51 protein-coding genes (1 of these 51 cut by a window edge) are annotated in these 57,671 nt (G+C 42.2%); 30 read left to right on the top strand and 21 right to left on the bottom strand.

Going from position 1 to position 57,671, the window contains the following annotated elements:
- Positions 1–95: 95 nt before the first annotated feature.
- The gene (locus tag HPC41_RS18140) at positions 96–1,139 is read right to left on the bottom strand and encodes a hypothetical protein (RefSeq protein ID WP_172395438.1); all 1,044 of its coding nucleotides are present in this window, start codon (positions 1,137–1,139) and stop codon (positions 96–98) included.
- Positions 1,127–2,578 carry a hypothetical protein gene (locus HPC41_RS18145; RefSeq protein WP_172395439.1) on the bottom strand — a complete coding sequence of 484 codons (1,452 nt, stop codon included), beginning with the start codon at positions 2,576–2,578 and terminating at the stop codon, positions 1,127–1,129. The genes HPC41_RS18140 and HPC41_RS18145 overlap by 13 nt, the downstream gene beginning before the upstream one ends.
- A gap of 706 nt (positions 2,579–3,284) precedes the next feature.
- Between HPC41_RS18145 and HPC41_RS18150 the strand changes: the two genes are divergently transcribed.
- The 3 genes from HPC41_RS18150 to HPC41_RS18160 all read left to right on the top strand — a co-directional run bounded on the left by HPC41_RS18150 (position 3,285) and on the right by HPC41_RS18160 (position 6,606).
- On the top strand, positions 3,285–4,010 hold the full coding sequence (locus HPC41_RS18150; RefSeq protein WP_172395440.1) for a hypothetical protein: 726 nt from the start codon (positions 3,285–3,287) through the stop codon (positions 4,008–4,010).
- Positions 4,011–4,378: 368 nt separating this feature from the next.
- Positions 4,379–4,708 (top strand): nucleotide pyrophosphohydrolase, encoded by a 330-nt coding sequence (locus HPC41_RS18155; RefSeq protein ID WP_172395441.1) that lies wholly within the window; start codon positions 4,379–4,381, stop codon positions 4,706–4,708.
- Positions 4,708–6,606 carry a DUF2075 domain-containing protein gene (locus HPC41_RS18160; protein WP_172395442.1) on the top strand — a complete coding sequence of 633 codons (1,899 nt, stop codon included), beginning with the start codon at positions 4,708–4,710 and terminating at the stop codon, positions 6,604–6,606. Before HPC41_RS18155 ends, HPC41_RS18160 begins: the two co-directional genes overlap by 1 nt.
- Before the next feature lie 279 nt (positions 6,607–6,885).
- Here HPC41_RS18160 and HPC41_RS18165 read toward each other — a convergent pair whose 3' ends face one another.
- Positions 6,886–7,356, bottom strand: coding sequence for a hypothetical protein (locus HPC41_RS18165; protein WP_172395443.1), 471 nt, complete (start codon positions 7,354–7,356; stop codon positions 6,886–6,888).
- Positions 7,357–7,691: 335 nt separating this feature from the next.
- Positions 7,692–9,620, bottom strand: a complete 1,929-nt coding sequence (locus HPC41_RS18170; RefSeq protein WP_172395444.1) for an NACHT domain-containing protein — start codon at positions 9,618–9,620, stop codon at positions 7,692–7,694.
- Positions 9,621–10,052: 432 nt separating this feature from the next.
- Here HPC41_RS18170 and HPC41_RS18175 point away from each other — a divergent pair, with 432 nt between their 5' ends.
- Entirely contained in the window at positions 10,053–11,888 is a 1,836-nt protein-coding gene (locus HPC41_RS18175; RefSeq protein WP_172395445.1) for an AAA family ATPase, read from the top strand.
- A gap of 423 nt (positions 11,889–12,311) precedes the next feature.
- Here the strand turns inward: HPC41_RS18175 and HPC41_RS18180 are convergent, their stop codons facing one another.
- The gene (locus HPC41_RS18180; protein ID WP_172395446.1) at positions 12,312–12,827 is read right to left on the bottom strand and encodes a hypothetical protein; all 516 of its coding nucleotides are present in this window, start codon (positions 12,825–12,827) and stop codon (positions 12,312–12,314) included.
- A gap of 955 nt (positions 12,828–13,782) precedes the next feature.
- Here HPC41_RS18180 and HPC41_RS18185 point away from each other — a divergent pair.
- The 4 genes from HPC41_RS18185 to HPC41_RS18200 all read left to right on the top strand — a co-directional run bounded on the left by HPC41_RS18185 (position 13,783) and on the right by HPC41_RS18200 (position 20,187).
- Positions 13,783–14,166, top strand: coding sequence for a hypothetical protein (locus tag HPC41_RS18185; RefSeq protein WP_172395447.1), 384 nt, complete (start codon positions 13,783–13,785; stop codon positions 14,164–14,166).
- A 148-nt stretch (positions 14,167–14,314) separates the two neighbouring features.
- Positions 14,315–15,586, top strand: coding sequence for a TlpA family protein disulfide reductase (locus tag HPC41_RS18190; protein ID WP_172395448.1), 1,272 nt, complete (start codon positions 14,315–14,317; stop codon positions 15,584–15,586).
- A 25-nt stretch (positions 15,587–15,611) separates the two neighbouring features.
- Positions 15,612–18,815, top strand: coding sequence for a SusC/RagA family TonB-linked outer membrane protein (locus HPC41_RS18195; protein ID WP_172395449.1), 3,204 nt, complete (start codon positions 15,612–15,614; stop codon positions 18,813–18,815).
- A 25-nt stretch (positions 18,816–18,840) separates the two neighbouring features.
- Positions 18,841–20,187: a RagB/SusD family nutrient uptake outer membrane protein gene (locus HPC41_RS18200; RefSeq protein WP_172395450.1), complete on the top strand. Its 1,347-nt coding sequence runs from the start codon at positions 18,841–18,843 to the stop codon at positions 20,185–20,187.
- Between the two features lie 59 nt (positions 20,188–20,246).
- Here HPC41_RS18200 and HPC41_RS18205 read toward each other — a convergent pair whose 3' ends face one another.
- Positions 20,247–20,609 (bottom strand): hypothetical protein, encoded by a 363-nt coding sequence (locus tag HPC41_RS18205; RefSeq protein WP_172395451.1) that lies wholly within the window; start codon positions 20,607–20,609, stop codon positions 20,247–20,249.
- Between the two features lie 129 nt (positions 20,610–20,738).
- On the bottom strand, positions 20,739–21,311 hold the full coding sequence (locus HPC41_RS18210) for a Crp/Fnr family transcriptional regulator (RefSeq protein WP_172395452.1): 573 nt from the start codon (positions 21,309–21,311) through the stop codon (positions 20,739–20,741).
- A 310-nt stretch (positions 21,312–21,621) separates the two neighbouring features.
- Between HPC41_RS18210 and HPC41_RS25630 the strand changes: the two genes are divergently transcribed.
- From HPC41_RS25630 to HPC41_RS18255, 10 genes are all read left to right on the top strand, one after another.
- On the top strand, positions 21,622–21,747 hold the full coding sequence (locus HPC41_RS25630) for a hypothetical protein (protein ID WP_281358849.1): 126 nt from the start codon (positions 21,622–21,624) through the stop codon (positions 21,745–21,747).
- Between the two features lie 79 nt (positions 21,748–21,826).
- On the top strand, positions 21,827–22,735 hold the full coding sequence (locus HPC41_RS18215) for a hypothetical protein (RefSeq protein ID WP_172395453.1): 909 nt from the start codon (positions 21,827–21,829) through the stop codon (positions 22,733–22,735).
- Between the two features lie 95 nt (positions 22,736–22,830).
- Positions 22,831–23,892, top strand: a complete 1,062-nt coding sequence (locus HPC41_RS18220) for a histidine kinase (protein WP_172395454.1) — start codon at positions 22,831–22,833, stop codon at positions 23,890–23,892.
- A gap of 31 nt (positions 23,893–23,923) precedes the next feature.
- Entirely contained in the window at positions 23,924–24,676 is a 753-nt protein-coding gene (locus HPC41_RS18225; RefSeq protein ID WP_172395455.1) for a LytR/AlgR family response regulator transcription factor, read from the top strand.
- Between the two features lie 32 nt (positions 24,677–24,708).
- Positions 24,709–25,017, top strand: a complete 309-nt coding sequence (locus HPC41_RS18230) for a helix-turn-helix domain-containing protein (RefSeq protein ID WP_172395456.1) — start codon at positions 24,709–24,711, stop codon at positions 25,015–25,017.
- 596 nt (positions 25,018–25,613) lie between these two features.
- The gene (locus HPC41_RS18235; RefSeq protein ID WP_172395457.1) at positions 25,614–26,258 is read left to right on the top strand and encodes a DUF6266 family protein; all 645 of its coding nucleotides are present in this window, start codon (positions 25,614–25,616) and stop codon (positions 26,256–26,258) included.
- A 104-nt stretch (positions 26,259–26,362) separates the two neighbouring features.
- Complete coding sequence (locus HPC41_RS18240) at positions 26,363–26,902, top strand: DUF6266 family protein (RefSeq protein WP_172395458.1); 540 nt, start codon at positions 26,363–26,365, stop codon at positions 26,900–26,902.
- Positions 26,903–26,940: 38 nt separating this feature from the next.
- A complete protein-coding gene (locus tag HPC41_RS18245; protein ID WP_172395459.1) occupies positions 26,941–27,327 on the top strand; it encodes a hypothetical protein in 387 nt (128 codons plus the stop codon).
- An 11-nt stretch (positions 27,328–27,338) separates the two neighbouring features.
- Positions 27,339–27,851, top strand: a complete 513-nt coding sequence (locus HPC41_RS18250; protein ID WP_172395460.1) for a CHAP domain-containing protein — start codon at positions 27,339–27,341, stop codon at positions 27,849–27,851.
- Positions 27,852–27,922: 71 nt separating this feature from the next.
- Complete coding sequence (locus HPC41_RS18255; protein ID WP_172395461.1) at positions 27,923–28,363, top strand: hypothetical protein; 441 nt, start codon at positions 27,923–27,925, stop codon at positions 28,361–28,363.
- Between the two features lie 175 nt (positions 28,364–28,538).
- Here HPC41_RS18255 and HPC41_RS18260 read toward each other — a convergent pair whose 3' ends face one another.
- Entirely contained in the window at positions 28,539–28,889 is a 351-nt protein-coding gene (locus HPC41_RS18260) for a DUF3024 domain-containing protein (RefSeq protein WP_172395462.1), read from the bottom strand.
- Positions 28,890–29,088: 199 nt separating this feature from the next.
- On the opposite strand from HPC41_RS18260, the gene HPC41_RS18265 reads away from it, so the two are divergent.
- Together HPC41_RS18265 and HPC41_RS18270 are read left to right on the top strand one after the other, a co-directional pair.
- Positions 29,089–29,643: a TetR/AcrR family transcriptional regulator gene (locus HPC41_RS18265; protein WP_172395463.1), complete on the top strand. Its 555-nt coding sequence runs from the start codon at positions 29,089–29,091 to the stop codon at positions 29,641–29,643.
- A gap of 76 nt (positions 29,644–29,719) precedes the next feature.
- The gene (locus HPC41_RS18270) at positions 29,720–30,475 is read left to right on the top strand and encodes an SDR family oxidoreductase (protein ID WP_172395464.1); all 756 of its coding nucleotides are present in this window, start codon (positions 29,720–29,722) and stop codon (positions 30,473–30,475) included.
- Between the two features lie 58 nt (positions 30,476–30,533).
- Here the strand turns inward: HPC41_RS18270 and HPC41_RS18275 are convergent, their stop codons facing one another.
- The 9 genes from HPC41_RS18275 to HPC41_RS18315 all read right to left on the bottom strand — a co-directional run bounded on the left by HPC41_RS18275 (position 30,534) and on the right by HPC41_RS18315 (position 43,509).
- Positions 30,534–32,393, bottom strand: a complete 1,860-nt coding sequence (locus HPC41_RS18275; RefSeq protein ID WP_172395465.1) for a PAS domain-containing sensor histidine kinase — start codon at positions 32,391–32,393, stop codon at positions 30,534–30,536.
- A gap of 185 nt (positions 32,394–32,578) precedes the next feature.
- The gene (locus HPC41_RS18280; protein WP_216660821.1) at positions 32,579–32,824 is read right to left on the bottom strand and encodes an alpha-L-fucosidase; all 246 of its coding nucleotides are present in this window, start codon (positions 32,822–32,824) and stop codon (positions 32,579–32,581) included.
- Between the two features lie 18 nt (positions 32,825–32,842).
- Complete coding sequence (locus HPC41_RS18285; protein WP_172395466.1) at positions 32,843–34,303, bottom strand: hypothetical protein; 1,461 nt, start codon at positions 34,301–34,303, stop codon at positions 32,843–32,845.
- A 158-nt stretch (positions 34,304–34,461) separates the two neighbouring features.
- Positions 34,462–35,493, bottom strand: coding sequence for a LacI family DNA-binding transcriptional regulator (locus HPC41_RS18290; protein ID WP_172395467.1), 1,032 nt, complete (start codon positions 35,491–35,493; stop codon positions 34,462–34,464).
- Between the two features lie 182 nt (positions 35,494–35,675).
- The gene (locus HPC41_RS18295) at positions 35,676–36,029 is read right to left on the bottom strand and encodes an Ig-like domain-containing protein (protein ID WP_172395468.1); all 354 of its coding nucleotides are present in this window, start codon (positions 36,027–36,029) and stop codon (positions 35,676–35,678) included.
- A 27-nt stretch (positions 36,030–36,056) separates the two neighbouring features.
- The gene (locus tag HPC41_RS18300; RefSeq protein WP_172395469.1) at positions 36,057–38,012 is read right to left on the bottom strand and encodes a RagB/SusD family nutrient uptake outer membrane protein; all 1,956 of its coding nucleotides are present in this window, start codon (positions 38,010–38,012) and stop codon (positions 36,057–36,059) included.
- 11 nt (positions 38,013–38,023) lie between these two features.
- Complete coding sequence (locus tag HPC41_RS18305; protein WP_172395470.1) at positions 38,024–41,584, bottom strand: TonB-dependent receptor; 3,561 nt, start codon at positions 41,582–41,584, stop codon at positions 38,024–38,026.
- 107 nt (positions 41,585–41,691) lie between these two features.
- Positions 41,692–42,885: a FecR family protein gene (locus HPC41_RS18310; protein WP_172395471.1), complete on the bottom strand. Its 1,194-nt coding sequence runs from the start codon at positions 42,883–42,885 to the stop codon at positions 41,692–41,694.
- 84 nt (positions 42,886–42,969) lie between these two features.
- On the bottom strand, positions 42,970–43,509 hold the full coding sequence (locus HPC41_RS18315; protein WP_216660822.1) for an RNA polymerase sigma-70 factor: 540 nt from the start codon (positions 43,507–43,509) through the stop codon (positions 42,970–42,972).
- 391 nt (positions 43,510–43,900) lie between these two features.
- Between HPC41_RS18315 and HPC41_RS18320 the strand changes: the two genes are divergently transcribed.
- The 4 genes from HPC41_RS18320 (at position 43,901) to HPC41_RS18335 (ending at position 50,127) form a co-directional block, all read left to right on the top strand.
- Positions 43,901–44,323, top strand: a complete 423-nt coding sequence (locus tag HPC41_RS18320) for a hypothetical protein (protein ID WP_172395473.1) — start codon at positions 43,901–43,903, stop codon at positions 44,321–44,323.
- A 115-nt stretch (positions 44,324–44,438) separates the two neighbouring features.
- Positions 44,439–45,518 (top strand): efflux RND transporter periplasmic adaptor subunit, encoded by a 1,080-nt coding sequence (locus tag HPC41_RS18325; RefSeq protein ID WP_246250857.1) that lies wholly within the window; start codon positions 44,439–44,441, stop codon positions 45,516–45,518.
- Positions 45,519–45,533: 15 nt separating this feature from the next.
- Positions 45,534–48,695: an efflux RND transporter permease subunit gene (locus tag HPC41_RS18330; RefSeq protein ID WP_172395475.1), complete on the top strand. Its 3,162-nt coding sequence runs from the start codon at positions 45,534–45,536 to the stop codon at positions 48,693–48,695.
- Complete coding sequence (locus HPC41_RS18335; RefSeq protein ID WP_172395476.1) at positions 48,688–50,127, top strand: TolC family protein; 1,440 nt, start codon at positions 48,688–48,690, stop codon at positions 50,125–50,127. Before HPC41_RS18330 ends, HPC41_RS18335 begins: the two co-directional genes overlap by 8 nt.
- Before the next feature lie 64 nt (positions 50,128–50,191).
- Here the strand turns inward: HPC41_RS18335 and HPC41_RS18340 are convergent, their stop codons facing one another.
- The 4 genes from HPC41_RS18340 to HPC41_RS18355 all read right to left on the bottom strand — a co-directional run bounded on the left by HPC41_RS18340 (position 50,192) and on the right by HPC41_RS18355 (position 52,278).
- On the bottom strand, positions 50,192–50,656 hold the full coding sequence (locus HPC41_RS18340; protein WP_172395477.1) for a PepSY-like domain-containing protein: 465 nt from the start codon (positions 50,654–50,656) through the stop codon (positions 50,192–50,194).
- Between the two features lie 164 nt (positions 50,657–50,820).
- Positions 50,821–51,747 (bottom strand): HipA domain-containing protein, encoded by a 927-nt coding sequence (locus tag HPC41_RS18345; RefSeq protein WP_172395478.1) that lies wholly within the window; start codon positions 51,745–51,747, stop codon positions 50,821–50,823.
- Positions 51,740–52,075 (bottom strand): HipA N-terminal domain-containing protein, encoded by a 336-nt coding sequence (locus tag HPC41_RS18350; protein WP_108635609.1) that lies wholly within the window; start codon positions 52,073–52,075, stop codon positions 51,740–51,742. Before HPC41_RS18350 ends, HPC41_RS18345 begins: the two co-directional genes overlap by 8 nt.
- A complete protein-coding gene (locus HPC41_RS18355; RefSeq protein WP_108635610.1) occupies positions 52,075–52,278 on the bottom strand; it encodes a type II toxin-antitoxin system Y4mF family antitoxin in 204 nt (67 codons plus the stop codon). The genes HPC41_RS18350 and HPC41_RS18355 overlap by 1 nt, the downstream gene beginning before the upstream one ends.
- Before the next feature lie 106 nt (positions 52,279–52,384).
- Between HPC41_RS18355 and HPC41_RS18360 the strand changes: the two genes are divergently transcribed.
- The 6 genes from HPC41_RS18360 to HPC41_RS18385 form a co-directional block, all read left to right on the top strand.
- Positions 52,385–52,840 carry a DoxX family protein gene (locus tag HPC41_RS18360; protein WP_343043849.1) on the top strand — a complete coding sequence of 152 codons (456 nt, stop codon included), beginning with the start codon at positions 52,385–52,387 and terminating at the stop codon, positions 52,838–52,840.
- Between the two features lie 34 nt (positions 52,841–52,874).
- On the top strand, positions 52,875–53,351 hold the full coding sequence (locus HPC41_RS18365; protein WP_246250860.1) for a DinB family protein: 477 nt from the start codon (positions 52,875–52,877) through the stop codon (positions 53,349–53,351).
- Between the two features lie 213 nt (positions 53,352–53,564).
- Positions 53,565–54,245 (top strand): response regulator transcription factor, encoded by a 681-nt coding sequence (locus tag HPC41_RS18370; protein WP_172395480.1) that lies wholly within the window; start codon positions 53,565–53,567, stop codon positions 54,243–54,245.
- 2 nt (positions 54,246–54,247) lie between these two features.
- Positions 54,248–55,594 (top strand): sensor histidine kinase, encoded by a 1,347-nt coding sequence (locus HPC41_RS18375; RefSeq protein WP_172395481.1) that lies wholly within the window; start codon positions 54,248–54,250, stop codon positions 55,592–55,594.
- A gap of 90 nt (positions 55,595–55,684) precedes the next feature.
- A complete protein-coding gene (locus tag HPC41_RS18380) occupies positions 55,685–56,956 on the top strand; it encodes a TolC family protein (protein ID WP_172395482.1) in 1,272 nt (423 codons plus the stop codon).
- Positions 56,956–57,671: the 5' portion of an efflux RND transporter periplasmic adaptor subunit gene (locus HPC41_RS18385; protein WP_172395483.1), read on the top strand. 391 nt of this gene lie beyond the right edge of the window; 716 of the gene's 1,107 nt are visible here — the first part of the coding sequence; the start codon lies at positions 56,956–56,958; the stop codon falls past the right edge of the window. The genes HPC41_RS18380 and HPC41_RS18385 overlap by 1 nt, the downstream gene beginning before the upstream one ends.

Consider the following 57,671-nt stretch of genomic DNA (forward strand, 5'->3'; position numbering starts at 1 on the left):
CCTATCGTTTCCTCTTTTTTGTTTCGTCATCCAATGTTTTAAAAGAAAATTGAATTTCCAAGGTGTAACGTAAATGAAACATTAGGTATTGCTAGCTATAATATCGATTTCAAATTTGTGTTGTTCAAACCTTTGTCTTTAAAAAAATCTTCGAGTGGTATTCCATTTATTTTCTTTGTTTTATACCAAAGGTTCAGTTTTCTATTGAGCTGTTTATCGGGCATATAGTTTAATTTAGCTTTTTTAAAATAGTCCAAAAAATTACCGTTTAATATGCCATTATCCCAATAGAACTCAAAATCTCCAATTCCTTCTACTGCATACCAATCATTACCTTTATTTAAACCTGCACTTTTTGCAAACGGTATGCGAGGTTCATTTGTCCAAAATCTATCTATAGCTATAGTTCGGCCATGATTATTTAAATTTATGGTAGTATCTTTTATTATTCCCCCTTTTAGCGTATTTAACTTTTCAGCGGAGAGATAATTTTGTTTTGAAAAATTTTTACTCTGCGGATATATTCCCGCTGCATTGGTTCTATAAGGCTCAATATAGCCATTACCAATAAAATAGGACTCGGTTAAAGTCTCGTTGTCAACGAAAAAATATTCATTTTTTCGTTTTATGACGATTTTATAATCCGTTCTTTTCAAATTGAGTGATGGCGTCTCTGAAAAAATACCTAAAGGCGCATATGTTGCATAAAATATATCTTTTGCGGCTGTTCTTAGCAGGCTATCCAAAGAAATTACGTTTATCTCCTTGTTAGCAACGGCTTTCGAGATATTTTTTAGCTCAAATTTAGACCTTGTCAGCGGCGTTATGGTAACTAAGATATCAACGGGCAAATTTTTCCCATCACGCTCAAAGCTTATATAATTCTGAAATACTTTTTGATTTGAATCATCAGCAGTTATGCTTTTTTTGAACAGAAAATTATAAATAGTTAAATCTGGGAAATTGGTACTGTCGGATCCGATTTCCGCATATGTTCTTTTGCAGAATAAATGCCCATTCAATGAATCGGTTAGTTTGTCTTGATCAAATACAACATATTTGGTTTGAGCAAAGCCGCTACCAATAAGTTGAATGGCTGATACGGCTAAGAAAGTAAATAAGATTATTATTTTGCGCATGATATTTTTTTAGTATTTAACGGTCCATTGGGATCAACATTACTATGTGTTTTTAAAAATTCATTAAATGCCGCATCTGTAATTTTGTAGTCTTTCTTTAATTTGTCAAATAGCGATGAAACATCTTGCGCCATTTGAGCATTGATAGAAGGATCAAACATTTGTCCAGCTTGTCCAAGTCCAAGCATACTGGCCATAACATATTCATTTGAGGAATATCTGTTACCTCCCCAAGCTTTCAGAAAACCAATCATAACAGGAAATACATTGTCGGACATCATTGTTTGATGGTCACGATAATCTCCATTGAGGCCAGCCTTCTTCTGGATTTCAAGCGTTTTCAATGCAGAGGTAAACCAAAATTCCTGAATTTTTTCATCCACAATACCATCTGCGTTCATCTTATTAGTTTTTAAAAAATAATTTGAATAGGCGTGAATTGCTTCGTGAAGAGCTGTAGCAGCAATTACAAGGTCTGAAGAATTGTTCAATGCATTTGCGTTGAAATAGATATCGACATCACGGTTTGTACTTTCATTGGGATTTGTAGCTGATGCAAGTCCATAATTGTACCCTTTATTAGGGTCCCAAGACATATCTGTTTTGAAGCTCCATTGTAAATTGGGGTTTCCAGTTCCATTTCCATCCAACGTAAAAGGTTTAACCATGTCTTTAAAAGTACTTAAATTTTCAAGATTCTTCAAGAAATTCTCCATACAAGCATAATTCTCAAATTTATATTTGACCGTATTTGGAGAAGTGCTAGAAGTTCCACCAGGGCTACCTGTCGAAGGGGGAATATTTGAATAATCACCTGGTCCACCAGAAAGCCACTGTTCGTAGTCATCATCTCCACCTGCGGAACAATAAACATTATTTAATTCACCAGCTACATATGCAGATACGCAAGGTTCTCTCATTGGCGGGAATCCTGCAATTAACCCACTACTATTGATATCACCTTTGTATTCCCGAATTATAACTTTGTTAGAAGATAGAAATTTTGTTACAATTTTACCTTGGAAAAGTTCACGCGTAGCTTCGGAATTTGGTATGAAAGAAATAAATGAATACCCCCATTTATTATCCTTTTTTTGTGCTTTCAACCAAAAATAGTCGGCCAGATTTATTGAAAACGTTGAGTCACCATAATAAATTGTCTCTGAGCTACTTATTTTGATATATAAATTGTTCTCGTCTTTAACTACAACAGAGTCCCAATTGATATAACTTGTGAAAATGGAATTGAAAAAATTTTCGTTGTCAGCGAGAGGATTTTGAGCGTAAAACTCCTTTTTCACTTCATCAATATCGCTACTGGGGGAAAGCTCATTTTTCTCCTTAGTACATGAAATGATTAAAACAGATATTAGAATTGGTAGAATAAGATGTTTTAATTTAAAGATAGCATGCTTTAATGTAATGATGTTCTTTTGCATTATTTTGTTGTAGTGTTAATTTTAAGTTTAATATAGAAAATTAATTTAATATTAAAGCTTATTTATTTTTGTTTTTATTGTAAGTTTTTGATTTTCAGCTATTGCTTCAAGGGGCATCGAATAAGAGTAGAACATTTGAGTCGAAGGCCAGCGCATGTTATTATTAGATTATGGGTAATTCGTCAGATCTTTTGGCCGAGGCCTACTTTTGGATCGCACAGCAGCTGGATGAGCAGAAGGAAAGATTTAGCCTGACCGAGGGTGAGCAACGAACCGTGGCCTAGGCCATTATTACTGCTGCGATCAATCCTTTGAGCTGTGTATGCTCGGTGCAAACCAGCTTGAGTTTTACACCAGTTATACGCAGCAGCCCTATTTTGGAGATTTGGGAGGGGCGATCCTAGACCAATACCTATCGTTTCCTCTTTTTTGTTTCGTCATCCAATGTTTTTTGAATACTATTGGATTTTCACTGTACGACGCCAATTTTTATGTTAGTCTTTCTCTCGAAAGGTAGCTAATAACCGCTTTGTATAGTAAGAAGTAGCCGATGTGAAATAGTTTTATTTGGATAAAAAAAATAAAAAAAATATTATTTTATAACTTTGATTATTAGGTCAATAGACCTATTTGGGCGAATGGGACAAATGAACCCTTATCCCACGGTGATATAAGAATAAAAGTATATTTAATTTTTTAACCAATTATGGATTCAGAGATCAAAAAATTGAAAACACAAGTTCGTGCACTGATTATAGTATGCCTGGTTCTCTTTTCGGGGATGACAGTGACATTGTTTACAGTGTTAAACACCAAAAAAGGTGGTGCGGTACTCGATGTGGAAAGGATAAATATCAGGGAGGCCGACGGAACCATAAAATTGGTGCTGAGTAATAAGACGCGACAACATCCCGGAAGAATGTTGGGGAAGGATGCTGATCCTAGGGAAAGGGAGGCTGGACTAATTTTCTTTAACAGCGATGGTGATGAATGTGGCGGATTGGTGTATGATAACGATAAAGAGCATGCCGGCATGGTCTATTCCATCGATAAGTATCAAGATGACCAGATCATGCAGTTACAATATATGGAGGACATAAAGTCCAATAAAAGGAAGTATGGACTTCAACTATGGAGCTATGCGAAGGAAGACGCATTTGCGCAACGTCAAGATAGGTATAAAGAGTTAACCAATTCGGCATCACAACAATTGCGAGATTCAGCAATATCTATTCTTCGGGATGAAGGTCTTCTTGCAACTGAACGTATGTTTCTAGGTAAGAATTATAAGGATGAAGTAGGTTTATTTATACATGACAGTCAGGGCAGACCGAGAATCCGGATTATGGTAGATAAAGATAACCGGACTGTTTTGGAGACCATAGATACACTAGGAAATATAAAAAAGAACAAAATCAGTCAAATTGAGTAGTCATCTTTACGCTAGCTTACAGAAGCTTTACTCTGAATTTAATCGAGAGGAACCTATCAACAGCAGATTTCGCTTTAGCGCATTTTCGATTGCTTATCGTGAGTCATTGTAGCCTTAAATTATCATTAATTTGTTTAATTAACAATTCTCTGTCCATTAGATAGCTCAAATGTTCCATGCTTACGAATAATAGGATGCAGATGATCGTTGTGGAATTTAAAGACGAAAGTGTCAAAGCAGTTTTTCAATGTCGTGCAAAAAAAATGGACTAGACAACGAATGGAAATACAGCCGAGATCGCCCTTTTATTCCTAAACAATATTTCGGATATTTGGACAAAGGCCAGTTTTTAGTTAAAAGATTTTATCATGTCCGATATTCAGCAGTTAATAGCACAGATCAGAGCATTCAGAGATGCCAGAGATTGGGAGCAGTTTCATAATTCCAAAGATCTTGCAGTGGCATTGAGCATTGAAGCTTCCGAGCTACTGGAGCTTTTCCTGTGGAAAGGCAACGAAGATGCTAATCCAGATAAACTGAAAAACGAACTTGCCGATGTGCTGATGTATGCCCTTTTACTTGCCGATAAGCATGGACTTGATGTCAAGCAGATCATCGAGGACAAGATGAAACTCAATAACGAAAAATACCCGGTCGAAAAAGCCAAGGGAACCGCAAAAAAATACAACGAACTATAATGAGATTATACGCTGGTTCGGCAAGTGATTTTATCCATCTCAATACAGAAAATAAACTTGTCGATTTACTTAGAGAACAGTTTTTAAAACAGTTCGGATACAATCCGTCGCACAATGAAGCCATGTCATGGCGCAATTCATTGTTTCGGCTTTCCTATATCATGGAGCGCCAGAATCTACAAGATCAGGGTGTCATGGTGGAGTACAAGCTTCCCCTAAGTGCCAAGCGTATCGATGTCGTTATCTACGGTCGTGATGAGCAGCAGTATAAGCAGGCTGTGATCGTCGAACTCAAACAATGGGAGAAATGTGAGTTCACGGATTACGATTCCGATTATGTCCTTACCTGGGTAGGAGGTGGTCATCGCTCGGTATTGCATCCAAGTATCCAGGTGGGGAACTACCTATATTATCTCAAGGAGAATAACAGCGCTTTTTACCAAGAAAAAGATCCCATTCAGGTATCAGCTTGTAGCTATTTGCACAATTATAACATATCAAACGATACCACCCTTCAGGATCAGCGGTTTGAAGAAGCTGTTAAACGTTTTCCAATGTATGGATCTGAAGACAGCAGCCAGCTTTCTGCCTTTATCTATAGTCGCGTAGGAGCAGGTGAGGGGATGAGTATTCTCCAAGAGGTCGAACAGAGTAAGTTGCGACCATCGAAGAAACTGCTCAAACAGGTTTCCGGTGTTATTAAGCAAAAACTGAAAGGTGAATTGCAGCTCTTCGGCCAGGTAAAGGCTAAGGGAGATTATATCCTTTTGGACGAACAGCTGATCGTATATGATACGGTGATGTCCCTTGCCAAGAAAGCAAAAGATAATCAAAAGTATGCGGTTATCGTCAAGGGAGGCGCTGGTACAGGCAAGTCTGTCGTAGGCTTGCAATTATTGGCCGATCTTACCGCAAGCAATATCAATGCGCACTATGCAACAGGTTCTAAATCATTTACAGAGACCTTACGCAAGATCCTGGGCAAAGAGGCCAATAGCCTGCTCAAATACTTTATGTCCTATGGCGATGCCGAACCGAATGGCATTGATGTATTACTGATGGATGAGGCACATCGCATACGCGAACGTACCGGTTATCCTTTCAAATCCACAGGTCGTTTACAGATTGAAGATCTTCTTTGTGCAGCGCGGATTTCTGTATTCTTTGTAGACGATTATCAAGCCGTGCGGAGAGGAGAGATAGGTCAATCCATTTTCATTCGCCAGCAAGCTGAAAAGATGGGCTGTACAGTGTATGAATATAATCTGGAATCTCAGTTCCGTAATGGCGGTTCAGAAAAATACAGCCAATGGATAGATCATACGTTGCACATCCGAGAGACAGCTACGACCGAATGGAAGCAAGAAGATAATTTCGAATTCCAGATTATGGATAGCCCACATGCCGTAGAGCAGGCCATTCGCGATAAAGTTGCCGAAGGCTATTCAGGCCGTATGATGGCGGGATTTTGTTGGCCTTGGACTAAGCAGGCCGATGCCGACGGTGAACTGCACAAAGATGTCATCGTAGGCGATTATATTCGCCCATGGAATGCAGATGAAAAGACGAAGGGTATGCGGCGTGGGATTCCAAAGTCACAGTACTGGGCCTATGAAGATGCAGGAATAGATCAGGTCGGATGTATCTATACAGCACAGGGCTTTGAGTTTGATTATGCGGGAGTGATCTTTGGTACAGATCTACGCTATAATCCGGACACAGCAGAATGGGAGGGTTTTCCTGAACATTCGCATGATAGCGCCGTAAAGGGAGCTGATTATTTACAGCTAGTAAAGAATACTTACCGCGTTCTGCTTGGGCGAGGAATGAAAGCTTGTTATGTCTATTTTATGGATAAGGAGACTGAACGGTATTTTAGGAGTAGGGTGAGAAGATAATTAAGAATAATAACGCCCGAAAGCTTCCTTGTTAAATGTAATACGGCGGACTAATTATAACTGGGCTATTTTATGTGATTATAAGGTATATTCGGATAGGTTATCTCCGAGGACTAATAATCTTTTATTTACAAGTGTTATTGGATCACTGTTTATTATTGGTACTCTATTATCGCTTTATACATCTTTTTAGCTTTCTAAAGGAAAATATTGTATATCTATTTCTTAATAATTTATATAGTATAATACTATAATAACCAGACTTAAAATTCTGAATTTTTAGTCGAATGAAGATGCTAAGAGTTTATCGTGATTTAGTTTATACTCGATGACCTTTACTTCAACAGATTCAATATCAAGAAATTTTGCTAGACACAGTCGATGTTGACCTGATGAAGTAAAGTATTTATTTTCAAATTGTAAAACTTGCTTCTCGTCGCCATATGGAAAATGAATATGCTTTACAACTTCGTCAGAGGTTTTAAAGTTTCTAATGATATTATGCAGGTTTTTAAGAGAGGTGAAAAGTTTAATCCAGTCAATCAATTTCCGATCATTATAGCGGTCTGCATAATAGATCCCATTAATCTGCTTCGGAGAAATGGATTTAATCGTCCTTTTTACCTCTTCATAACAATTTCTATTGTGGACGTCACGATCAGGATGGTCAACGTTCCAATTATGCCAGTTTTTGGCCGTAAAATCTGAATAAATGGTTTTTAACCATTCTATTTTCTCATAATCTTCCATTCAATTGTTTTTTAAGCACGTTATTTTTCCAACAGCTGCGATTGGACTTTTCTAATTTAGACATTTATGTCCAGTTTTAAGCTGTCTGATTTTTTGGGATACTTACAACTAACTACCCGTAAATACGTTAACGATTATATATTCATTGAGAAGCGAAAATAAGGGGTTCGAATCTATGGTAGGACTTTATTACTACGCGGCCAAAACAGCGAAAACTATTAAAGTAAGCTCATCTCTGTATAAAATTATCCTACATTTACTTTATAACTTGTACTACATCTATCTAAAAATCCCACTCACTTGAAACTTGGAGGATTCAGTGAGTGGGATATAATTTAAATTAAGTCTACCAAATCTTTTTCATTGTCTTCAATTTTTCGTATAAATTGACTTGACTTGAGAATTTCACTTTTCAAGTGAGAAATTAGATTTTGATATATTCTATTCAATAATTTGTCATCAAGATAACTATATACTTCTTCTAATTTTAATTTTCCGAAACGAACCTGCGGAGCTCTTAAACTACCATCATTAGGCTCGATAGTAAGAATTACTTCATTATATACCTCATCTTCAAACATTACTACCTTTTTGCTAATGAATGGGTGAATAAAAGAGATCAAAGCTTTGTTTTTACGCAATTCATCATACAAATAGGCATCTAGTTCCCTAGTAAATTTAATATGAACAAATATGGTTTTAAATATTTCTTTCTTTCTTAATAAAAATAACGCAAAATCATTTCGTCTTTCACCATTCACTTTTTTATAATCACGGCTATCCATTCTAAATCCTTCTATAAAAAAGTTTAACAAAATTTGCCCTCCTGTTTGAAAATGCATTTTGTTCATTTCCATGTTAAGCTCATTTAACATAGGCAAATAGAAATTCTTATGGAAGTTGTATTCATCCATCTCTCTTAAAAGGTCAAGCAAATTATCTATCTCTTTAGAAGCACCAACTCGACCTCTTGTCTCAAATATTTTTAAAATTTTGTCGTATACTCTTTTGTTTTCTTCATCCTTCAATTCAGATATAAATAAAGCACAAAAATATTCCTGAAGTGACCTATGAGAAAATGACAACTGTCCATCATCATCAACCCATAAAGATATTGCTAGTTTAAGATCTTTTAAAAATAAACTTGTATCAAATTTAATTTCCTTTTTCCTTTTAATAAGGCCGATCTGTTTAGTGGTATAATCACTATCAAAGACAAAATGATCTCCAAAGTAGGACAAAAAGCTAAAAGACTTTAATATCTCTTCAAACCCCTCTTGATCTAATCCACATTGTTTTTCTCTAATAAATCCCAGTTTAGTTTTGCTATCATGCTCTGAAAATAAAGCATTAATAACCCTTCTGTAAAAAATATACTTTTTATCTGGAATAGAAGCATGGCTTTGAAAGGTTAATAAATAAAGAGAAAGCAAAAGCGGATTTTTCAGAAAACTTTCTATATGGTGTGTATCACCTTGGGAAATTGATTTATATGCCTTTTCTGCCAATTCAACCTCTTGCGAAAGCTGTTTAAACACAAAGCCTTTAATTTCCCCATCATTTATTGTTAAATCCTTCATTCGTAAATTACTAAATAATGGAAGGTTTTCAATATTCGAATAGGGCCTTGTTGTAATTAAAAATTTATTCGAGATGTATTTATTTACGAAATTGTTTATTTCTTTAATAATTTTTTGCTTAATCTTCTCTTCAAGTTCGTCAAATCCATCAAAGAAAAATACGAACTTACCCTTTTCAAGCAATCTTTCTAAAATATTATCATTCACATTTACTTTATTAAGATTACAAGTGAACTTTATGTAATCTTCTAGAGAGGTCGCATCTTCATTTAAATATCTTAATTCAATTAATATTGGAATGTATTTCCTCTCATAGATGCTATTTAAAAATAAATGTTTAACTAAAGTACTTTTACCACTACCTGCATCACCGATGATTGTCGCACAATTATATTTCCCAAAGAAATCTACTCCTGATTCCGTACTTATGACCTTTTTATTATCTAGAAGCTTGGAAGGGAAATATATATCATATAAATAAACAGGTGTATTTCCCCTCAATAAAGTTTTTACATGAGAATATTTATCTTTATGTTTATTCAAATAGTTCTTTAAATCTTTTCCGATATACTGCTTTATTTCATCGTATGCAGTATCTGCACTATCGCTTAAAAATGTTTTAGCTTCTTCAATTAATACTTTCGTGAAACCAACTACTAATGTTTCTAGAACTTTTTCCTCCATGTTTAATTTGAAATTAGGTAATATGGCATTCCGTTTCGGAATTTATGCCATTAAGATACGCCAAACTTTATAAATATGAAACCTTATTTCATAAAATTTCATATTTATAGCTTCGCTGTTTGTCATACTTAACGTTTTATAAATCCCTCCACCTCATAAAAACTCTTTTGTCCTTTGAATAAGCATTGCATGCACATTCAAAATCCAACCGCTTTTAGAGTTTGGCTCGCCTGCTGTTCTCTCAGGCTTCGCTCTTGTCACTATTTTTAATAAGCCCAGGTCACAAGCCCCTTTTTCAAAAATACCGCCATGAAGCTTCGTCTATTGCATAGATATCGTTGAATCGTCCTTACGGACTTTTCTTCAACGACCTTCGTTCAACTCGCAGGAAGGCGAGCAAAATAACGTATATTTACATTAAAACCTTTTTCAATGGACATTTTAATAAACAAAGATACCCAAGCCATCGTTAAAAAAGCTGAACTCAGAAATTTACCAAATTTTATAGTTATAACAGGTGAAAATGGGACGGGTAAGTCCCAATTCCTTACATATTTATATGTGCAAGTCCCTGATATAATGGGCAATCATGATGAGTTTATGATGGATGATCTCAGAAATACGTATCCTGAGAGAGGCGAATATGTTTATACTGAAGAGCGAGAATTTTATCAACCTAATGTCCAGATTCTTGATGAGCAAAAAGAGTTGACTAATATTTCCATTAGAACAATACAAACTCCAACTGTAAATATTGGTAACCATTTAAATGTTGCAAATTTAATTTCAACAGGTCGAAAATTTGTGCACAAATATATATTCTATATTATGCGCAAAGCGAAACTTGAACAAGATAATAACTTTGATATTGACGCCCTAAATAAATCCTTTTTAGAAGAAACGAACTATAATTTTAACTATTCCTCCAGCAACCGTGATGTACCTAAGCATTTTACCATTGAAGATAAATCTCTAATAGATAGAATATCAGCAGAGCATAATAATATTGACTATAGTATGATTCAATATTATTATATAGCTTATCTACCTGCACCTAATAGTACTGTCTTTTCGACAAATATTGGGTTCCTTTTCTTACAACATTGGGCTAGAATTAAAATCGGTCTAGAGGTTAAAGATTCACCTCTTGAAATCTTCAATCAAATTGCAAATCAGGCGAAATTTCGATATACATTGCAAGAGCCTATCATTAATGAAGATGATACAAGCATAATCTTAAAGATGTTAGATAGAGATACAAAAAATATAGTTGATATAAATGATCTTTCATCAGGAGAGAAAGTTATATTATCTTTAGTTTTAGCTATTTATACTTCTAACACTGGCGGACAATTTCCTGAATTAATATTATTCGATGAACCTGATGCATATTTACACCCTTCGTTATGCAAATTTATGTTGGATGTGCTTCAAAACATATTTGTAAAAGATAGAGGTATTAAAGTTATAATGACTACCCATTCTCCATCTACGGTGGCTCTAGCACCAGAGGAGTCTTTATATAAGATGGATAGAACTTTAGGCTATATAAAAAAAACATCTCAAATTGAAGCCATAGAGTTCTTAAGTGATGGTTTTCTTACTTTTGAGGAAGGAATAGAAACGTTTAAATTGTTAAAGAATTCTACAAAGAAAGCGGTCGTGTGTGTGGAGGGAAAAACTGATATCGCGCATATTACAATTGCCATGAAAAAACTCAACAGACATTTGGATATTGACTTAGTGAATCTTCATGACGCTGGTTCTCTTGCTAGTTTCATTAAGTCTGTTCCAGCTACAATCTTAGAAAACAAAAAGATAATAGGTCTATTTGATAATGATAAGGAGGGACGCACTAATTATGATAAAACAAAGGGAAATTTGGTTGGAGACTTCAAGATTCTAACATCGGAACAAAGTAATGGTCAAGCATTTGTTTGTTGCCTCCCAATAAGTGACAAGGACCTTAATAAATACTGTCCAATCGAATACTTATATACTAAAGAAACATTAGCAAATCATGATATGATTATACTAAGAAACTTTATGGAATTCAAAAACTTATTTCAGGAGGAAGGAGCAGGTCTAGATGAGGACACAAAGCTGAACGAAGAGTATAAAGATCGCAACAGTTTAAGAGCATTTAAAGTGAATGATAATAATAAGACTATATTTTCTGAGTCAGCCAATAATCTTGCGCCAGAAGATTTTAAAGGATTTATTCCTTTGTTTGATTTGCTAGAGACAATATGTCAATATGAAAATTGAGACTTTTACAACTACCATTTAAAGTAATTGTCGGGAGGTTTAATAAGACAACTTAAATTGATAACAGTAAAAATTATAATGGATTAAGACACAATAATTACTTGGTTTAAACCTTAAAATATCATGGCCTAACTAAAGAAATCGACTTGAAAAGTGCGCCAAAAATGCGCCAAAACTATAACTTTTATAACAATTATAACCTAAATACTGTTCTTTAGCATATAGAATTAATTAACAGAAATATTAACTAGCAGAATGCATTAGAACACAGTTAATCAACTGTAAATGAATACACAGACCAACAAAAAAAGCCATTTTACTTACGTAAAATGGCTCTTTGAAAGTGACCCCGCTGAGGCTCGAACTCAGGACCCACAGATTAAGAGTTTGTATTCCTTATTAAATCAATCCCCCTTCATTAAATCAATCCCCTTTCTTCTTAATCGGATACTTGGTTACAAATTTTTTCATTAATTCTCCTGTTTCTCTTCCCGTAGCTTTTTCGATCAATATAAGTTCATAAGGTTCAGGTGCACCAGTATTATAATATATGTCAGTTAGTCTCTTCTTATCAATCCCAGTTCTGTTCAAAATAAAATCAAAACCGTTTTTACCTTCAACTTCAACTTCGTCTCTCATAAAAATGCCGAAGTTGCTTCTTTCTTCAATTTTTTCTCCGGTTTTTAGCTCTAAATTTCTATGGGTATATACGGCTTGGATAACATTTTCGATAGTGTCACCGGAAAGCACTGCAATTTTATAGAAAGAGTGGAGGGAAACGCTTTTCTTTTTTTTATTAATTATTTTGCTAATATCGCCTCCCGATACGTCAGTCAATTTTGCAAAAGCCTCATTTGATAAACCTAGAGCAATTTTTCTTGACAAAACGTAGTTTCCAAAATTATCTACTTCAATTGCTAATAATTCATTTTCTTCCATAATAAATACTTAATATTTCCATTTATAATTATTTGTTTAAATGGAATTATATTCTTATATTTGTTTAGCGATTTGAAAATCATGGCGTTTTGCCTTGACTAACGATGTTCTTCTCGAACCCAAAATGAGCTAAAATTTTACCGAGAGAACCGTGTTGATCGCTCCATGCACTGATATGCGATAAAAGTTTTATACTTTTGACATATGGTGGCATGTGAGCGGCTTCACGTCAAACTTTGGTAGTCTTCTGAAAATTTCTTGTAGATTGTAGGAAGACGACAGGATTAGCTCTCCTGGGGTTCAAAGTGTGAGGCCGTTCCTTGCTTACCGATTAAGGCGAGAAAGTAACTTATCTCTTAGCACAAGTTCATCGTTCATCATAACTAAATAGTGATTATGAGAACGACACCAATTAAAATTCCAAGAAACCATTATCAGATCAAGGATCGATTTACTTGGTATTCCGCTAAACAGCATTTCAAAAACTTAATCCGTGCGCCGGATTAAACGTTTATTAAATTAAACAGTACGTAAAAGGAGAGGAGCCAATAAAAATGGCTTAGTATAGTTTATTCACACGAATAACCAAATTTCCCTTTGCGTGTCTGCCACCGACCCTTACATCAATATATAAATAGAGAAAAAAGGCAATGAAGATGGCTTGTACTAAATAATTGTTTCGCAGCTTAAATTTAGTCAAATTTTTCGTTGAGGACAAATTTCTATCCAATATATTGTTGTGATACAACAAAAGGGTCGGTTCTTCCTATTAATATGGATGCCCGTGACGAACCATATATATAACCAAGTAATACAGAGTAAAACGGCATTCTGAGGTTTAGTTAATAGATTTTTTAACAGTGTGATGTATTGGGTCTTTTGACCCGATAGGGGATTTTTTTGATCCTTTTTTCAAAGGACTTTCCACCATCACACGCCCTCAAAAGCCAAAAAAATGAATAAGCTTTTTAAGAAACTGGTCGCCTTTGATATGGCCATGTACGAAATCCATCATTTGGAGTACGACCCTGTAGTATGTATTAAAGAATTCTGGAACTGTTACGACATGGATAGCTGTCGCAACCATATTGTTGAACTTCTAACGATTTACCTAGATAGGGAAAGGAAGGTAAATCCTGCGATCAGTACAGCTGATGTACAACATTTCACGATTGCCTTATTCCGAATGCTGATGGCCTATTTTATCATCCATTATCAACGGATCAATCTGTCAGGAATTGAAATCTCATTTCTGCGGAGTAACAGATTTATTGCTTGCGAACTCGAAAGTAGTAAGGAAATCTATGATTTTTTTTATCAGCTTTCTCAAAACCACTAACCATTAAATTATGAATACGTTAAAATTATTGACACTAGTCAAGATATATATAAATACCTACATCTGCCAAGCACTGGCCAGATACTCGAGCAGATCATACTGTAAGGGTACTGGTCGGGTGCTTCTGATATGCATTATTTTAGTTTCTATGTTTAGTTTATCGGCTCAGACGCCCCGCAAGGATAGCGGGGCCGATGGGCTTCCTTCAACCAAAGCTTTAAATATTGGAGATAAAATTCCCCAGTTTCTCTGGGATACCCCATTGGAGGTTGTAAACCATCCCTCGGGTCAGAAAACAATAAAACTCAGCGAGTATCGCGATAAAAAACTGATGATATTGGATTTTTGGGCAACATGGTGTAGTGCCTGCATCGCAGCGATGCCCCGTATTAAAGAACTAGAGGAGAAATATCAAAAGGATGTTACAGTCATTGCGGTGACGCGTGATGAAGCGTCAAAAGCACAGAAATTTTTAACGACCAATGAGACAATAAAAGGTCTCGGGATCTATTCCGTCGTTGCCGATAAATTGCTCCGTACGGTATTCCCGCATCAGCTGATCCCTCATTATGTGTGGATCTCATCAGATGGTCTTGTCGGTGCTATTACTTCCAGTGGTCAACTGACCGAAGGGAATATAATTCATTTTCTGGCTGATAAGACTGCACAGATTCCCGTCCGTGAACTGATCGATCCTGAGAGACCGCTTTTTTTATCGGACAAGATGCAATTGAATGATCTTAGTTTTTTCTCCGTGTTGACCCGGGATGTGGTAGATGGCCTTCCTTCGGGGAATCGTTACCGGAAGGAAAACGGTGTGATACGTGGTCGCGCGATAACAAACTCATCCATGGAGTTTTTATTTTCATCGGCTGCGAGAGGAATTTTGCAGGCGAAGGGCAAACAACTGCTGGACAAGGAAATATTTGTAGAAGTGAAAGATTCCTCCCGTTTTTATCCGGTCAAGGATAGGGATATACTATCCAATGTGTTTAACTACGAGCTTGTTGTGCCTACGGAAAAGGCAGACTCGCTCTATCAGTATATGCTGGCTGACCTCAATCGCTATACATCGTATAGAGCGACCTTGGAAAGACGCAAGATAAAGTGCCTAGCCTTGCGTAAAAAGGGAGACTTAAGCTTAATCCGGTCGAAAGGGGGAAAACGCGAAAATACGCTTCCTTTTAATAAACCTTCAAAAATAACCAACTATCCACTGTCATCCTTGGTTTCGCGTCTCAACGATCTGGATTGTTTTGCGCTGCCTGTTATTGATGAAACTGGATTTATGGATCATGTTGATCTGACTTTTTCGGGCGCTTTAGCTTCTGAGACACTAAAGTCCGAACTGAATGCACAGGGATTAGATCTCAAAGAGGTCACTCGCACACGCGAGGTGTTGGTCATTAGGGATAAATAGTAAAGTGCATAATGAAAATAAGGTCATGAAAACAACAACATTCTTTATAATAATACTTTTGTTGCAGTGTCATCTGTCATTTGCACAAAAAATATTTTTGGGCGAACTGCGCTCTAAAAATGATAATACCCCAATCGTGGGGATGAGCGTGAAGACGCTTCAAACAGGTGAAGCCGTACAGACAGATCAGAAGGGGATATTTAAGATTCCTGTCTCGGATCAACCTTTACGGATTGAAATGGGAGGTGTCGGATTTAAAAAAATGACGGCTTCCATTTCAAACGATACCTTGCACAAGATCTTTTACCTCGAGGCCAATGCGATTTTGATGGATGAGGTACAGGTGTCTACCGGATATCAGACCTTACCCCGCGAACGGATGACGGGTTCTTTCAACCAGCTGGGGGAGAAGCTGCTGACACAGCAGGTGAGCACGGATATCCTAAGCAGACTGGAGGCCGTGGCGAATGGACTGACGGTAGATAGGGGTACCTCGCGCAATGGTCGGATAGATATCCGCGGCATCAATACGCTATCGGCTGGAATGATGGGGCCACTGATCGTGGTGGATAACTTTCCCTATGATGGTGATCTTGATAACATCAACCCCAATGATGTGAGCAGTATTACCATTCTGAAGGATGCAGCGGCAGCCTCCATATGGGGTGCTCGGGCGGCCAATGGGGTGATCGTCATCACCACTAAGAAAGGGCATTTTGATCAGCCGATCACAATCAACCTGAACAGTAATGTGCGTATCGCTGGTAAACCTGACCTGTCTTACCTACCACAGATGTCATCCAGTGATTTTATTGATGTGGAGAAGTTCTTGTTTGCAAAGGGCTATTATACTTCGCAGGAAAATTCGGCTAGCCATCCGGCTTTGTCGCCAGTGATTGAATTGTTGATCCAACAGCGCAATACGGGGCAGAGCCAGCAGATAGACGAAGCAATTGACCGTCTTCGGAAATATGACGTGCGTGATGATTTCTCCAAGTACCTTTACCGTCCTTCCGTACAGCAGCAATATAGCCTGGATCTCTCCGGTGGCAATGCCCGCTTTGCATGGATAGGCTCGGGCGGATGGGATAGTAATGTAGATAATCTGGACGCCAAAATGGACCGTTATACCATACGGCTACATAATACTTACCGGCCCTGGGACAGGCTTTCACTGACCAGCGGAGTCCAGTATACCTGTAGAAAAAATAAAGCTGGACGGCCCGGATATGGGGATATTGGCAAAAGTACCGGTTCGCTGTACCCCTATGCCCGCTTTGCAGATGAGGATGGCAATGCGCTTCCGGTGGATATCGACGTAAGGTCGCTATGGGCCCGTCAGCAGGGCAATGGCAACCTGCTGGACTGGAGCTATTATCCGCTCAATGATTATAAAAATCAGCAGAGAAGCGCGACGACGGATGATGTATTGCTCAATTTTGGCGCTAACTATCGCATTATACAGGGATGGGATATAGATGTCAAATATCTTTTTGAAAGGCAGTATACCAATGGTTATAATCTGTACGGTGACGAAAGTTATGTGGCACGTAATATGGTCAATCGCTTTACCCAGTTGGATGAGCAAGGCAATAGAAAGCCTATCGTACCAGATGGGGCAATATTGGATCAGTCGAATGTGCGGTTACAGTCGAAAAACCTGCGGGTGCAGAGTAATTACAACAAAATCTGGGGCGATCATCAGTTGGCAGCCATTGCCGGCTGGGAGATCAGACGCTCACATACGACAAGTGACCGCTCACGTCTGTATGGATATGATCCAGCGAAGCTAACATATGGCAATGTGGATCTGACAAAACAGTATCCTGTATTGAATAGCAGTTCGTCCCAGTTTGTGACGGATAATGCGGGGATCACCGATGGTACGACCAATTTTATATCCAATTTTGCAAATACCGCTTATACCTTCAAAAAGCGATATGTGGTATCTGCTAGTATACGCCGCGATGCGTCCAATTTATTCGGGTTAAGGACCAATGACCAATGGAATCCATTTTGGTCCTTGGGTGCCAGCTGGCAGCTTTCACAGGAATCCTTCGTCCCAAAGGAGATCTTTCAGAATCTGCGGCTTCGCCTGACACATGGGGTGTCCGGTAATATCAATCCTGAAATGGTAGCAGCCACAACCATTAGCTACATCGGGACAAATACATTTACCAAAAGCCCCATAGCAAACATATCCAATTACTATGATTCAGAATTGCGCTGGGAGAAAACCCGAATGACGAATCTTGCTGTTGATTTTACGGTATTAGCGGGCAGGTTGTCAGGTAGTGTGGATCTGTTTTTTAAACAGTCCAAAGATTTATTTGGCCCTGCTGTACTCGACTATACGGCTGGTATCGGACCTACAAAAATCAAAAACGTGGCTGATATGAAGGGGAGTGGTATTGATGTTGAGCTCAATAGTAAAAATTGGGAAAATCAGCATTTTCGTTGGAACACACGCCTCAACCTCAGCACTGTTCGTGATCAGATTACGGATTATCACCTCTCCAATTTGCAGGGGAGCAATTTTATCAGCACCGTTTCCCTTGCCCGTATCTCTGGTGTCGTAGGTAAGCCTGTCTATGGCATGTATTCTTACCGTTGGGGTGGGCTTGATCCTGAAACCGGTCAGGCTCAGGGCTATCTGAATGGCGAGATGAGCAATGATTATGCTAAGCTCGTAGGGACAGGTACGCAGCTGGATGATCTGGTGTACCACGGTTCTGCGAGTCCCCGGGTCTATGGATCATTGGGCAACTCATTTACTTATCGGGGTTTCTCCTTAGATGTAGCCCTGCTGTTCAAATTTGGCTATTACTTCAGACGGTCATCGATCAATTATCAGCAGCTCTTTAGCAATTGGACGGGGCATCAGGATTATGCGGCACGCTGGCAGCAGCCGGGTGACGAGGCAACAACAGATGTGCCGGCACTGCTATATCCGACCAGTAGCAATGCCAATAATTTTTATGCGGGCTCCGAGGTATTGGTTGAAAAAGGGGATCACATACGCCTACAGTATATTAATCTGAGTTATGAATTGACCCGTATCACTGGACTAAAGGAAATGTTCAGACGCTGTGAGCTCTTCGCTAACGTAAGTAATCTAGGACTGGTCTGGCGTGCAAATAAAAAAGGCATAGATCCCGATTACAACTTTGGGATAAATAGGCTAAGGCCGCCTGCAATATATGCTTTAGGGCTTCGGCTGGGACTTTAATAACGAACGAAAAATAAAAGAAATCATGAAAATAGATAGACTGATCAGGACAATTATTTGGATGGGCTTTGCCCTTATGACGGCAAGCTGTGAGAAATATCTGGAAGAGCCCTCGAGCAAGAGTTTTGCGGTCATTGGGACACTCGATGACCTTGAAGCTCTGCTGGATCACTCCTCCATGAACCTTTCGCCTAATGCGCAGGAAGTCAGTGCTGACAACTATTACCTGAGCGATAATAGCTGGAACGCACTACAGTTTGAACAGGAACAGAATATGTATATCTGGGCGAATAACAATGTATTTAGGGATGGTAATAGTACCAACGACTGGAGTAACATTTATCGTGCGGTTTTTACCGCCAATACAGTACTCGAAAGTCTAGATGCGATAACCGTAAAATCGAACGAAAAGGAGCGGGGGGATCGAATTAAGGGAGCCGCATTATTTTTCAGGGCATTTAGCTTTTTGGATGCGGTGCAGATCTGGAGTGTAGCATATGACCGAAATACTGCTGATAAAGATGTCGGCATCCCGCTGCGGCTCCAGTCCGATTTTAATATTACATCGCCACGGGCGAATGTAGCCGAAACTTATGGTCAGATCGTTAAGGATTTAAAAGACGCTGTGCAGTTGCTTCCCGAAAAGGTTGCTTCAAAAACGAGACCATCTAAACCAGCGGCGTATGGTCTGTTGGCACGTACTTATCTCTGGATGGGAGAGTATGGACAGGCCAAGCTGTATGCGGATTCTTGTTTAATGCTGAATGATGTATTATTGGATTATAATACCTTGAATACAGGTGCTAATTTTCCTGTTCCCCGGCATAATGTCGAGGTAATTTTGGAGCGGCAGGGGTCAACGGGATTGATTTTGGCTGCGCAGAATGCGAAGGTACTGCCAGAAATCTATGATAGTTTTAAGGAGGATGACTTGCGTAAAAAGATCTTTTTTGTGAAGGGGAATGATGGTCAGGTTGCTTTCAAGGGGTATTATTTTGGGTTTGCAGCGCTCATGACAGGAGTTGCAACCGATGAAATTTTGCTGACCAGAGCTGAATGTCTGGCACGTATGGGGCTGTTGGATGAATCTTTGCGCGATCTAAATAAGTTACTTAAAAGCCGCTGGTCAGATCAAGTCAGCTTTGAACCTGTGAATGCTGCCTCGCAAAATGATGTACTTCGGATCGTATTGGAGGAGCGTAGAAAGGAATTGCTGTTTCGTGGTCAACGCTGGATGGATATCAAAAGGCTGAATAGGGAAGGTGCGAATATCATGTTGCAGCGTACCGTCAATGGCAAAGTATATGAGTTGAAGGCCAACTCTGCCCGCTTTGCATTGCCACTGCCGGATGACCTGCTAGTATATTACTAAGACAAAAAAGGAGAGCATCTTGGGTGCTCTCCTTTTCGCCTAATGGAGGAAGATTTACCTTAAGGCGTAACGAAAGGACGTTTTGTAGGACTGTCCTGCATGATGCCTGAGACGCCTCGCGAATTTAGGTAATCTTGAAAATCGCTTTCGTCTTCGGGAGCATTATTTACCGAACAAGGTAAATCTGTTCCTTGATCACATTGTTCATGTGGACTTCCTGTGTCACTTCTTTCCCAATTGTCAGCATTAAGAATTTCAGCATTCGAGTTACCACCTTTGTAAAACCATGTTGTGGTAAACTTAACTTCTTTTTTAACGCTGTCTTTTTTCATCACTACACTTGCAGCATACGTACCGATTGCTAGCAGTGCTAAGATTAAAGTGAAGAGTGATGCCTTCACTGCGAATTTGTGTTTCATCATAACCTATAGTTTTGATTATGATGCTAAGGTAATGTAGGGTTTAATATTTAACTATAGAATTAATTCCTAAATGATGTGCTTCCGTTCTCAAATGAATGGAATTAATTCCTAATGCTTGGTCTTTTGTCCCTAAAGTAGGGTGTTTTTATTGCGGTTGTACCATCTGATCGTGATGCCCAAAAATTGTGCGATCTGCTGGTCGGTCAACTTAAAGCGGATGGATGGGTAGTGTAGATGAAACCATCGGATCAAAGCCTGACTGCGCAGTCCGCGGAATATATTTTCCTGCTGCTGATAGTATTTGACTTCTTGATAGAGTAGATAATTGAAAAATGGGGCCAGTTCGGTCGCCTGCCCAAAATATTCGAAAGGGATCTCAATGATTTGGCCGCCCTCTGGGAAAATAATATCCATTTCACTACGCTGATAGGCTAGGAGACTCTCGGTTTTCAGTATGATCTGATCTTCCTGCCAGATTCGGGCCAGGCGGGACTCTCCATCGATCTGCTCATACCCTAGGGCATAACCGGTATGTATAAAGCAGACATGTCTGGCAATGCCACCACGTTCAAGATAGATCTCTTTGGGTTCGCAATACTTTACGGTGACCAGCTGGCGCAAGGTAGCTTCTTGACTGGGGCTGAGCCGCCGATATAACTCAAGGTGCTGTAAAAGCATATGGTAGGATTGTCGTGTTTCCATAAAATAGTTTTGGTTGTTTATCCGTCTTATTACCAATGAAATAGGTCTGTTGACGAAGTTACGATCTTTAAAATCCAATAACGAAACTACCCCTATAAAAGCTTTTGCCTACTTCCAAACTCGATTTGATACCGATTTGCTTGGCAAAAAGGAGAGTGTTTACGGCAAACCGCAGATGACCCTGCTGTCCTTTCTAAAATCAGATAATAGTTGAATTTTTACCGCCGATCGATCCACAGTCTTCAGTGCCTGAAGCCGTAAAGCTGTTGCGAGAATAGCCGATGGTTTTATTTTTTAAACGAGAAATGTCGTGGAAATTACAACAGTATTAGCGCAGTTTGGACTTTATGATCCAAAGCCGCTTTCCATCAAAGACCTCATGCTCGGTGTTGATGAGCAAGAGGATATCGGGAAATGCAATATCGTTTTCCCCTAATAACCGATTTTAATAATGGACATGCTGCGCCACAAGGTTTGGTGCAGTATGTTCTCAATATTGACCTTAACATATATGTATGCAATTTACTCAGACAACTGATCTGCCGGTTTATTCGGAAGTGACCTGGCGGAATTTTGTATTCTTTTCGGCAAATGTACAGCATCTCCTGGATGTCCGGGCACTGGCTACCCAACAAAAACTCTATCTCGCGGTGTGCAGCTTTGCTGCTCGGCAGGCGGAGGCGGATATGGATACTTTTCATTTTTTGGATGAAACCTTTTGGTTGTCTCCGCCCGATAACCCGGCCTTTATCTTGACTTTTCATTTTGGCCATTATCGTGCCGTTCCAATTTTTCTTGTCCGGCAGGGATACAAGCTTTGTATACCGGTTTCAAAAGATGTCATGGCGCAGCAGCTAGCGTACTACACAGCCCAGCTTGGTGACAGCTGGAAGGAGCAGGTATTGTTTTTGGAAGCCGAAGATCCGCACCTTTTCTTTAAGCTGCGCCGGCATATGGACATCGGCTTTCACGTGCTCTGCTATCTCGATGGGGGCACGGGTGCTTCAATAGAGACCGATAATCACAAATTAACTGAAATTCCTTTTCTCAATGGAAACATCCGGGTACAGCGGGGGATACTGGATATGGCCTGGCTGCTGCAAAAGAAGATCAATACCCTGCTCGCCGAAATGCCCGACGAGCAAAATGGATTGACTATCCGTACTTTGGATTACTGTGACACAAAATGGTATGGGGATCGTAAGGTTTTTACCAATTATTATATCAAGTCCATCTATCTGGACTTTGAAAATGTGCTGCTGCAGCATCCGGAAGGCTGGGAAGCCTGGCTTTACTTGCACAAGTCCATGTCCCCTGATTCGGACGAACGTCGATGGACCACAGATCAGCGTATAATCTTGTTTAAAAATCAAGGACAACAGTTATTGCTGGACAAGTATACCTACCTAAGCTATGTATTATAATGTAATAATTTTGATATAGAGAGCGGTATATTTGTTTGAACATTGAGTATTAATTAATTTTAGTGTAGCCGGTTGTTAATTATCAATTTAATTTTATGCATCTTAAACTAAAGTCCAAAGAGCAGCGGCATGCCTGTTTTTGGTTATGTTATCTCTTTTATTTTTTTGCAGTTAATGCGCTGGGAAACGGAAAACTATCCTTGGGCGTAGCCGCGATTACGGTATGTTATTGTGCCCTGATATTTTATGCTGTGTACTTCACATTGCATTATTTTTTTAGAAAGGGCCGTCTACTGATGGCAGTGGTCTTATTGACTTGCTTCTATGTTCTGTCAGGAATACTGGTTTATTATGTATTGTACGGCAGCCTGGGATTACAAATCATCAACAATACCTATACGGTGAGCAGCAGTTCTTTTCGTTGGTCACGCTTTATTCAGACTTTCATTGTCATGAATAGCAATTATACGATAATGGCCATAGGCTATTATTACTATGTGGAAAAGCTCCGGGAATTTAATGAAAAACTCGCAGCCGTCGAAAAGCAGCTCGAGGCCGAATCCAATATGAAAGATTCACAATATACGACCCTATCTGCTCAAGTACATCCGCATATGATGGCCAATATTTTTAACCATTTGAAAAAAAAGATAACTCCAAACGATCCTGGGCTGGCTAGTCAGATAGGTGAAATCTATCAGTTGATCCGGTTCTATATGGATGCACAAGATGTGGCGGGAGCAAGCAAAATCTTATTGTCTGATGAAATTGCGGCACTGGAGCGGTATCTGTCTATACAGGAGCAGGTCGAAATAGATCCTTTTTATATTCAACTGCGCTGCACAGGCAATCTGATGCGTTTTGGAATTGCGCCCACGACCTTACAGACGCTCGCCGGCAACCTGTTTAAACATGCCGATATCTGGGACAGGGAGCATCCGGCCAGTATCGATATTGTGGTCGGACACCGGGGCTATATGATCCATGTCAAAAATAGAAAGCGCCCGGGGCGGCAGACCATGCCGAGCCATGGTGTGGGCCTGCGGAATGTGCGCAAGCGCATGGAATATCTGTTTGCGGAAGATTTTTCCATGTCGGAAATACAGGATGAACAGAGCTATGAATTGACCCTGCGCGTAGAAATTGTCAAAAACTAAAAATAGGAATCAAAAAACCAAACAAATGAACATGGGAAAAATATGGAGTGGCATCATCATCGATGACCAACAGGCATGTATTGATCATCTGACCGAGATGATGACAGAAATTAGTTATGTGGATATTGTCAGGACATTTACCGACCCACAGGAAGCCAAAATCTTTCTTCGCGCAAACAAAGTGGATTTTATGATCCTTGACGTGGAACTGGGAAAGACCGATGCCTTTGATTTTCTAAGGACATTGCCCAGCTCAAATTTAAAAACAATCCTCTATACGGGCCATCGGCAATATGAGGATCTCGGCTATGACATCCACGTCGTTGATGTGCTGCTCAAAGAGGTCTCCAAGAGTAGATTTTATGCCGCCCTGCGGCGCGTAGACGAAGCACTTGGAAAGCTGCTCCCCAATACGGGCCAGGATTCGCTGGAACATTATTCTTATTACTTTATGATCAAAGGGCCCGTGCGCTATAAGCGCACTGAAGTTAGGCTCAGGGAGGTTGTCTATGTGGAAAGTACAAATGGCCAGGTTAAATTCCATCTGATTGGCAATAAGACTTTAGTCTGCAATAGCCCCATGAAAGAAGTTCAGGAAAGGTTGCCTGTAAATTGGTTTAAACAATGCCACAAGAGCTTTATACTCAATACCAGTTTTTTTTACAGTTATGGGGCGGACGGGATACTGATGACCGAAGGGACGAAAACGAAAATCCCTGTAGGCGACAAAAAACTGTACCCGGATTTCTTTAACTATATTAACTCCAATACCATCGGAGGCTAACCCGACGTAACCTTATAAACCATTTTAAAAATATGAGAAAACAATGCGTTAACAATGTAGGCCGAAAGACAGATGCGCATCTGCTCCGGGCCCTGCATCTACTCTTTAATGAAATACAAAAATTGAAAAAAGCAGTGCTGGACAGTCTTCCGCCAGAGGATGTACATGTCGAATTGCGTGATACCGGCTTTGTCAAGGACACGGTCGGCGTATCGGACCGCACGCTGCTACGGTATCAGAACCTGGGCCTGATCCAGGTGCATCGGCGTGATAAAGGTGGAAAAAAGTACTTTAAGCTCGACGATGTACTCCGCCTCAAACGCTACCTCAATGGCGGATAGTACGGGTGCTGCGAAGTTTTGGCTATAGGTTTCACTTCGCAGCATTTATGGCCTTTCTTTGCCCCGACTATAGGCCATGGTCACCAGTATAGCAGACCGGCACCCATCATTGACCTACTGTTAGCCTATCCAGATAGGTCATCGGTAGGTGATATGCAATTCATGGCCGGCTTAATAGTAAAATTTGGTCATAAGCTGCCTAATCGAAGGCGGGTATAACCTGTGGTTGCCGGTAATCTCGATTGCCGTAGGTCTGCTTCTTTGTGCATTTCTTGTTTTGGTTTTTGCTGTTTTATTCCGGTTTTGTTTACAGCGATGCGCTTACAATATTCCACTGTTGCGGTGCACTTTCGTACAGCTTTTTTCCAATTAACCAATGCTATGAAAGCTCCGATTTTTAGCTTTTGTAGCGCCAAAAATCTGTCGCTATATGGCGGTCGTCGGACAAGATGTAGGTCAGCCTCGGACAAGCTTCGGATAATCGGTTTTGTTTGTTATTTTTCTGTTTATTAATGTTTTATGTTTGTTCTGTCAAGCGAAAATACCGGTATAAAAATCTTGGCGATTTATTTTTTAATCCTTTAAATTTTTAAAAAATGGGAACAATTGTAAATGGAGCAAATGGGGCTTTTCGAGGTAAGGCCGGCTCCGTGATAGGTGCCAGCTGGAAGAGCATCAATTACATCAAAGGACTCTATAAAAAGAGCAACAAACCGCATACGGAGGCGCAGCTGATTGTGCAGGCACGTTTCAAGACGCTGATGCGCTTTCTGCTGCCGATCAACAACTTTCTAAAGATCGGCTTTGGCCAGAAGCGGGCAGACCGGCTCACGCCGATCAATTATGCTTTTCAGTTCAATCAGGATCAGGCGATCCAGGGTGTGTACCCGGATCTGACGTTGGACTATAGCAAGATCAGGCTGGCCGATGGGAACTATGGTGCTGGTGGAACGGTGGTCGCCGCATTCGATGCCGATGACATCATAGTGTCCTGGTCGCCAGAGAATAACGTCGTCTACGAAACCAAAGACGACGACCTGGTGTATGTGGTCTGTTACCATCCGGCGAAAGATGAGTTTATGACCTCGCCAACGGTGCCCACAAGACAGTCCGCTGGGGTCACATTTGGGGTACCCGAGCACCTGCTCGGAGATGTGGTGCATGTCTGGTATTTTATGTCTGACCGCACCAAGACCAAAATCAGCAGAAGCAGCTACCTGGGTGAGATTATGCTTGCATAAAGCGTAAAAAAAGCGCTAAGGGCACATCATTGTGCTCTTAGCCAACTTAAGGTCTTAAAAAACTGACGTTAAAAATTTCATTTATTAACATTAAAAAAGCATAGATGAATCACAGAAATCAAAACAAACCGCTGGGGCAGCTGCTCACGCAACGCAGATTTTACCTGGCCAATCAATTTTTGTATCCCTTGGCCTCGATCATCAAAGAAGGATTTGCCCAGCGCGTCCGGCAGGCAAAAAAGAGGCTGACAGCACGCAACCTGGCGATGGCGCATGCCATCAGATATGCCATCAAGGGTGAATACCCTGATCTGTTTGTTGACCCTGCTCTTGTCTTGCTCTCGGATGGCCCTGTCCGGGGGATCACGGTCGACCATATCGCACGGGATACAGCAATGCTGCGGGTAGACTTCGATGGTGGCGGGATCACGACGATAAACCACGATGATGAGGTACTGCTCCTGGCCTATGACCAAAAAAGGCAAATTGCAGTCCGCAATGATGATCGGGTGATCCGTTCGGCATCGGCTATGCTGCTGAACCTACCCGATTATATGCAGGAAGTAAGGCTGGATCTCTATGTACTGGTCCGGGACCGGGATGGGATCCAGTATTCGCGCAGTCAGTATCTCGGGAGTGTATGATCCTTATTTTATTATTTAACATTTAAAAGTACAACGATATGAATAATGTAGAAATTAAAAGGGGCTGGTTCAGTCCCGATGAAAAGCTGCTGATCGAGCCTAAATATGTGCTCGCTATGGTCGGCCTGTTGCTGGCGATTGTTTTCTTATTTGTCGGAAGCACGCTGCAATTTTTAGACCCTGCAGCGGGTATATTGGATCTGGGCGCCTTATCGCTGCTTTATTTTGGGCTGATGGCAGGCCTGGTATTTATCTGCTGCTGTACCTGGTTGCAGGAATACCTCTGGAAGCCCTTCAAATATTACAGGCAGGACATTTATTATCACTTTAATCAATTGAGCTCATGGCAACAAACTATTCTATACTTCTCGGTATTCTTTCTTTTTCTCTTTGCTTTTCTACAGCTGTTAAACATGCTGTTTTAAGTAAGCAGGCTATGTTGAGTGAGCATCGCTTGCAGGGAGTTGGGCCGATGAACCGGCCGATCGAGTGCTTATACCTGTCCTCAGAACAGGAGCTGCGGGATAAACTGATTTGGATAGCTACTGCCGAACTTGGCGTATTGGAAGAGGGGGGTGAAAATAGGGGGCAAAGGGTAGGGGATTACCTGTGCTATGTTGGGCTGGGCCTGGGCTATGAATGGTGTGCTGCATTTGCCAGCTGGTGTTATGGGCAAGCTGGATTTGTGGCACCTCGCAGTGCCTGGAGCCCGGCGCTTTTTCCAAAGACCCGCCGATACGCTGCACCGGATATCCGAAAGGGGAGATTCAGGAGCGCTGATCTATTTGCGATCTACAGCGGCGAGCTGCGGCGTATCCACCATGTGGGCCTGGTGAAGGCAGTCAATGGTGCCTTAATAACTTCCATTGAGGGCAACAGTCATAACCGCGTGGAATCCAGAAGAAGGCCCTTGTCCACAATCTATGCCATGGCCAACTGGGTTGACTGATGGTCGATTTATTGTTTTTCAGGCACACCATATGGTTTGTGCCTGAACTTATTTGATTAAAAATATGTGTTATGAAAGCGAAAAGAATGTCTATGATACTGAGTTTATCCAGCTGCCTCCTGATCGTAGCTTGTGCGGTATTCCGTGATAAAAAACAACTGGAGAAAAATTCCGAAATGAGTGCCAGTCAATATGAAATTCGGAATCTGCTTTTTCATTACAAACAGCAGGATAGCCTGTTCACCTATTGGTATTTTCAGACGGATAGCTTGTTTTCTTTTCGCCCAGACGGCGGGTTGAACGCAAAGGGAGGGAGGCTGTATGTTCACCAGTCGTGGACGTCAGCGGCAGAAGAAAACAGGCGTACTGACCAGAATAGCGAAAAAGTAATTCGCACAGTAAACTCCGTCCTAAAGCAGGAAAAGAAGGATATCCGGATTGAAACCATTGCTGTGATAGTTGTATTGGGCGTGCTTGTAGTTTATATTATTTGGAAATTATGGAGGAAATAATTCTCAAGGTATATTTCTTAGCCCGCTCGGCCTAGTGTTGCAAATTAACAAATTTCAAATTTTCTAAAACGATTTTAAGCATTTGTATGTTCGGCTAATGATCACGTTGACCGATTTACATTCATATATGAGCAGCCTATATCGTCGATATAGACTGCTTTTTTTGTTATGTTTTTTAGCCAAAGAAACAGCCATAACCATCATGACTGATCTCAGTAATCAGCTCCTGCAGGTTGTCGCTCGAAGGTATTGGTTCGTAAGCCTCCCATTTACCGCTGGCCCGCCGCCAATATAGCTTCCATTGCTTGCTAGTTTTTACGTATTTTATTTTCGCAAATTCGATATGGAGTATGTTAGCTGGATTATTCCATTGCGGACGTATCTCAAACAATAATGCTGTCTGTCCATCCCAGGTATACCCAAAATCCAACTTCTTTCTCACTTCAATATCTTGTGGCCTTTTGGATTCAATAAAGCTTCTGATCTGGACTTCCGCCATGGAGATAATGTCTTTGTTGCCTATCATTTTTTATTTTAATCGTCTAATGTGCTTTGAGTCTTAAAGATAATATTTCTGCCTTTAGAGACATAGGAATACGTGAATATTTTTCGGTTTACGGAAGCGGCAGTGAGCTGCCCCCAGGCGAGAATATACCTCATAAAATATGTTGTAATAGTTTATTAAGAAGATATTTTGTTAAATTTGCGACATTATTTAATTTAATTTGAAAAGAGAACAAATATTAAAAGCGGGCCTAAAGCTCTTTGTCACCCATGGGTTACATGCAGTTACCATTGCGCAGATAGCTGCTGAAGCAAAGGTAGGCATCGGTACGGTATACCGTTACTTTGGTAGTAAGGAGGAGATCGTACAGCAAATCTGGATAACGCAGAAATCCGAGGAGTCTGCGTATATTTTCAACAAGTATACACAACAGGGCAGTCTCCGTAGCCAGTTTGATTTTCTTTGGGAAAGGGTGATCCGTTATTTTCTTGAGCACCCCCTGGAGTTTCAGTTTTCTTATCAATTTGCAGCATCACCGATCTTAACAAAAGAAATCCATGAAGTCGCCATGATGGACTTTCTGAAATTTGACGAATTGTATGCGATGGGCCTGGAGCAGAATTTGTTCAAGCCGTTAACCGCAAGACGCCTGCGGTTATTTACCTTTAGTACGATCAACGGGTGGCTCTTGTGGGCCATGGATGAAAAGATGGACATCGATGATGCTACAATAGCGCTGTTTTTACAAATGTGCTGGGACTCCATAAAGGCATAAAATTTTTTTTGATTAAAACTGACGGAATATTCCGTCAGTTTTTGTAGCTTTAATTATATATAAAAGAAAAAAGATTATGGCACACAACGATTTAAAAGGTAAAGTAGTCCTGATTGCCGGAGGTGGAAAAAACCTTGGCGGTTTATTAAGCAGAGATTTTGCAGCAAAAGGAGCAAAGCTGGCTATTCATTTTAATAGTGAAAGCTCAAAAGCAGAAAGTGAAAAAACATTGGCTGAGGTAAAGGCCTTAGGTGCTGAAGCATTTTTATTTCAGGGAGACCTGACTCAGGTAGATAATATCACCAAGTTTTTTGATGAAACCATAAAGACGTTCGGTGGAATTGATATCGCTATCAACACCGTCGGAATGGTTTTGAAAAAGCCATTTGTGGAAACGACAGAGGCTGAATATGATATCATGTTCGGGATCAATTCAAAATCGGCGTATTTCTTCCTACAGGAAGCGGGTAAGAAAGTGAATGATCACGGTAAAATCTGTACGATTGTGACTTCCTTGCTTGCTGCATATACCGGATTGTATTCAACGTATGCGGGCGCAAAGGCTCCGGTAGAGCATTTTACAAGAGCGGCTTCCAAAGAATTTGGCAGTAGGGGCATCTCTGTGACGGCTGTAGCTCCGGGGCCTATGGATACACCTTTCTTTTACGGACAGGAGAGTGATGATGCAGTAGCCTACCACAAATCTGCGTCGGCATTGGGCGGACTGACAGATATCAAAGATATCGCGCCTTTGGTCGAGTTCTTGGTAACGGATGGTTGGTGGATCACCGGGCAGACTATTTTTGCCAACGGCGGGTATACCACACGATAGTAGTTGATCAGATAATGGATAATGGTAATTTTAAATAAAATCCGTTATCCATTATTACTTATTGCTCATTTTTCGGTAGTAAAAAGGAGAAGGTTGAGCCTTTACCGAGTTCACTTTCCACCTCAATTTTTGAGTCGTGATAGTTGAGGATTTCGGCAACGATATAGAGGCCGATGCCAAAACCTGAAATACTTGCAAGGGTATCGTTTTCGACGCGATAAAAGCGTTCAAATAATTTTTTCTGATCGGATTTGCTTATCCCGACGCCCTCATCACTGACATAGATCTTTAAATGATCGTCAAAATTCTCACAGCCTATTGTTACCTTCCCACCTTCGGGAGAATATTTAATGGCATTGCTGACCAGATTGTTCAGTACCTGACCAATTTTATCGCGATCGGCAAAAACCATATGTGAAGGGGTACAGACAATCTGTATCTGGTGTTGCTCTGTCATAAAAGTAGCTTCTTCCTTGATCTCTTGCATGAGGCCGTCAAGTGGCACCATTTCTTTTCGGAGCTGTATTTTACTTTCTTCGATACGGGCCAAGCTCAGGAAGTCGCGAATCATTGCCGACATACGCCCCGTATGGCCTTCAATTTTCTGGGCCATTTTAGCTGCCAAATCATTTTCGCTTTTGCGGCTCATTCTTTGCATGACCTGAGCGCAGAGTAAAATTGATGTAAGCGGTGTTTTCAATTCATGACTGACCATGGAGATAAAGTCATTTTTCTTTTGCTCCTCTTGTACCTTGTATGTAATATCACGCGCAATCTTGGATATTCCGGTGATGTGGCCAGCTGTATTTTTTATTGGGGAAATCGTTAGCGATACATCGATCAGTTTCCCGCCCTTGGTCTTCCGTTTGGTTTCAAGATGCCGGATAGATTCGCCCGATCTCAATTGCTCTAAAATGAAATCTTCCTCGTGCCAGCGATCTTCGGGAATAACTTTTAAAATTGACTGGCCAATCATTTCTTGGGCCGAAAAACCAAATACCTGTTCCGCAGCATCATTCCAGCTCGTGACAATGCCTTCCAATGTTTTGCCGACAATGGCATCATAAGACGAATTGACGATGGCAACTAACTGGGCATTATTTTCCTCAGCTTCTTTTCTTTCAGTAACATCAAGGATGGAACCAATTATTCTATTGAGCGTGGTGCTGCCTTCAAAATGTGCTGTTCCCCGAACTTCAATCCAGGAAGGCGCAGTTTGTCCTGCTTTTAGTACCCTGCAGGTAAAACTGAAATTTTCATCGGCCGTGGCGTTTTGTAAATTGTGGAGCACCTGATCCACGATAACACGATCTTCAGGATAAATATGGTTCAAAATGGCATAGATACTATTTTCATCGAAGGTAAGCCCCAGCATTTGCTTTGCTTCTGGAGAAAAGTATATTTTTCCTGTTTCGAGCACCCAATCCCAGGTGCCTAGATCCGTTGCAGCTATGGCCATCCGTAACCGCTCTTCACTTTTTTTGAGGAGAAGTACAATTTTATTCTTTCGTCCTTCTTCGGCCACTCGTCGTTCCTCTTCTTCGACCAACTTGGTCACGTCTTTCGTGAAACACCTGGAATAGATAAATTTGCCGTCGACCATTAAGGCATTTGAGCTGATATGGACATGCTTGATTGAGCCATCCTTGCACTTAAGCCGGGCCGGAAAGTCACGCAGGGTCTCGTTATTTAATAACCGCGTTAGTATTTCTTGTATTACGGATAGATCTGCATGGAAATCCCGGATTGGAAAGCCGATATATTCCTCTTTTCTATAGCCAAGTAAATCTAATTCGGCCTGATTGGCCCATATGATTATACCATTTCCATCAACACGGTGAAGGGGCACCGAACCATTTTCAATAAAATCGGATAGTTCCGCGATCTTTAGTTTTAGCGCATCTATTTCGTTCTCCATTATGACAAAATCTTCATGTGTTATAAATCTAAAGTGAATTGGAGGCTCTTTTAGTGGAATAAAGATAAGGATAATAAAGAAAATTTGAGCTATCTAACAAAATACAATTTACAGTTTTTTGCCTGCTCTCAAAAAAAAACGTAGCGGGTCATATTTTACCAATATGACCCGCTACGTTTTTTCATTCATTGATAGCCTTGGTATTTCGCTGCTTTAGGCTCGATCTTATACACGTAAATCGGTATATTTTTGTCCTTGGTCGGGTGTCCGTCCCAGTCACCCGCGGTCTGGGAATAGAGTCCCCAGTGCAGAAATAGACCAAATTTGCCGTCGGTAAACCAGGGAGCAGGCTGGCCGAATAGGTTCAATCCTGCTAAAGCAAATAGCAGGAGCAGGATTTTTCTTGTGTTTCTCAAAATTAATGTATTCATCTTTGCGCTTTGGCCCTGCTAACGGTTTTGTATTTTCATGGATGAAACTTTATCGTTGAACGTCGAAAGATAGGAAGACGAAGATGTGACGACAAGGCTATCGCCGGTAAAATTATTCCCGTTGTATAACGTGACTTTAACATTTGCGCCTACTTTAATGGAAGAGATGCTATTGTCTGTCATGCCTTTGGCCAATAAATCCGCTGTGGTATATTGCCCTTTACCAAAGCTTCCTTTCACACCGGCATAGGATGCATTGGAGTAGGTATACACCGAATCTTGATTGGTCGTCAGGAGCCCGTTGACATAGTTGAAGTCGTAAACATTGGACGTAGTGTATCCATTTTGCAATAATAATTTTACTTTGAGTTCGTAAGGTGTATTGCCCTTGTAATAGAGTTCATTGAGATCTATAGTCCCTTGGATGACGCCAGAGGAAACCGGGGCAAACTTCCAGGTGACTGCATTGTAATCTTTGTTGGCCCCGGTACCTTCGTTGTTCACATTGGGATCCATATAGACCAATATCTCGCTCACAGGCAAATTGGACGTATAATTTCCGGTAATAAAGATTTTTTGCTGACTGTTGTCAATGGCAAATTGAGGTTGTACGGAATAACTGGGGGCCTGGTAAGGACTAGCTGTCGCTACTGTTGGTTGAAAAACTTCATTTCTGCTGAGAATTGCTGCATCAGAGCCCGTTAGAAAAGTAGGCAGACCTTTGCTAAAGCTCACATTGCCGCTTCCCATCAGGGATGTGCCCAATGTGGGTTCTTCGCTGACATATTTAGCACGGTTATGGGGTAGGTTTAATCCATGTCCCAGTTCATGGAGCATGCCGCCGAGGTAGTTTGAGCTTGGATTTGGAATTCCATTGACAGACATGGAGGAATTATCCACGGCAAAGCAGTATTTTCCATAGCCATAGAATGGTTGACTGCTATCGCCGTCCGTTCTCGCCGGTAAAAGGACCAAATAGTGATTGTTGGATGAAAATTCGCCCGGATGGCTTGTTTTGTAGGCATTGATCTCATTTATAATTTTACCGGCTGATATGGCTGAGCTGTAGGGGTAGTCCGCCTGAGCTCCCGCCGCCGGGATTTCAATAATGTTGACCAGGCCCGTAGCATCTTTTGGAAGGCCCAGATAATTGGCGTAGCCATAGCGTCCCATTTCATTGTGTAGCCAGTCCTGGAAATGGACAAACAGCTGAGATAGCCGTGTTTTGTAACCCGGTAAGGCTGGATTGTCTGTGGGGACAAACATAATGATATTGAGATTTACAGGATTAGTTACAAACGTAAGGTTGGAAAGGGAGGTGTCTATAACGCCATTCGATGATGCTTTTAACCGTTGGGTTTCTGGCGCATTTTGTTCTACCAATGGCTTTGAACAGGCGAAAAATAGTGATAGGATAGTGGTGGACAACGCAAATCCGTTCATGATTTGCATCCATCTTTTTTTTGTTTGTTTTGTCATAATTTTTGAAGTAAATAATTTATAATTGTTAATGTGTATTGGCAGCTCATAATTCACCAAAACACAAATCTATAGTAGGAAATATGTTTTGATTTATAGTAATTTGCGTTTCAGTCAAACGTTTGCGCAACTTGCGAAAACGTTTCAATTGATATACTTTATTCAGATGACTTGCGTGTCAGGATGGACGCTTGTAATTCAATGTTTTGATAGGGTGTTGCAATCTCGTTATCCGGACTGTCCAAAATTTTATGGAGAATAGCGAAAGCCTGAGATCCGATTTCACGCGAAGGCTGTACAATGCTTGACAATGACGGTTGAAAAATAGTTGTGTATTGAAAATTAGCAAAACCAATAAGGGCTAAGCGATCTGGAACCGCAATTCCGATTGTTTGCAAAGCCTCTATCGTCAAATAGGTAAGTTGATCGGATGCGGTAAAAATGGCTTGGGGCGGGGCACTTGAATGAACGAGATGTGTGAGCTGATTTTTTAGCTGCTCCAGCACATCTATTCTTCTTCTATTCGTTTCTATCGATAGGACGTAATTCGAATTAAAATCGATGTCAAAATCCCGAAGACATTGGATATAACCACGCCGACGCTCCGTTGATGTTCCTGGCGATAGATTGGAAATAAATAGAATTTTCCTTTTACCGCGATTGATCAACTGAGAAATACCTTCGTAAACGACTTTGAAGTTATCTATCCCAATCTTATACGTATTTATAGCGTAATTGGTTCGGTCAATAAGGACAATAGGGATGCCCTCATTTTTTAATTTTTGGAGATATTTTAATGAAATGTTATTTCCTGTTGCTGCAATGACGATAGCATCTGCCCCCTTTTTATATAACATTTCTAAGTGTTTCAATTCAAGCTGGGGGTCGTCTATGCTCTGCATAATAATGAGGTTATAAGCCGTTTCTGACATCTCCCTTTCTATGCCTTCGAGAATCTGCGAGAAAAATGGATTGCCAATCGAAGGAACAATCATACCAATAATATTTGTTCGCCCCTTACGCAATAGTTTAGCATATTGATTGGATTGATAGCCATTCTCATCTGCAAATTTTTGAATTTCAACCTTAGTTACTGCACTGATTTCGTGACTATTTGAGAGGGCTTTGGATACGGTACCTATCGAGTAACCCAACGCCTTGGCAATATCTTTTATCGTTATTCTTTTCATGTTTGGAATTGCTTTTATCCCTTTTATTTACCATTGGTTGTCTATTGAAAGTTTTATCAGTACTATCCCTGGTATATGAAAGAAGACTATCAGGCAAAACCGCCTGATAGTCTAAACTAAACACTAAACGAACACATGGTCATCTCCTACCATTATTTTTTGAGTTTGTCAATTGTCGGCTTTTAGTTGGTTACATTGACAATATACCATACATTCAGTTCGCCAGACCGTATGGTGACGGTATCCTTGCCGACGGCTAAGCCTGTAACCAGACCTGTATTGCTATAAGTGGCAATTTCGGGATGTTTGTTGCTGTACGTAGCAGTGGTTACGGTACGGTTTCCGGGATTGACCGCCAGATTGATCTGGAGCGGTGTTCCGATTTTAACGGGAATCTGCATAAAGCCCCCTGAATTTACGGCCTCCCGAACAGTTAAATTGTCTTTGATCGGACCGAGGTCTTTTTTGCAGGAATGAAAAACTAAACTTCCGCACAGGCAGCTTAGCAACAGGTATATATTTGATCTAATTTTCATCTGTATAAATTTGTTTTTTAATCCTCATTATTTTGCGCCCAACCATCCGGGATTCTGAACCAGCTGGTTACCGTCCAATGTGAGGTCATATAAAGGTAATGGCCAATAATAGCGGTAATCTGCCCATAAGGCGACGCCATTTGTGATGGTGGCACTCCTTGGATAGGCGATAATAAATCCATTATTATCCAAAAAGATGTCTTTGTTGACTTCTTCTTTTAGGGCAATAATAGGTTTGGCGGTATGGGAGCCATCGTACAATTTCCCTTTTTCAGCTGTGAATTTCATGCCACGCAAGGGCACTGTCATCAGATTGCCGGCTTTCCAGCGCATCAGATCTTCATAACGGCGGTCTTCTAAGACCATTTCTATCCGACGCTCCCGTCTGATTTCACGGATGATAGGGCTAACGGCATAATCCAGTTTTGTGGCGTAGATCTCATCGAGCCTGGGGTCGGCAGGGAGGTTGCCTAGCTCGAGCTTGCTGCTCGGATATTTTGCAAAATCAAATCCTGCGCGTTGGCGCAACAGATTGATCGTCCGATCGAGGTCATTCTGGGTCAACGTGCCTAAGATAGCTTTCGCTTCGGCTAACATCAGCAATACTTCGCCATAGCGGAATTCAATAGCCGTTTGCTGCCCGTTTGTCGTCGCCTCATTTTCGGTACGGTCTCCCATCCAATGCTTAATGGGAAGATAGCCGGTTACCGTGCTGCCGCCACTGACATTGTAGGATAGTCTAGGGTATGTGATACCATTTTTTTCGAGACTGGTGGTGCCATCGGTCCTGTTGAATAGGGATCGATTTTCACCCGGATAATTGATGGTCTGCTTCAGGCGCGGATCGCGGTTTTCAAGTTCGGACCATAGGCCATCATATCCCTTGAATAAGGGGTTGGCGGTATAGTTTCCTGCCGAACCGGCTGTATAGATCGGTTTCCCGTCAATACAGAGGTATTCGTCAATAAGCCCACGTGTGGCGCCGCCCGCTGGCCGTGCACCCGAAAGGCTGTTGTTCTGATCCCAATACCGTTGGGTCGCATGACCGACCACGGTACCATCATAGACACGTGCTAGAATAGCCTCTTTATTGCCATCGGAGTTTGGGTCTTTCTTAAACGTAAATAGTTTCCAATAGGGGCTGTCACCTGTGGCATAGAGCTGATAACGTCCGCTGGCAATAATTTTTTCGCAGGCATCCACAGACGCTTCCAAGAAAGATTTTGCTGTACTTTGCAAGGATAGCTCGTTGTGATAGGTGCGAAAGGAACCTTCGAACAGGCCTATTCGTGCTTTTAAAAATAGGGCCATATCCTGATTGATGCGCCCATCCGGGCGGCCGGTGACGCCTTCTAGTCCGGCAATGGCCAGATCGATAGTCTTCATTAAGGAATCGGCAACCACTGTTCGTTTGTCACGTGGTTTGTAAAGTTCCTCGCTGTCGATGTTGAGGTCGCTTGAAAGCCAGGGTACATCGCCAAACAACATCAGTTTGCGGTAATAATCCATGGATTTAAAGAAATAGGCTTCCCCGATATATTTGTTCAGTCGGGTAATGTCATTATTGACCGCGGGCAATGCGTTTGTGTAGTTTTGGATGAAATAATTGACCGAGCGCAGATTTTCCCATGTCCAGTCGACCGAAGCGCCTCCATTTGGCGGAATAAACGTGTTATCCAGGATATTGCTGATATTGCCATAGCGGACCATATTGTCGGTCATAAAATCGCTGGCCAGCAGATGGCTACCGCCAACAACATTGGGGTTGACTTTGGCATCTGCCCAGACCGTACCATGCCCTAGAATATACCGGTTATAGAGGTTATTCAGGTAGAGTGTCAATTCGGTTTCAGTATATAATGAGTTGTCCTTCGATAGGTCGGTTTCGGGACTTAGCTGTAAAAATTTATCGTTACAGGATTGGGTCAGCAAGAGGGATGATGCTGCACCGATCACGATGAATCTGAATATGTTCTTTTTCATAGTAGTAATGGTTAGAATACAATTTGGGCTCCAAAAGCAATAGACCGCTTTTGTGGATAATCGGCGGATATCTGATCGACATCAAAAATTGTTGGTATTTTAGTCACTTCAAAGATATTGTAACCGGCCAGTGTGAAACGTAATCGCTCGAGGCCCAATCGTTTGGTCAGCTCTTTGGGCAGGGTATAGCCCAATACGGCTTGTTTCAGTCTGAGGTAGGCACCGTTGATCAGGTACCGGTCCTGAACGTTGACTGAAGAGCCATACATGGGAAATTCGGCATCGGTACGATCCGGGGTCCAGGACCGTTCGTACATCCATTTTGACCCTGCACCACCGCCCCAGTAGGAAGACAAACCTGCCCAAACATCACGCTTCAATACGCCCTGGAATAGGAAATCAAGATCGAAATTTTTGTACTGCATATTTCCGGTGATCCCAAAACGGTAACGTGGTGTGGAATTTCCAATGACGACACGGTCTCCCGGATTGACCAGCGTATTCAAACCAGCATCTATTTTACCGTCCGGAATTCCCTCAGGTCCGCCCAGATCCTGGTACCAGATATAACCGGGAAATAGTGTTCCCTGATAAGCGCCATTGTAAATCCAGTTGCCATTGAGCGGATTTTTACCGGCAAAATCACTTTCCTGCAGTATGCCGCCGGTACGGTATCCCCATATTTCGCCAACAGTTTTCCCATCATACATCACTTCCCTGTTCGATTGATTGACAATCATCATGGTCGTATTAGAAGCATAATGCTGTACCTTGGTCAGGTAGTCGGAGAGGTTAAGACCGACTCGGTACCGGAGCTCATTGTTAATCGTCTGTTTCCAAAGGAAAGAAAGTTCGAATCCTTTTGTCTCGAGTATCCCTGAATTTTCCAAAGGTGCTGCCGTCCCCAAAACGGATGGGAACGCGGCACTGCCGTCAGTCAGGATATCCGTGGTCTTCCGGTTGTAATACTCAAAGGTAACATCGAGTCTGTTTTTGAGAAATGTACCATCTAAACCGATGTTCCAGGTTCTGGCCTTTTCGAAAGTCAGATAAGGGGATACCAGGTCAGGCGGATTGATATAGACGATCTGTTCCCCATTGATCAGATAAGGAGCTTTTCCCGTATCCATTGTTGCCTGATAAGGATAGATGGATGAAGGCTGATTGCCCAATTTTCCCCAGCTTCCGCGCAGCTTAAGCTCGTTGAGCCAGCTTCTTGTACCTTCCATAAAACTCTCCTGCGAGATCCGCCATCCGGCAGAGAAGGACGGGAAAGTGACAAACCGGTCTTTTTCAGTAAACTTCGCACTGCCGTCATAGCGCAGATTGCTCTCAAAGAAATACTTTTCGGCATAGTTGTAGTTTACCCGTCCGAATACGGCACGGCCTGCAAGGGTATATGCATTTCGGGATACGGTATGCAACGATGGATCCTCGGCAGCATCAGGGTTCTGTATATCTGCTGAGATCAGTTTCCGGAAGGTATTGGTGATCTGATTAAATTTTGTCTGTTCCTGATTATAGCCCACAACAGCGGAAAAATTATGTTTCTCGGCCCAGGTCTTCTTATAATCAGCATAGATATTAACCAGGTATTTGTTGGTATTATTGTTGTCAAAATAAGCACGATTTTCCGCAGCCTCGGCCTGTTGGGTGGTATACTGCCAGGAATCTACGACTTGGTTAAGCTTTGGACTATACCGGTTCAGGCTATAAGATTGTGGCTGATAGCTCAGGTCGGCCTTAAGTTTCAGTGCATTGGGTATAAGGGTAAATTCGGGCGAGATCAATAAGGAAACCCTTCTGTCCGTGGACTGGTTGTTGGCACCATAGCTCAGCCAGGCAAGAATGTTATCGGTATAGGTATTGGGCAAAGGATCATTTGGCCCGGTTTGGATGGGCATATTGATGTTTTTGTGCGTCTCGCCCATCATGGCAGACCATATGCTTCCCTTCCCGCCGACGATATACGGGCTGTTGAAATTGGTCTGGTCAAAACCTATCTTTCCAAAAACACTGAACCAGCTGTTCACCTTGGCATTGATATTCATCAGGACATTGTAGCGTTTCAATTTGTCGGTGTTGATTTTGTACATACCCGACTGATTCTGTAAGCCGCCGGAAATATAGTAGTTAATGGACTCGGCACCTCCGCTGAGGTTAAGTGTATGTTTTTGCATCGGCGTCCATTTTTTGACCGCTTCCTCAAATGGATTGACATTGGCTACCCAATTGATGGTGTTCCCATCCTGATACCAGGCATTTTCAGGTATGGGATTATCCATATACTTTTGGATCATCTCCAGCCTTTTTTCATCCGATGTGTTGGGTTTACCATTTGTCCATAGTGTTCGGTCCATACCCGATTTCTGGATCTCATAGGCGTTGAGGATATCAGGAATGCCAGAAGGAGTATCAAAGTTGGAATCGAAGTTGTAGGCTATCCTGCCTTTTTGATTGAATTCTCCTCGTTTGGTGCGAACCAGGATGACGCCATAGGCTGCTTTGGTACCATAGATCGCAGCTGCAGAGGCGTCTTTGACAAAAGACATGTCCATGATGTCATTCGGATTGAGCTGATTCAGGGCCCCTGTGGAGCTCTCGACTCCATCGATGATCACTAAAGGGTCGCCATTGACCGACTCAAAGACCTGCGTATTTGCATTATAGTTCATGGAGGTACCGCCTCTCAGGTTAAATCCGGGTGTACTGTTCGGCGATCCGTTGCCAAAGGTGATGTTCAGGTTGGGCACAAGACCTTGTAAAGCCTGACCGATATTGGCGACGGGCCGATTCTCAAAAGCTTCTTTGCCGACATGTGAAATGGCTCCTGTTAAGTTGACTTTCTTCTGTGTACCGAATCCGACAACAACGACTTCCTCTAGTGCGCTATCGTTTTGTTCTAACGATACGGTAAGGTCGCTGGCTGTCGTACTGTTGAATTTGACGGTCTGCGGTTTGAAGGAAAGGTGCGAAATGGTCAAGATTCCCTCTGGCTGTGTGGATTTTAACGAAAAGTTTCCGTTGCGATCAGAGGATGTTCCGGTATTCGTTCCGTTTAAGTTGATCGTCGCATTTTCAATCGGGGCTCCGTCTTTTTGGGCAATCAACTTGCCTTTAATCGTGTATTGTTGTTGGGCCTGAACGGTGTTTTTTACCGTACTTGGCAGGACGATAATATGTTTTTTGTGCATTTCAAACTGAAGTGGCAGCTCGTCCGAAAGTTCTTTGAGTACGTTTTCCAGCTTTTGATTGGAGACGTTGACGTTTACCTTTTTTAGATCGTTAAAGAGACTTTCATCATAAAAGAAATGATAACCGGTCTGTTTCTTGATTTCCAGAAAGACCGTCTTCAGGTCGCCTTTGTTGACATGCATAGTGACCTGCTGGGCTTCTGTTTTACCGTATACACCATAAGTAAATAGTAAACCAAGAAATAGGGTTGCTTTGACTTTTTTTGAAATAAGGGGTGCAAAGCTAGGTTCGGTCATGCGACTTCCGAACAAGTAATCTTTACATTTGATAAAGTAATTCATATATTCAGCAATAGGGTTGGTTTTTTTGTTTTTCATTCAGGTACTTAGGTACCATTAATTAGCATCGACTGACGCGGTACCACTAAGTTTGGTTACGTAAATCTCTAAATCATAAATAGGTCCTCCTTTAATAATTGGTTGTCTTACTTGTTTTTGTTGACGGTGACGGTTTTCTTGTCGATGGTGAATTCAACACCGGCGCCACGTTTTATCAATTCCAGGGCCTCGGCCAGGCTCACGCTTCGGCTGATGCTGCCCCCAAAGGTTTTCTTGGTGATGGGCCCCTGATAAATGACGTGGATATCATACCATCTTGCCAGCTGTTCCATAATATCCTGGATCCGGTCGTGCTCGAAGTAAAAGTAGCCCTGCTGCCAGGCAATTTCCTTTTCAATATTCGCCTGGGAAATACGCATGTCGTGGCCATCAAATTCAACTTTTTGCCCGGGTATAATTTGTTTTGTGGTCTTGTTTTTATTGGTCAGCTGAATACTTCCATTGATCAGGGTGACATTGGAAGCTGCACTGTTGTATGCCCTTAGGTTGAAAGCTGTTCCCAACACTTTTATATCACCATGGGCAGTGCTGACTAGGAATGGCCGGTTTTTTTCGTGGGCCACTTCAAAATAAGCTTCTCCGCGTAGTTCTACTTTGCGGATTGATTTGCCGAACGCTAGCGGGTAACTCAATTCTGAAGCTGAATTGACCCAGACTTTGGTGCCGTCGGGCAGTACCATGCGATAGAATCCGGATGCAGGGACTGTCAATGTATTTTTTAACGTAGCAAGTTCTGCCTGCGCACTATTGGGCTTATAGTACAGCTGTCCATCGGTAATCCGGAGCTGTTCACCATGTTGTTCCCGCAGGGTAGCCTGCTCTTGCGAAAGTTCTACAGTTTGACCGTTGGAAAGGGTGAGTGTGGCTTTCTGTCCGCCCGGTAACACGTCATTTTTATAATGATACACTTGGTCGGCGACAATCTGCTTATCCCGATCGCTCAGATTCACGAACAGCGCGATGCCAATAAAAATGAGCAGGCTGGCGGCTATACCCACGTAGATTTGTAGGTTTCGGATGCGGGCATTGCTTACGGACCGAATTGCTGACCTGGTCGGCTCGTAGGTTAAGATCTTAGTTCTTGCCTGATCAAGGTCCAGGTTACTCCAAAACTGGGCATCGCTGGATTTGACACCTTGACTGATATATTTCTCCCATTGATCGCGCAAGGTAGGATCATCTTCAAAGATCTTTTGGAGGGACTGCAGATCCGTTTGACTTAGTGTTCCGCTAAAGTGCTTTACTAGGTAATCTACGAGTATAAATTGGTGGTCCTTCATGTTCTTCAATCGGCTGTTTGATTAAAAGAGCCACAAAGGCTGCAAAAGGATGGAAGGAAAAATAGAAAAAAGTGTAAGAAACTATTAGTCAGGCAGTAAAAATAGCAAAAGCGTCAGCGTCCGGGCATCCAAGCGCGCACGTAGCAATTGGATGGCTCTTTTTTTCTGGCTTTTGACGGTATTGATTGAAATGGTCAGGTTATTGGCGATTTCTTCGTTGGAACATTTTTCAAATATTGCCATATGCAGCACCTGCCTACAACCCTGTGGTAATTTATTGATCGCTTCCATCAGTTGGTTAATGACTTCGGCCTGTATCATGGCATCCATGACAGTCTCCTCTTCGATCATATCCTTGTCGAGCTGATTGACGTATTTGCTCCTTGTTTTTTCATTTCGGATCTGTCTGAGGCAATTGTTGCGGATGGCGATAAAGAGATAGCCTTTTCGGGCGGACTCCTCCTCCGGCAGGGTATTGCGCCCTTCGCAAAGTCCGGCAAAAAAGCTCTGCACAACATCCTCGGCCTGTGCTTCGTCGTGAAGGATATTGTTTGCAAAGAGACAGAGCTGTCGGTAATATTGCTGAAAAAGGGGTTCTATATTGTAGGGTAAAGCTATCTGCAAGTTTTTCAACCGGTTTAATCAAGTATTAAGAAATCGAAATAACAGGGGCTCCGAGAGCACGGTATAAATATAGGGAAATATGCTTAGGTTTTGGAGCAGGTGCAGGCTGCTGTTCGTTTATTTCTTCGAAAACGATTGAGTACCGGCTGGTGTTCAGCTGTTGACAAGCGCTTCGGTTTATTTGGCACCGCTCAAATATCATGGCGTTTTTTTTATTAAAATGACGGTAAAGGTCCAAAGGGGGCTTACGTTCAAACAGTAACTAAATATCATTATTTTAATTTTAAAGGGTTAATTTTAAATGCGTTGTAACAATAAGCTGTAATCTTTAAAACTTCTGTATTTAAATTGCTTGCATCCTTTTTAAAGTTTAAGTACATTTGCTTTAAGGATGCAAGGAAGATTCCATCAATATTTGTTCAGTGTATTATGCACAATACTTGTCAGTTTGGGCTGGTATTACGCATCGGCATCAAATGATCCTGCATCGGCCGACCGGAATGCAGTCGAGCACTACAACAGACAGGTAAAAACCGAGGCACAGGATGTAGATGTCATCCGTAAAGGTGGACACCACCGCCACGAAAAACTCCGCGCTTTTGTTGCGGAGAAAGACGGTGAAAACGACGAAACTGGAAGTGATTCGGATACCACTAATTTATTTGCGCTTGCCAAAGAGGATTTTGGAAATCTGAGCGCCTATATCCATCCTGCTTTTCACAATACGCGCACCGCAGTTTCGCTTGCCAATGCGCAAAACCTCAGCCCACTAAAAAACGCCCTCTATATCCATTACAGTGTCTTCAGACTGTGATTTATAACTAATTTTTTTAAAAAAAATAGTACCCATGGCTTTCATTTAATTTGAAAGCAGGTCACACTAGTGTTCAATTTTTCAAAAATTATTATAAAAATATACAATCATGGTCATGAAAAGTTTCATGTATATAAGCCTGTGTTTTATTGTGCTGTCGACGAGCTGTCAGTCAGAGAAAAAAGAAAAGAAAGAAGCTGCAGTTTTTAACGTTACAACGCCCCTCGTAAAAGATACCATTGTCAATAAAGACTATGTCGCCCAGATCCGTTCGATCAACCACATCGAATTGCGGGCTCAGGAAAAGGGATATATCCAGTCCATCTTTGTGGATGAAGGACAATTTGTACAAAAAGGACAACCGCTTTTTAAGATTATGCCCAACCTCTATGAGTCCGATGTCAATCGCGCCAAAGCGGAGGTTAAATATGCAGAGATCGAATACCAAAATACCAAAAATCTCTCCGAAAAAGATATCGTTGCGCCCCAGGAAACAGAAATGGCCAAAGCGAAATATGAAAAAGCCAAAGCCGAACTGGCGTCCATGAATACACACCTTAAATTTACAGATATCACCGCCCCATTTTCGGGTATCGTCGGTAAACTCCACGTACGAAAAGGCAGTCTGGTGGATGAGGGGGAGTTGATCACCGAACTCTCTGATAATAGTAAAATGTGGGTGTATTTTAATGTGCCGGAAGTAGAATACCTCAATCAGATGGAGGCAAAGAAGGATAACAGCCCGATGCATGTGCGTTTGAATATGGCCAACGGAAAGGAATTTGGCCAGGAGGGTATCGTAGAAACGATCGAATCGGACTTCAATAATGAAACGGGAAATATTGCTTACCGTGCGACTTTCCCCAACCCCAAAGGCCTATTGCGCTATGGGGAGACGGGCAATATTGTTATTACCTCTCCGTACGTGAATGCCATGATGATTCCGCAGAAAGCGACATTTGAGGAACTGGAAAAAAAATATGTGTATGTCATCACAAAAGATAATAAAGTAAAAGCAAGAGAAATACAGGTTGCTGCTGAGCTGCCTCATATCTATGTTGTCGCTTCGGGCTTGAGCAAGGATGAAAAAATTCTGCTGAATGGACTTCGCATGGTACAGGAAAATCAGACCATTGAATCGAAGTACCAGACCCCGGAGAAAGTCATGTCAAACTTAGATTTATATGCAGAGTAATTAAAAAGCAGCACTATGTTTAAAAAAGTAATTCATCGACCGGTATTTGCTATTGTCATATCGGTTGTCATCCTATTTATCGGTGGGCTGGCGATTAAGCAGCTTCCTACCGAACAATTTCCGAAGATCGCACCGACTACGGTAGCGGTTTCCATTGCCTATCCTGGCGCCAGTGCGGATGTACTGGTCAAATCTTCGCTGATTACCTTAGAAAATGCCATCAACGGGGTGCAGGGCATGCGTTATATCGCCACAGATGCAACCAGCGCCGGCGAGGCCACCGTTAACGTTGTCTTTGATCCGGGAACCGATCCTAATGATGCGGTCGTACTGGTCAAAACAAGGGTGGATCAGGTGATGCCGCTCTTGCCCGAACTGGTACAAAAGGAGGGGGTGATCGTCAATCCGATCCAGCCCAGTATGTTGATGTATGTCAACCTGTACAGCACCAGCAAAAGTATGGACGAAAAGTTTCTGTACAACTACGCCACGGTCAATATCATTCCTGAAATCAACCGGATCCATGGGATCGCCAAATCCCAGATCTTGGGGAGCCGGCGGTATGCCATGCGGATCTGGTTAAATCCTGACCGGATGCGTGCCTATAGCTTGTCGGTGGATGAGGTCATGAAAGCCATCGGAGAGCAAAGTATCATCGGCCGGCCGGGCCGATTGGGACAGAGCTCGGGTATTGCCGCTCAATCCCTGGAATATGTATTGACGTACAAAGGACAATATAATACCCCCGAAGAATATGAAAATATTATCGTCCGCGCAAATACGGAAGGTGAAAACATCAAACTGAAAGATGTGGGCAAAGTCGAACTGGGCAGTGAATTTTTTGATATCTATTCGAATCTGGATGGGCATCCCTCGGCTTCCATCGTACTCAAGCAAAATTATGGTAGTAATGCCAACGATGTCATCAAAGATGTGAAAGCGAAGCTGGCGGAGATGAAAGGCAACTTCCCTCCGGGCGTAGACTATAAAATCAGCTATGACGTATCGCAGTTTTTGGATGCCTCGATCGAACAGGTAATGCATACCCTGCGCGATGCCTTTATCCTGGTGGCTATTGTGGTCTTTATCTTCCTGGGCGACTGGCGTTCCACGTTAATCCCGATTATCGCGGTGCCGGTATCCTTGATCGGTACATTCTTTGTCATCCAATGGTTTGGCATGTCGATCAACCTGGTCACCCTGTTTGCACTGGTGCTGGCCATTGGGATTGTGGTGGATAATGCCATTGTCGTCATTGAAGCTGTGCATGCCAAGATGGAGGAGAGTGCGATCTCGCCTTACAAGGCCGTTAAGGAGGTAATGGCTGAAATCGCAGGTGCGATCATCGCCATTACGGCGGTCATGGTGGCGGTGTTTATCCCGATTTCTTTTATGACAGGCCCCGTAGGAACGTTCTACCGGCAGTTTTCCATTACCATGGCGAGCGCTATTGTGATCTCGGCCGTGGTGGCACTTACACTGACACCGGTGCTCGCAGCAATGCTGCTCAAAAATAACCATGGGAAACCCAAGAAATCAAATCTATTTACCAAAGCACTCGATGCTTTTAACCGTAGCTTTGACAAGGTAACGGGTTCTTATGCGTCCCTTCTCCGGAAAATCGCCAGCCGTAGAGTTGTCACCTGGGGGATCTTGGCTGTTTTCTGTGTGGGGACTTTCTTCATCAACAAAACACTTCCGGGTGGTTTTATACCGAGTGAGGATCAGGGAACGATCTATGCCATTATCCAGACGCCACCGGGATCGACGCTCGAACAAACCAATAAGCTTTCCCGCGAATTGCAGAAGATCTGTGAAGATGTGGATGGGGTAGAGTCGGTATCATCCCTTGCCGGCTATGAAATCATGACCGAAGGCCGTGGCTCAAATGCGGGAACTTGTTTGATCAACCTGAAGACCTGGAGTGAACGGGAGCACTCGGTCAAAGAAATCATGGAGGAACTTGAAGAAAAATCAAAAAACCTCGGGGCGACCGTAGAGTTTTTCGAACCGCCGGCTGTTCCCGGTTTCGGTTCTTCGGGTGGTTTCTCCATGCGCTTACTCGATTTGAATAGAACCACAGACTATCAGGATTTCGATAAGGTAAACAAAGCTTTTATTGCTGAACTTAAAAAACGCAAGGAGCTGACGGGGGTCTTCACCTTCTTTGCTGCGAATTATCCGCAATATGAATTGGTGTTCGACAATAATGCCGCCATGCAAAAAGGAGTCTCAATCGGTAAAGCCATGGACAACCTCAATATTCTGATCGGTAGTACCTACGAACAGGGCTTTATCCGCTTTGGCCAATTTTTCAAAGTGTATGTGCAGTCATCGCCCGAATTTAGAAGGCTGCCTTCGGATATCTTGAACCTGTATGTCAAAAATGACCATGATCAGATGGTGCCTTATTCGGCCTTCATGACCTTGAAAAAAACGCAGGGACCCAATGAGATCACCCGTTACAATATGTACAACTCTGCTGCGGTCCGCGGGCTTCCGGCTAATGGCTACACAACGGCCGATGCCATTCAGGCGATCAACGAGACTGCGCTTGCCACCTTACCGCACGGCTATAAAGTGGCCTGGGAGGGCTTGTCCTATGACGAGGCGCAGCGCGGAAATGAAGCGATTTATGTCTTCCTTGTCGTATTGGTCTTTGTCTACTTGGTGCTGGCCGCGCAATACGAGAGTTTTATTATTCCCTTTGCGGTATTGTTATCCTTACCGGTCGGGGTGTTTGGCTCATTTTTCCTCTTGAAAGCCATGGGCCTTGAGAACGACATCTATGCACAGGTCGGTTTGATCATGATTATTGGTCTACTGGGTAAAAATGCTGTACTGATCGTCGAATTCGCCGTCAAACGCCGCCAGGCTGGGGATACGATCCTGGAGGCGGCCATCGAGGGGTCACGGGCACGGTTCAGGCCGATTTTGATGACTTCGTTCGCCTTTATTGCCGGGCTTGTGCCGCTGGTCTTTGCGAACGGTGCCGGAGCCATCGGAAACCATACCATCGGAGCTTCTGCATTGGGCGGTATGCTCGTCGGAACAATCTTTGGCGTAATCGTCATTCCGGGACTTTACTACATTTTTGCAAAATTGGCTGACGGAAGAAAGATGATCCAGGCCGAAGACGATTCACCTTTAAGCGAAGACATGATACATTATGAATAAGAATAGAATCTATCAATATACGGGTTTCGCGCTTTTCTTGCTTAGTTTTGCGGCCTGCAAACCCCTGGAAATACAACAACGTGCTGAAAATAGATCGGTACCCGAGCAGTATGGGACTGCTGCAAGCGACTCCACAAATACGGGAAAAATCAAGTGGAACAGTTATTTTAATGATCCGCACCTACAGGGACTGATCAGCCTGGCACTGGCCAACAACCAGGAGCTCCATATTATGCTTCAGGAAATCGAGATGGCCAAAAACGAGGTCAGTGCCAAAAAAGGGGAATATTTACCTTCGGTAGGCGTCAAGGTAGGTGCCGGTGTGGACAAAGTGAGCCGATACACCAATATTGGCGCGATGGAGAAGAATACGGAAATTGAACCGGGCCGGGAAATGCCCGAACCGCTGTTTGATTTTGGCGTCGGTGTACAGGCCAAGTGGGAAACGGATATCTGGGGCAAACTGCACAATGCTAGCAAAGCACAGCTGCAACGCTATTTTGCCAGCGTCGAAGGGAAGAACTTTATGGTGACGCACCTGATCTCCGAAATTGCGGATGCGTATTATGAGCTCCTGGCCCTGGATAATGAGCTCCTGGTCATCAATGAGAACGTGAAAATCCAAAATGATGCTCTTACGGTAGTCAATGACCTGAAAAAGAATGCCCGCTCCAATAAGCTCGCAGTCAAAAGATTCGAGGCGCAGATCCTGAAAACACAGGGGATGCAATATGATATCAAACAGCAAATAACCGAAACAGAAAACAGGATCAATTACCTTGTGGGACGTTTTCCGCAGCCGGTACAACGGGATCATGAAGCGTTTGACAAGCTTGTTCCGCAGACTGTCTATACGGGCATCCCATCTGATCTGCTGGAAAATAGACCGGATATCAAACAGGCGGAATATGAGCTGGCGGCTTCCAAACTGGATATCAAATCGGCGAAAGCGCGATTTTATCCTTCGCTGGATATTGCGGCTGGCGTAGGCTTACAGGCTTTCGATCCGACCTATCTCATTAAGCCGGAATCTTTTCTGTCCTCACTTGTCGGCGACCTTACTGCCCCTTTGATCAACAAAAGGGCGATCAAAGCGGCGTATTACAATGCCAATGCACGGCAGGTGCAGGCGGTATACCATTATGAGCAAACCATATTAGCGGCTTATATCGAAGTGGCTAACCAGCTTTCCAAAATTAAAAACCTGGAGAATGGGCTGGCAATCAAGACCCGGGAGGTGGATGCGCTCAAAGAATCTATCGACATCTCCAATGATCTGTTTAAATATGCGCGAGCGGATTATATGGAGGTGTTGCTGACGCAGCGCGATGCCTTGGAATCCAAATTTGAACTGGTGGAAAAGAAAGCCAATCAGCTCAAAGCAAGTGTCGCCATATATAGATCTCTTGGTGGCGGCTGGGATCGTCAATAATATAATTTTTGTTTTTTACTTGTTAGGGACTTATCGTATGGTAAGTCCCTTTTTTGTCTGACATTTAATCATCAAGACCAATGAAAGCTCCCTCGGCGGTAAATTTTAAATCCAGGTCATTGGACAAGTCGATTTGGTAACCATAAGGTTCTTTGTCAATCCCTTCGATAAACAGGGGAGCAGGGTATTGCTTAGTGACATAGTTCAATATGGGTGATGGAATTAATGCGTCGGGTAGTTTTTGATTATTCCCGTCGATATCGGTCCAGTTGCCATCTTTGTCCAGGTCAATCTCGATGCCGCTGGTCAACCTCACCTCATACAGGGTACCATCGGTATCGGGTATGTTTTTGCGGATGACGCGGGCGACAGCATGGCTTCCAAAATAGGATTCAAGAATTGCTTTGCCTGCCTGCGGCAATTCGGCATAGCTTGTTGTTGTTTCAATCGGATCGTCTTTGTCACATGCCATAAATGTCAATGCGCTGCCTGTCATCAGGATAGCAGCTAACCAGGTTAATTTTTTCATGTTTGCTATTTTACTAAGTTCTATTACATCTGTTGTTGACTTGTTTTTTGTCGTCCAGGCTGTCTTAAGCCTGGAAACAGAAAATGCTACAGGGTAAAGTTTCAGATAGATTCTGGAAACATTTGGGAAAGAAACTTGGAAGCTAAATAAATAAGCGGATAAATCTACAATTCGATTTGATTGAATTTATGGGTAACCACCTTTGCGTATTGTTCCTTATATTCCTCAGTTAAAAAGCTACAATCAATCCAAATGGGAATTTTATCGGCATGTTTTGAAAAGTCGCTGTAGATATTATTCCGAACTAAATCAGAAATTCCTAAACTTGAAGCTAATTGGTTAAAGTCAGATTGCTTAATCTTTCTTTTGCGACCTCCCAACGTTAAGGCCATATCGTCCTTGTCTTTCGGGAAGATCAAGTTCACATTTAGGAGATCATACGCAGGCGATAGTAAAATATTGTTATTATGATGAATTAATGAAAAGTTTTTTAGGTGCATGTCGTTATTACCAGTGAGGAAACTAAACAGCACTAATCTAAAGTATTTGATAGCATCTAGTCCGGAATTTGTAGTAAATTGTCTGATGATTTTCCCCACTCGCTCATAAGAGCTATTGTATTTTTGCTCTGTCAGTAGCTGCGATAATTGGCATAAATCTTCAATATGAATTTTCTTCCCCTTTTTTCGGTCAAATCGTTTTGTGATATATGCTAATTCTCCAGTAGCTGTTCGTATCAGTGAGTGCTCAGCAGTTTCTATTTTAAATAGCTTAGCCAAATGCATTGTTAAATCTTCTACTTCAGGCATAAAAAGAAAATCTGTAGATTGGGGCTTAAGGATATATTCTCCCCATAAGCCGACAAGTGTTAGTCGTTTACTACCCTTTTCCCCATTTAAACTAAGTGATATCTTGGGTTGCACGCCGGTTAACGCCAGTCTTTCATTTACAGTTATTTGAGCTAATTTATTTAATTTTTCCCTATCTAATTCCAGATAAGGAACTTGGGCTGTGCCAAAAAACTTTTTTGAGCATGCAATATGGTATTCCCCACTTTCAACTGGCTGGTAGCAAAATAAACAATTAAGCATGATCTTCCGCCTCCATCGGATAGACGGAAACGGCCCCAATGGTGTCCCGACATAGATTAATCAATAATTCAAAGCGGTCTCGGGGATTGAGTTTCCAATACTTTTCACCTATTTCCAATAACCATCCCTCTGGAATCAGACCGTCAAAAAAGGGAAAAAGCACATTGCTGTGGTACGCGTGTTCCGAAATCGGTAGGGTTAAACTGATAGGCTTAGGATCGGCTGTTCTGATATAATTTTGATCGTAGTTAAATGAATAACCACGATCGGTTTCAATTAGATATCCTGCTAATTGATCTTGAAAATATATTTTTGCTTCACGCGCCATTATGCTCTAATTTTATCCACTACGCCAACCTCTTTACCAAATAAAGCTAATACATCATTTACTTTATCTAACCGAAGTGTTTTTTTTCCTTGTTCAAGGTCACGGACAAAACGTAAACCTACCCCAGCATTAAATGCCAAATCTTCTTGAGTAAGCTTTAGTTCCTTCCGTTTTTGTTTTACAAATAATTGCAATGAATCCATATCTATACCTTTTCTGATATAAATATAAGTAAAAATAAATTATTTATACCACTTCGGGTATAGTATATTTGCTTTTGCTGTTTTTTATACCTTATCGGGGATATTTTTGAAATCTTATTTGTCCTATCAAACTATTTTCGCCCTGTACTGTCTTCTAATAAAAAAGGTTATGGAAAAATCTTATATTCAAACGGTCGCCCGCTATGGCTTAGGTGCTTTTTTAATCGTGGCAGGAATCGGGCACCTGACCTTTGCCCGGAAGGAATTTCAGGCGCAGGTACCGGATTGGGTACCGATCTCTAAGGACGATACGGTGGTCTATTCCGGTTTTGCTGAAATTGCCCTGGGCACGGCGCTGCTATTGGCCAGGGGTAAACAGCGTGCTGCCGTGGGTAAAATTGCAGCGGCTTTTTTTGTTGCGGTGTTTCCGGGCAATATCGCGCAATATACTGAACACCGGGATGGTTTCGGACTGGACAGCGATGGGAAGCGCCTTGCCCGTTTATTTTTCCAGCCGGTATTGATCGCTTGGGCATTAAAGAGTACATGTAAAAGAAAATAGGTTACTTAAACTGATGGAAAATTTAGAAGTATGGATGCGTGGACCAATTGCTGGGATTCCGGATCTCTTGCAACCGGTGGCACATGCCTTATTGCAAGTAGGGGAGGATACCGTAAAATATACCCAGCAGCTATCGCCTGAGCAGCTTTGGGCGCGTCCCTGTGGCAATGCCAGTATCGGATTTCACCTGCTGCATATGAGCGGTGTGATCGACCGCATGTTTACTTATGCGGCAGGGCAATCGCTTTCCGCAGAACAGCTTGATTATCTCCGACGGGAAAGCATCGTGGATATGGAGTTGGATGTGGCTACTTTGGTCCAAAACTTACAGCTGCAGATCGAAAAGGCCTTACAAATCTTAGCTGCTGTTGATCCCGGCACGTTGACCGAGGAGCGTTTTCTGGGACGGAAGCGCATTCCAACAACGTTGATCGGCCTCCTGTTTCATGCTGCCGAACATGCACAACGCCATGTTGGGCAATTGCTGGTCACCGCGCGCTGCCTAAAATAACAGGTGGTAAGAACCGGCTTCGTAGGCCTCGGTTGGCTAGCTGAATATGGCCGTCATTCTTGAAAATAGATGTTCCAGATGTGGATTCGCACAGCAAGAAGGTACTTTCATGGTCGGCGGTCTGTCCAATGGATTAATTTGTAAATTCGTATACTTGTAAGATTCCGGCGGGAATTCGTACTAATATACTCCCGCATCAAATAAACTGAGTATATGCAGATACTATTGGTTGAAGACGATCGTCGTATAAGTAGTTTTGTGGTTAAAGGGCTCGAGGAACTGGGGCACCAGGTCATTTTGGCTGAATCAGCTGAAGCTGCACGGGAATGGACCAATGTGGCGTCCCTAGATATCGTGGTGCTGGATATTATGCTACCCGGTATTGATGGGATCCAGTTTACGAAGATGCTGCGCTACCGCAAAAACCATATTCCAATTTTAATTATCAGTGCGTTGGGCGAAATAGATGATAAGGTGGAGGCACTGGATAGCGGTGCCGATGATTATCTCGTCAAACCTTTTTCGTTTAAGGAGCTGGTCAGCCGCATCAAAGCTTTGGTCCGTAGGGAAAACTATAAAATAACGGCAAATGAGGGGAGCATCGCAATTCGGGATCTGAAAGTGGATCTGGACCGCTACGAAGTCCATAAGGGGGACCAACCTGTCGATCTCTCGCCCAAAGAATTTAAGCTGTTTAAATTTCTGATCGAAAACCGCAATAAAACGCTTTCGCGTACAGCAATATTACAAGCCGTCTGGGGGATTGATTTTGATAATAACACAAATGTCGTGGACGTGTATGTTTCTTATCTGCGTGGTAAAATTGATGATGGAGCTGATATATCCCTGATCAAGACGGTCAAAGGGGTAGGGTATATGCTCAAAACGGACTGACCATGAATTTAAAGACAAGACTTACACTTTTTACTTCGTTGGTCTTCACGATCATTTTTGGGCTTGCAACGATGGTTATCTACTGGATATTTTATAACTCCTCCGAACGACATCTGATAAGCTCGCTTGAGAAAAATGCCAAGATAGCGGGAATCTATTACCTGGAGGCGGATGAACAGAGTCCGCTAAAGCATTTAGAGTCCAAAAACCAATATGAAAGTCTGGTCAAGCGGGCCATGGTGGCTGTCTATAATGCGGATGGTCAAGTAAAGTATGGGGGCATGCGAAATGACAGTCAAATCGATCAACATCTGCTGACCCAGTTGAAATCGGAGAAAACAATTTATTTTAAAACAGACGATAGCTTTTATTTTGGCTTGTATTACCCCGATAACCAGGGTGATTTTTTTGTGTTTGTCAAGGAGTCAAATGCGGATTTCGGCCATCAATTAAACCGCTTGTTGTTTACGCTTATTATGGTGTTTCTTGTAGCATTGATCAGTATTGTCTTGCTATCGGTCTGGCTGAGCAAATATGCATATCTCCCCATTCGCAAGGTGATTGCGGAAATTCGTCATAAGGATTTAAATACGATCCAGGAACCCCTGACGGTCATAAAGACGAAGGATGAACTACAGGATCTGATCGAAAGTTATAATGCGCTCCTGCGCCGGATCAGTGAAAATATGATTATTCGAAAGAATTTTGTGAGCTACGTCTCCCATGAGTTTCGTACACCTTTGGCCGGGATTTTGGGGTCCATGGAGGTTTTTGGAGCAAAAGCACGCAGTCAGCAAGAGTATCAGGAGCTGGCGGCGACCATCACCGAACATGTAAATTTTCTAAATCACTTGATCGGCAATTTTCTATTGCTGACAGAAGACCAGGCACTGAAACGTTCCATGGAGGTCTTTCGCATAGACGAAGTGGTGTGGGAACTGGTGCCTAAGTTTGCCAGAACATTTACCGTACCCTTGAAAGTAGATCTCCAGGTGGATGACCCGCAGTATTTTAATTTCCGCGGCAATCGGATGCTCATCACGCTGTCGATCTCCAACTTGGTTGAAAATGCGCTCAAATATGCGGATGGAAAGGAAGTACTGATGCAACTGGCCACCCTCAATGGACGCTTATCCCTGCAGATCATCGATCATGGAATTGGTATCCCCGCAGCCGAGCTCGAGGCCGTGAAGCAGACCTTTTACCGTGGATCGAATGTAGGTGATGTAAAAGGAAGTGGCATAGGGCTCTCTTTCGCACAGATTGTCTTTAAAGACCAGGGGGTAGACTTTGATATTCATTCAGATGATATGGGGACTACGGTATCGCTGCTCTTTCCAAAATTCTAATCCTTCTCTAATCTTTTCTAATCAAACTTTAATTTAGGCTAAAGTTGTCTGTAATCCGTCAGGCTTAGTTTTGTGGAAATACAAAATAAAGTGAGAAAAATAGGCATTGCATTCGTTATTCTTCTTGGCTTGAACTCCAAGCTATTTGCTCAGGAACTGGCCGAAAACCGCTTGCAAAAATCGGAGATAGAACAGGTGTTCCTGGCACATAACCTAAGCTTAATGGCGCAGCGCTTTCAGCTAAAGCAGGCTGAGGCCGCAGTATTGCAGGCGAAATTATGGCCCAACCCGAATATTTCAATTAGTGAGGTCAATCTCTGGAAAAACTCTTCCAGTGAATCCCTGCCTGCCCTGATCGGAAACTATGGGCGACACCAACAGGTGCAGATCGAACTGGAGCAGACGATTGAACTGGCCGGCAAAAGGAAAAAGCGGGTACAGCTGCAGCTTCTGGAAAAAGTGAATGCGCAACTTCAGTTTGAGGAATTGCTCCGGAATCTGAAATATGACCTCCGTAGCCAATGCCTGGAATTACAGGTGCTGCAAGAGAAAGAGCGGCTCTACGCCAATCAGGTCGATATTTTCCATAAGTTGGCACAATCGTACCAAAATCAATGGAAAGCAGGCAATGTCAGCGAAATGGACTTCCTCAGGATCCAGAGCGAGACTATCGCCTTTGGTAATAAATTGAATGAAATCCAGCAGGAGAAAATTGCAAAAATGAACGCTGTTGCACGCTATCTGGGAGCGAAAGGCAAGGCGCTTTCCATTGCGGATACATTAGGAAGCCCTGCTTTTATTGCAATCAGACAAAACGAATGGAAAATCATGGCGCTGGATAATCGCAGCGACTATAAAATCATCCACAATGAATTTAAGAAAGGCCAGGCCCAGCTGGATATAGCGAAGGCAGAACGGGTACCGGATCTACAGGTCTCCCTGAATTATGACCGGGGTGGTAACATTATGCGCGATTTTATGGGCGTGGGCGTCTCCATGGATCTGCCGCTGTTTAATAGGAATCAAGGAAACATCCGGGTCGCTACATTGGAACTGGAAAAAAATAAAGTTGAAATCGAGCAGTTCCGCATCGATATTGAGCGGGAGATCGATTTTCTTTCATCGCGTCTAAGCAATCTGGAAGCGAGTTTAAAAACTACGGACAATGGATTTGACGGTCAGCTGGATGTGGCTCTGGAACGGTATGTACGCAATTTTCAGCAACAGCGACTTACGATCGTTGAATTTATAGACTTTATCAATAATTATATGGAAAATAAAGAATCACTATTGGAACGAAGGGCTAAATACTTGCAGTACAAGGAAGAACTAACCTATTTAGTCGGAAAGGATATTAGCTGATGAAGGTTAATTTTTTATTGCCATTCATGGTTTTGTCTATTTGCTTCTTGCTGGGCTGCCAGTCAATGCAAAAGGAGGAGCAACAGACTGTAGGCACGACAGGTTTTTGCCTAAATGAGGATTTCAAACGCCATATTAAAATTGATTCGATCCAAAAGCGGGACGTGTCCGAACAGATTGCCCTCAATGGTGTAATCCAATACAACCAGGATGAACTCGCGGCCTTAAAGAGTCCAATCCAGGGCATGGTACAGGCTGTCGCTGTCAATATGGGTGACTATGTCGAAAAGGGGCAGCTATTGGTATCGCTCAAGGGGACATCGGTGAATGATCTGAGCAAGGAACTCCGTGAGCTGGAAAACAGTAAGCATCTGGCTGAAAGTAAAGTGAATAGTATGCGCAGCATGCTCCAGGATGGGATGGCTTCGCAGCGGGAGCTGGAAGAGCTGGAGAGTGAATTGAAGGCGGTGCAGATTGGGATCCAGCATGTGAAAGCCAATATGAAACTGCTGAACGGCTCATCGGAACATGGTGTTTTTTATATCCGCGCGCCCAAATCTGGTTATATCGTCGATAAAAAGGTGAGTCCGGGAATGACGGTAGGTGACGACACGGAATTATTGTCCATCAGCAACCTGAATGAGGTCTGGGTAACGGTAAATATTTATGCAAATAACTTGCCCTTCGTCAAAAATGGGGCGCATGTAAAGATCAC

It is taken from the genome of Sphingobacterium prati (assembly GCF_013167215.1).
Classification (GTDB): Bacteria; Bacteroidota; Bacteroidia; order Sphingobacteriales; family Sphingobacteriaceae; genus Sphingobacterium; species Sphingobacterium prati.

Coding starts and splice junctions, on each gene's coding strand:
- HPC41_RS18275 (WP_172395465.1), bottom strand. CDS start 32,393: ATGGAGAACGAAATAGATGCGCTAAAACTAAAGATCGCGGAACTATCC.
- HPC41_RS18145 (WP_172395439.1), bottom strand. CDS start 2,578: ATGCAAAAGAACATCATTACATTAAAGCATGCTATCTTTAAATTAAAA.
- HPC41_RS18195 (WP_172395449.1), top strand. CDS start 15,612: ATGAAAACAACAACATTCTTTATAATAATACTTTTGTTGCAGTGTCAT.
- HPC41_RS18225 (WP_172395455.1), top strand. CDS start 23,924: ATGGGAAAAATATGGAGTGGCATCATCATCGATGACCAACAGGCATGT.
- HPC41_RS18375 (WP_172395481.1), top strand. CDS start 54,248: ATGAATTTAAAGACAAGACTTACACTTTTTACTTCGTTGGTCTTCACG.
- HPC41_RS18310 (WP_172395471.1), bottom strand. CDS start 42,885: ATGAAGGACCACCAATTTATACTCGTAGATTACCTAGTAAAGCACTTT.
- HPC41_RS18280 (WP_216660821.1), bottom strand. CDS start 32,824: ATGAATACATTAATTTTGAGAAACACAAGAAAAATCCTGCTCCTGCTA.
- HPC41_RS18190 (WP_172395448.1), top strand. CDS start 14,315: ATGTTTAGTTTATCGGCTCAGACGCCCCGCAAGGATAGCGGGGCCGAT.
- HPC41_RS18325 (WP_246250857.1), top strand. CDS start 44,439: ATGAAAAGTTTCATGTATATAAGCCTGTGTTTTATTGTGCTGTCGACG.
- HPC41_RS18205 (WP_172395451.1), bottom strand. CDS start 20,609: ATGATGAAACACAAATTCGCAGTGAAGGCATCACTCTTCACTTTAATC.
- HPC41_RS18285 (WP_172395466.1), bottom strand. CDS start 34,303: ATGACAAAACAAACAAAAAAAAGATGGATGCAAATCATGAACGGATTT.
- HPC41_RS18210 (WP_172395452.1), bottom strand. CDS start 21,311: ATGGAAACACGACAATCCTACCATATGCTTTTACAGCACCTTGAGTTA.
- HPC41_RS18290 (WP_172395467.1), bottom strand. CDS start 35,493: ATGAAAAGAATAACGATAAAAGATATTGCCAAGGCGTTGGGTTACTCG.
- HPC41_RS18345 (WP_172395478.1), bottom strand. CDS start 51,747: ATGCTTAATTGTTTATTTTGCTACCAGCCAGTTGAAAGTGGGGAATAC.
- HPC41_RS18245 (WP_172395459.1), top strand. CDS start 26,941: ATGAATAATGTAGAAATTAAAAGGGGCTGGTTCAGTCCCGATGAAAAG.
- HPC41_RS18300 (WP_172395469.1), bottom strand. CDS start 38,012: ATGAAAAAGAACATATTCAGATTCATCGTGATCGGTGCAGCATCATCC.
- HPC41_RS18200 (WP_172395450.1), top strand. CDS start 18,841: ATGAAAATAGATAGACTGATCAGGACAATTATTTGGATGGGCTTTGCC.
- HPC41_RS18185 (WP_172395447.1), top strand. CDS start 13,783: ATGAATAAGCTTTTTAAGAAACTGGTCGCCTTTGATATGGCCATGTAC.
- HPC41_RS18320 (WP_172395473.1), top strand. CDS start 43,901: ATGCAAGGAAGATTCCATCAATATTTGTTCAGTGTATTATGCACAATA.
- HPC41_RS18150 (WP_172395440.1), top strand. CDS start 3,285: ATGGATTCAGAGATCAAAAAATTGAAAACACAAGTTCGTGCACTGATT.
- HPC41_RS18340 (WP_172395477.1), bottom strand. CDS start 50,656: ATGAAAAAATTAACCTGGTTAGCTGCTATCCTGATGACAGGCAGCGCA.
- HPC41_RS18180 (WP_172395446.1), bottom strand. CDS start 12,827: ATGGAAGAAAATGAATTATTAGCAATTGAAGTAGATAATTTTGGAAAC.
- HPC41_RS18350 (WP_108635609.1), bottom strand. CDS start 52,075: ATGGCGCGTGAAGCAAAAATATATTTTCAAGATCAATTAGCAGGATAT.
- HPC41_RS18155 (WP_172395441.1), top strand. CDS start 4,379: ATGTCCGATATTCAGCAGTTAATAGCACAGATCAGAGCATTCAGAGAT.
- HPC41_RS18235 (WP_172395457.1), top strand. CDS start 25,614: ATGGGAACAATTGTAAATGGAGCAAATGGGGCTTTTCGAGGTAAGGCC.
- HPC41_RS18175 (WP_172395445.1), top strand. CDS start 10,053: ATGGACATTTTAATAAACAAAGATACCCAAGCCATCGTTAAAAAAGCT.
- HPC41_RS18305 (WP_172395470.1), bottom strand. CDS start 41,584: ATGAAAAACAAAAAAACCAACCCTATTGCTGAATATATGAATTACTTT.
- HPC41_RS18170 (WP_172395444.1), bottom strand. CDS start 9,620: ATGGAGGAAAAAGTTCTAGAAACATTAGTAGTTGGTTTCACGAAAGTA.
- HPC41_RS18355 (WP_108635610.1), bottom strand. CDS start 52,278: ATGGATTCATTGCAATTATTTGTAAAACAAAAACGGAAGGAACTAAAG.
- HPC41_RS18240 (WP_172395458.1), top strand. CDS start 26,363: ATGAATCACAGAAATCAAAACAAACCGCTGGGGCAGCTGCTCACGCAA.
- HPC41_RS18250 (WP_172395460.1), top strand. CDS start 27,339: ATGTTGAGTGAGCATCGCTTGCAGGGAGTTGGGCCGATGAACCGGCCG.
- HPC41_RS18165 (WP_172395443.1), bottom strand. CDS start 7,356: ATGGAAGATTATGAGAAAATAGAATGGTTAAAAACCATTTATTCAGAT.
- HPC41_RS18335 (WP_172395476.1), top strand. CDS start 48,688: ATGAATAAGAATAGAATCTATCAATATACGGGTTTCGCGCTTTTCTTG.
- HPC41_RS18140 (WP_172395438.1), bottom strand. CDS start 1,139: ATGCGCAAAATAATAATCTTATTTACTTTCTTAGCCGTATCAGCCATT.
- HPC41_RS18160 (WP_172395442.1), top strand. CDS start 4,708: ATGAGATTATACGCTGGTTCGGCAAGTGATTTTATCCATCTCAATACA.
- HPC41_RS18270 (WP_172395464.1), top strand. CDS start 29,720: ATGGCACACAACGATTTAAAAGGTAAAGTAGTCCTGATTGCCGGAGGT.
- HPC41_RS18295 (WP_172395468.1), bottom strand. CDS start 36,029: ATGAAAATTAGATCAAATATATACCTGTTGCTAAGCTGCCTGTGCGGA.
- HPC41_RS18370 (WP_172395480.1), top strand. CDS start 53,565: ATGCAGATACTATTGGTTGAAGACGATCGTCGTATAAGTAGTTTTGTG.
- HPC41_RS18230 (WP_172395456.1), top strand. CDS start 24,709: ATGAGAAAACAATGCGTTAACAATGTAGGCCGAAAGACAGATGCGCAT.
- HPC41_RS18365 (WP_246250860.1), top strand. CDS start 52,875: ATGCGTGGACCAATTGCTGGGATTCCGGATCTCTTGCAACCGGTGGCA.
- HPC41_RS18260 (WP_172395462.1), bottom strand. CDS start 28,889: ATGATAGGCAACAAAGACATTATCTCCATGGCGGAAGTCCAGATCAGA.
- HPC41_RS18330 (WP_172395475.1), top strand. CDS start 45,534: ATGTTTAAAAAAGTAATTCATCGACCGGTATTTGCTATTGTCATATCG.
- HPC41_RS18255 (WP_172395461.1), top strand. CDS start 27,923: ATGAAAGCGAAAAGAATGTCTATGATACTGAGTTTATCCAGCTGCCTC.
- HPC41_RS18215 (WP_172395453.1), top strand. CDS start 21,827: ATGCAATTTACTCAGACAACTGATCTGCCGGTTTATTCGGAAGTGACC.
- HPC41_RS18220 (WP_172395454.1), top strand. CDS start 22,831: ATGCATCTTAAACTAAAGTCCAAAGAGCAGCGGCATGCCTGTTTTTGG.